The organism is Roseburia faecis (genome assembly GCF_001406815.1).
Classification (GTDB): Bacteria; Bacillota; Clostridia; order Lachnospirales; family Lachnospiraceae; genus Roseburia; species Roseburia faecis.
On the sequence record NZ_CVRR01000019.1, the window covers coordinates 115,344 to 173,014 of the forward strand.

55 protein-coding genes (2 of these 55 cut by a window edge) are annotated in these 57,671 nt (G+C 43.7%); 49 read left to right on the plus strand and 6 right to left on the minus strand.

The genetic code is table 11. The features are described from left to right. Nucleotides 1-1,043, plus strand: partial view of a 3-phosphoshikimate 1-carboxyvinyltransferase gene (gene aroA / locus M72_RS07665; RefSeq protein ID WP_055067796.1) — the 3' portion only. The gene continues 244 nt to the left of window position 1, outside the view; 1,043 of the gene's 1,287 nt are visible here — the last part of the coding sequence; its start codon lies beyond the left edge, outside the window; it ends in the stop codon at nt 1,041-1,043. 60 nt (nt 1,044-1,103) lie between these two features. On the opposite strand, the gene M72_RS07670 is transcribed toward aroA, so the two are convergent. Next, entirely contained in the window at nt 1,104-2,201 is a 1,098-nt protein-coding gene (locus M72_RS07670; protein ID WP_055067797.1) for a prephenate dehydrogenase, read from the minus strand. A 151-nt stretch (nt 2,202-2,352) separates the two neighbouring features. Between M72_RS07670 and M72_RS07675 the strand changes: the two genes are divergently transcribed. The 3 genes from M72_RS07675 to M72_RS07685 all read left to right on the plus strand — a co-directional run bounded on the left by M72_RS07675 (nt 2,353) and on the right by M72_RS07685 (nt 7,735). Then, on the plus strand, nt 2,353-4,245 hold the full coding sequence (locus tag M72_RS07675; protein WP_055067798.1) for an ABC-F family ATP-binding cassette domain-containing protein: 1,893 nt from the start codon (nt 2,353-2,355) through the stop codon (nt 4,243-4,245). A gap of 78 nt (nt 4,246-4,323) precedes the next feature. Continuing rightward, nucleotides 4,324-6,411, plus strand: a complete 2,088-nt coding sequence (locus M72_RS07680) for an elongation factor G (RefSeq protein WP_055067799.1) — start codon at nt 4,324-4,326, stop codon at nt 6,409-6,411. Next, nucleotides 6,392-7,735: an InlB B-repeat-containing protein gene (locus M72_RS07685; protein ID WP_261291803.1), complete on the plus strand. Its 1,344-nt coding sequence runs from the start codon at nt 6,392-6,394 to the stop codon at nt 7,733-7,735. Before M72_RS07680 ends, M72_RS07685 begins: the two co-directional genes overlap by 20 nt. On the opposite strand, the gene M72_RS07690 is transcribed toward M72_RS07685, so the two are convergent. Together M72_RS07690 and M72_RS07695 are read right to left on the minus strand one after the other, a co-directional pair. Beyond that, nucleotides 7,692-7,979 (minus strand): hypothetical protein, encoded by a 288-nt coding sequence (locus tag M72_RS07690; protein WP_055067801.1) that lies wholly within the window; start codon nt 7,977-7,979, stop codon nt 7,692-7,694. The two genes, M72_RS07685 and M72_RS07690, sit on opposite strands and share 44 nt — an antisense overlap. Nucleotides 7,980-7,998: 19 nt before the next feature. Further along, nucleotides 7,999-8,328, minus strand: a complete 330-nt coding sequence (locus tag M72_RS07695) for a hypothetical protein (RefSeq protein WP_022047074.1) — start codon at nt 8,326-8,328, stop codon at nt 7,999-8,001. An 87-nt stretch (nt 8,329-8,415) separates the two neighbouring features. On the opposite strand from M72_RS07695, the gene M72_RS17125 reads away from it, so the two are divergent. Beyond that, nucleotides 8,416-8,562, plus strand: a complete 147-nt coding sequence (locus M72_RS17125; protein ID WP_022047073.1) for a hypothetical protein — start codon at nt 8,416-8,418, stop codon at nt 8,560-8,562. 81 nt (nt 8,563-8,643) lie between these two features. On the opposite strand, the gene M72_RS07700 is transcribed toward M72_RS17125, so the two are convergent. Next, nucleotides 8,644-8,874, minus strand: coding sequence for a hypothetical protein (locus M72_RS07700; protein ID WP_055067802.1), 231 nt, complete (start codon nt 8,872-8,874; stop codon nt 8,644-8,646). Between the two features lie 169 nt (nt 8,875-9,043). Between M72_RS07700 and M72_RS07705 the strand changes: the two genes are divergently transcribed. From M72_RS07705 to M72_RS07780, 16 genes are all read left to right on the plus strand, one after another. After that, a complete protein-coding gene (locus M72_RS07705) occupies nt 9,044-10,426 on the plus strand; it encodes a 2-isopropylmalate synthase (protein WP_022047071.1) in 1,383 nt (460 codons plus the stop codon). A gap of 31 nt (nt 10,427-10,457) precedes the next feature. Continuing rightward, on the plus strand, nt 10,458-11,117 hold the full coding sequence (locus tag M72_RS07710) for a GntR family transcriptional regulator (protein WP_055067803.1): 660 nt from the start codon (nt 10,458-10,460) through the stop codon (nt 11,115-11,117). Between the two features lie 19 nt (nt 11,118-11,136). Beyond that, complete coding sequence (locus tag M72_RS07715; protein ID WP_055067804.1) at nt 11,137-12,348, plus strand: NADP-dependent isocitrate dehydrogenase; 1,212 nt, start codon at nt 11,137-11,139, stop codon at nt 12,346-12,348. A 21-nt stretch (nt 12,349-12,369) separates the two neighbouring features. Continuing rightward, nucleotides 12,370-13,005: a redox-sensing transcriptional repressor Rex gene (locus tag M72_RS07720; RefSeq protein WP_055067947.1), complete on the plus strand. Its 636-nt coding sequence runs from the start codon at nt 12,370-12,372 to the stop codon at nt 13,003-13,005. Between the two features lie 19 nt (nt 13,006-13,024). Next, nucleotides 13,025-13,699, plus strand: coding sequence for a hypothetical protein (locus tag M72_RS07725; protein WP_055067805.1), 675 nt, complete (start codon nt 13,025-13,027; stop codon nt 13,697-13,699). 5 nt (nt 13,700-13,704) lie between these two features. Next, nucleotides 13,705-15,210, plus strand: a complete 1,506-nt coding sequence (locus M72_RS07730; RefSeq protein ID WP_055067806.1) for a bifunctional ADP-dependent NAD(P)H-hydrate dehydratase/NAD(P)H-hydrate epimerase — start codon at nt 13,705-13,707, stop codon at nt 15,208-15,210. Next, nucleotides 15,207-16,337 (plus strand): alanine racemase, encoded by a 1,131-nt coding sequence (gene alr, locus M72_RS07735; protein WP_055067807.1) that lies wholly within the window; start codon nt 15,207-15,209, stop codon nt 16,335-16,337. The genes M72_RS07730 and alr overlap by 4 nt, the downstream gene beginning before the upstream one ends. A 112-nt stretch (nt 16,338-16,449) precedes the next feature. Next, on the plus strand, nt 16,450-16,797 hold the full coding sequence (locus M72_RS07740) for a type II toxin-antitoxin system PemK/MazF family toxin (RefSeq protein WP_022047064.1): 348 nt from the start codon (nt 16,450-16,452) through the stop codon (nt 16,795-16,797). Nucleotides 16,798-16,860: 63 nt separating this feature from the next. Continuing rightward, nucleotides 16,861-17,769: a hemolysin family protein gene (locus M72_RS07745; RefSeq protein WP_082413832.1), complete on the plus strand. Its 909-nt coding sequence runs from the start codon at nt 16,861-16,863 to the stop codon at nt 17,767-17,769. Between the two features lie 92 nt (nt 17,770-17,861). Further along, entirely contained in the window at nt 17,862-18,590 is a 729-nt protein-coding gene (locus tag M72_RS07750) for a YebC/PmpR family DNA-binding transcriptional regulator (RefSeq protein WP_055067808.1), read from the plus strand. A gap of 59 nt (nt 18,591-18,649) precedes the next feature. After that, entirely contained in the window at nt 18,650-20,101 is a 1,452-nt protein-coding gene (glgA, locus tag M72_RS07755; RefSeq protein WP_022047061.1) for a glycogen synthase GlgA, read from the plus strand. Between the two features lie 79 nt (nt 20,102-20,180). Then, nucleotides 20,181-20,849: a ClpP family protease gene (locus M72_RS07760; RefSeq protein WP_022047060.1), complete on the plus strand. Its 669-nt coding sequence runs from the start codon at nt 20,181-20,183 to the stop codon at nt 20,847-20,849. Nucleotides 20,850-20,931: 82 nt separating this feature from the next. Further along, nucleotides 20,932-23,493, plus strand: coding sequence for a DNA translocase FtsK (locus M72_RS07765; RefSeq protein WP_055067809.1), 2,562 nt, complete (start codon nt 20,932-20,934; stop codon nt 23,491-23,493). A 24-nt stretch (nt 23,494-23,517) separates the two neighbouring features. Next, nucleotides 23,518-25,188, plus strand: a complete 1,671-nt coding sequence (locus M72_RS07770) for a formate--tetrahydrofolate ligase (protein ID WP_055067810.1) — start codon at nt 23,518-23,520, stop codon at nt 25,186-25,188. 12 nt (nt 25,189-25,200) lie between these two features. Next, nucleotides 25,201-26,046, plus strand: coding sequence for a bifunctional methylenetetrahydrofolate dehydrogenase/methenyltetrahydrofolate cyclohydrolase FolD (gene folD / locus M72_RS07775; protein WP_055067811.1), 846 nt, complete (start codon nt 25,201-25,203; stop codon nt 26,044-26,046). A gap of 16 nt (nt 26,047-26,062) precedes the next feature. After that, on the plus strand, nt 26,063-27,271 hold the full coding sequence (locus M72_RS07780) for a chitobiase/beta-hexosaminidase C-terminal domain-containing protein (RefSeq protein ID WP_082413833.1): 1,209 nt from the start codon (nt 26,063-26,065) through the stop codon (nt 27,269-27,271). Between the two features lie 99 nt (nt 27,272-27,370). On the opposite strand, the gene M72_RS07785 is transcribed toward M72_RS07780, so the two are convergent. Then, nucleotides 27,371-27,946 carry a xanthine phosphoribosyltransferase gene (locus M72_RS07785; protein WP_022047055.1) on the minus strand — a complete coding sequence of 192 codons (576 nt, stop codon included), beginning with the start codon at nt 27,944-27,946 and terminating at the stop codon, nt 27,371-27,373. A gap of 83 nt (nt 27,947-28,029) precedes the next feature. Between M72_RS07785 and rlmH the strand changes: the two genes are divergently transcribed. From rlmH to M72_RS07920, 27 genes are all read left to right on the plus strand, one after another. Continuing rightward, complete coding sequence (rlmH, locus tag M72_RS07790) at nt 28,030-28,509, plus strand: 23S rRNA (pseudouridine(1915)-N(3))-methyltransferase RlmH (RefSeq protein ID WP_055067813.1); 480 nt, start codon at nt 28,030-28,032, stop codon at nt 28,507-28,509. Nucleotides 28,510-28,529: 20 nt separating this feature from the next. Beyond that, nucleotides 28,530-29,360: a YihY/virulence factor BrkB family protein gene (locus tag M72_RS07795; RefSeq protein WP_055067814.1), complete on the plus strand. Its 831-nt coding sequence runs from the start codon at nt 28,530-28,532 to the stop codon at nt 29,358-29,360. 88 nt (nt 29,361-29,448) lie between these two features. Continuing rightward, nucleotides 29,449-29,682 (plus strand): YabP/YqfC family sporulation protein, encoded by a 234-nt coding sequence (locus tag M72_RS07800; protein ID WP_022047052.1) that lies wholly within the window; start codon nt 29,449-29,451, stop codon nt 29,680-29,682. Continuing rightward, on the plus strand, nt 29,679-30,911 hold the full coding sequence (locus tag M72_RS07805; RefSeq protein WP_055067815.1) for a sporulation protein YqfD: 1,233 nt from the start codon (nt 29,679-29,681) through the stop codon (nt 30,909-30,911). Before M72_RS07800 ends, M72_RS07805 begins: the two co-directional genes overlap by 4 nt. Beyond that, entirely contained in the window at nt 30,898-31,899 is a 1,002-nt protein-coding gene (locus tag M72_RS07810; protein WP_055067816.1) for a PhoH family protein, read from the plus strand. Before M72_RS07805 ends, M72_RS07810 begins: the two co-directional genes overlap by 14 nt. Beyond that, complete coding sequence (locus M72_RS07815; RefSeq protein ID WP_055067817.1) at nt 31,896-33,080, plus strand: hypothetical protein; 1,185 nt, start codon at nt 31,896-31,898, stop codon at nt 33,078-33,080. Before M72_RS07810 ends, M72_RS07815 begins: the two co-directional genes overlap by 4 nt. Then, complete coding sequence (gene ybeY / locus M72_RS07820) at nt 33,077-33,577, plus strand: rRNA maturation RNase YbeY (protein WP_022047048.1); 501 nt, start codon at nt 33,077-33,079, stop codon at nt 33,575-33,577. The genes M72_RS07815 and ybeY overlap by 4 nt, the downstream gene beginning before the upstream one ends. Nucleotides 33,578-33,593: 16 nt before the next feature. Continuing rightward, a complete protein-coding gene (locus tag M72_RS07825; RefSeq protein WP_176694773.1) occupies nt 33,594-34,688 on the plus strand; it encodes a DUF3048 domain-containing protein in 1,095 nt (364 codons plus the stop codon). 27 nt (nt 34,689-34,715) lie between these two features. Further along, on the plus strand, nt 34,716-36,383 hold the full coding sequence (locus tag M72_RS07830) for a putative polysaccharide biosynthesis protein (protein WP_055067819.1): 1,668 nt from the start codon (nt 34,716-34,718) through the stop codon (nt 36,381-36,383). A gap of 51 nt (nt 36,384-36,434) precedes the next feature. After that, the gene (locus M72_RS07835; protein WP_138345864.1) at nt 36,435-36,791 is read left to right on the plus strand and encodes a hypothetical protein; all 357 of its coding nucleotides are present in this window, start codon (nt 36,435-36,437) and stop codon (nt 36,789-36,791) included. 62 nt (nt 36,792-36,853) lie between these two features. After that, a complete protein-coding gene (locus tag M72_RS07840; protein ID WP_022047044.1) occupies nt 36,854-38,092 on the plus strand; it encodes a BaiN/RdsA family NAD(P)/FAD-dependent oxidoreductase in 1,239 nt (412 codons plus the stop codon). Further along, on the plus strand, nt 38,092-39,690 hold the full coding sequence (locus M72_RS07845; RefSeq protein WP_055067820.1) for an NAD(P)/FAD-dependent oxidoreductase: 1,599 nt from the start codon (nt 38,092-38,094) through the stop codon (nt 39,688-39,690). The genes M72_RS07840 and M72_RS07845 overlap by 1 nt, the downstream gene beginning before the upstream one ends. A 35-nt stretch (nt 39,691-39,725) precedes the next feature. After that, nucleotides 39,726-42,356, plus strand: coding sequence for a DNA mismatch repair protein MutS (gene mutS / locus M72_RS07850; protein WP_055067821.1), 2,631 nt, complete (start codon nt 39,726-39,728; stop codon nt 42,354-42,356). Nucleotides 42,357-42,377: 21 nt separating this feature from the next. Next, on the plus strand, nt 42,378-44,315 hold the full coding sequence (gene mutL, locus M72_RS07855; protein ID WP_055067822.1) for a DNA mismatch repair endonuclease MutL: 1,938 nt from the start codon (nt 42,378-42,380) through the stop codon (nt 44,313-44,315). Beyond that, a complete protein-coding gene (gene miaA / locus M72_RS07860) occupies nt 44,312-45,256 on the plus strand; it encodes a tRNA (adenosine(37)-N6)-dimethylallyltransferase MiaA (RefSeq protein ID WP_055067823.1) in 945 nt (314 codons plus the stop codon). The genes mutL and miaA overlap by 4 nt, the downstream gene beginning before the upstream one ends. Further along, nucleotides 45,253-46,551: a methionine gamma-lyase family protein gene (locus tag M72_RS07865; RefSeq protein ID WP_022047039.1), complete on the plus strand. Its 1,299-nt coding sequence runs from the start codon at nt 45,253-45,255 to the stop codon at nt 46,549-46,551. Before miaA ends, M72_RS07865 begins: the two co-directional genes overlap by 4 nt. A 64-nt stretch (nt 46,552-46,615) precedes the next feature. Beyond that, complete coding sequence (radC, locus tag M72_RS07870; protein WP_242853274.1) at nt 46,616-47,287, plus strand: RadC family protein; 672 nt, start codon at nt 46,616-46,618, stop codon at nt 47,285-47,287. Between the two features lie 21 nt (nt 47,288-47,308). Next, nucleotides 47,309-48,325, plus strand: coding sequence for a rod shape-determining protein (locus M72_RS07875; protein WP_055067825.1), 1,017 nt, complete (start codon nt 47,309-47,311; stop codon nt 48,323-48,325). Nucleotides 48,326-48,347: 22 nt separating this feature from the next. Next, nucleotides 48,348-49,295 (plus strand): rod shape-determining protein MreC, encoded by a 948-nt coding sequence (mreC, locus tag M72_RS07880; protein ID WP_055067826.1) that lies wholly within the window; start codon nt 48,348-48,350, stop codon nt 49,293-49,295. 3 nt (nt 49,296-49,298) lie between these two features. Continuing rightward, the gene (gene mreD, locus M72_RS07885; RefSeq protein WP_055067827.1) at nt 49,299-49,820 is read left to right on the plus strand and encodes a rod shape-determining protein MreD; all 522 of its coding nucleotides are present in this window, start codon (nt 49,299-49,301) and stop codon (nt 49,818-49,820) included. Then, entirely contained in the window at nt 49,810-52,617 is a 2,808-nt protein-coding gene (locus M72_RS07890) for a penicillin-binding transpeptidase domain-containing protein (protein WP_055067828.1), read from the plus strand. Before mreD ends, M72_RS07890 begins: the two co-directional genes overlap by 11 nt. A 40-nt stretch (nt 52,618-52,657) precedes the next feature. After that, nucleotides 52,658-53,467: a septum site-determining protein MinD gene (gene minD, locus M72_RS07895; protein WP_022047033.1), complete on the plus strand. Its 810-nt coding sequence runs from the start codon at nt 52,658-52,660 to the stop codon at nt 53,465-53,467. Beyond that, entirely contained in the window at nt 53,457-53,675 is a 219-nt protein-coding gene (locus M72_RS07900; protein WP_022047032.1) for a cell division topological specificity factor MinE, read from the plus strand. The genes minD and M72_RS07900 overlap by 11 nt, the downstream gene beginning before the upstream one ends. A 1-nt stretch (nt 53,676) precedes the next feature. After that, nucleotides 53,677-54,786: an FtsW/RodA/SpoVE family cell cycle protein gene (locus M72_RS07905; protein ID WP_055067829.1), complete on the plus strand. Its 1,110-nt coding sequence runs from the start codon at nt 53,677-53,679 to the stop codon at nt 54,784-54,786. Nucleotides 54,787-54,799: 13 nt separating this feature from the next. Further along, nucleotides 54,800-55,195: a methylglyoxal synthase gene (locus M72_RS07910; protein WP_022047030.1), complete on the plus strand. Its 396-nt coding sequence runs from the start codon at nt 54,800-54,802 to the stop codon at nt 55,193-55,195. Between the two features lie 55 nt (nt 55,196-55,250). Then, the gene (locus M72_RS07915; RefSeq protein ID WP_055067830.1) at nt 55,251-56,156 is read left to right on the plus strand and encodes a D-alanyl-D-alanine carboxypeptidase family protein; all 906 of its coding nucleotides are present in this window, start codon (nt 55,251-55,253) and stop codon (nt 56,154-56,156) included. A gap of 87 nt (nt 56,157-56,243) precedes the next feature. After that, nucleotides 56,244-56,666 carry a hypothetical protein gene (locus tag M72_RS07920; protein WP_022047028.1) on the plus strand — a complete coding sequence of 141 codons (423 nt, stop codon included), beginning with the start codon at nt 56,244-56,246 and terminating at the stop codon, nt 56,664-56,666. A 63-nt stretch (nt 56,667-56,729) separates the two neighbouring features. Here the strand turns inward: M72_RS07920 and M72_RS07925 are convergent, their stop codons facing one another. Continuing rightward, nucleotides 56,730-56,936 (minus strand): DUF378 domain-containing protein, encoded by a 207-nt coding sequence (locus tag M72_RS07925; RefSeq protein ID WP_022047027.1) that lies wholly within the window; start codon nt 56,934-56,936, stop codon nt 56,730-56,732. A 128-nt stretch (nt 56,937-57,064) separates the two neighbouring features. Here M72_RS07925 and M72_RS07930 point away from each other — a divergent pair, with 128 nt between their 5' ends. Next, nucleotides 57,065-57,671, plus strand: partial view of a biotin/lipoyl attachment domain-containing protein gene (locus tag M72_RS07930; RefSeq protein WP_261291804.1) — the 5' portion only. Its footprint extends 785 nt past the window's final position; 607 of the gene's 1,392 nt are visible here — the first part of the coding sequence; the start codon lies at nt 57,065-57,067; the stop codon falls past the right edge of the window.

The following is a 57,671-nucleotide window of genomic DNA, read 5'->3' on the forward strand; positions in this document are numbered from 1 at the left end:
GGGGCAGGGTTCCAAAGACAAAAGCTTCCGTTGATGTGGGAAGTGCAGGAACTGCTGCCCGTTTTCTGACGGCATACCTTGGTCTGTGTGAGGGAGAATATCATATGAACTCTTCCGAGCAGATGAAAAAGCGCCCGATGGAAGAATTGCTGCAGGCACTTCAAGACCTTGGGGCGGAAGTTACTTATAAGGAAGCATCAGGACATTTCCCATTTGTGATCGGAAACAGTGGTGTGAATAGACACGAAGTAACCATTGATGTTGAAAAAAGCAGTCAGTTTCTGAGTGCGCTTCTGATCTCTTCCGTGTTGTTTCAGAAAGAATTCCGGATTCACGTCAAAGGGCATCATGGAATGGCTTATGTAGAGATGACGGTTGCCATGATGAAACAGTTTGGTGTGGAAGTACAACGACCTGCATCCGATACTTTTGTGATTGCGGAACATACAGCATATCAGGCAAGAGAGTATCAGATTGAACCGGATGTTTCGGCAGCTTCTTATTTTTATGCGATGTGCCCGGTTGTCGGCGTTCCTGCAAAGGTCTGCCATGTACACTGGGAAAGCTTACAGGGAGATACTTCTTTTTTACATGTGCTGGAACAGATGGGATGCCGGACAGAGGAAGAACCGGATGGAATCCGGATGTATCCGCCGACGGAAGGATTCCTGGGAGGGGTATTTGACTTTTCTGCATTTTCAGATCAGGCTCTGACACTGGCGGCAATTGCGTGTTTTGCCAGTGAAACCGTCGAGATTACCGGAATCGGACATATCCGTTATCAGGAATGTGACCGTTTTGCCGCGATTCTTACCAATCTGAAGGCAATGGGAATCGCATGCGAGCAGCTGGATGAGAACCGTATTGTGATTCATCCGGGAAAACCGCATGGATGTAAAATAAAAACGTTCGAGGATCACCGGGTTGCGATGGCTTTTGCAATTCCGGGACTTGTGACAGACGGTATTGTGATTGAAAATCCTTCCTGCTGCAGGAAGACGTTTGAAAACTATTTTGAAATACTCGATACCTTGTGCAAATAAAAATACAGGCTCCGGAAATTATCTGGAGCCTGTATTTTTTATGGGAAAACCATTTATGTTTTACCGTTCGTGAACCATATAGCCATTGTCGGTAAGCAGACGTTTGGCACGGGTCAGAGTCTGTTTGTCAGGAAACGCGAGCTGAAGAACACCTTCTTCAAATTCCCGGTTATTTACAATACCTATGTTTTTGATGCTGATATGGTATTGTGCGAGCAGCCCGGCAACAGCAGCAATACCGCCGGTTTCATCGACCAGATCCACAAAACATTCATAATATACCGTAGGGGATTTGACACTTGGCAATGTGATGGAATCCCGGTAGTCTTTTGCCTGCTGAAAGAAGGAAAGCAGTGCCTGTTCATTGGAACTGTCAATGTATCCGCGAAGCTTCGTCAGAAGGGCAAGGTACTGATCCATTAGTGAAAGAAGCGGTTCCCGGTTGGAAGCACAGATATTCTGCCACATCACAGGCGAAGAAGATGCAATTCTTGTGATATCCTTAAATCCCCCGGCAGCAATGGTTTTCATGGTTTCTTTGTCATCATCGATCTGGTGGACCAGATTGACCAGCGAATATGCGATCATGTGCGGCAGATGGCTGATGGCTGCCGTAGAGTAATCGTGTATTTTATAATCCAAAATCAGTGGAATTGCTCCAAGCGACAATACAAAATCACGAAATTCCGAAATTTCTTCCTTTGGAGTCAGGGCGGTCGGGGTGATAATATAGTATGCATTTTCCAAAAGCGTATTGGTGGCACTTAATATGCCTGTTTTTTCGGAACCGGTCATGGGATGCCCGCCGATAAAATTGGCCTCCATGCCAAGCCGTATCACTTCTTCATGAATTTCCGTTTTTGTGCTTCCGACGTCTGTGATATAACAGTCGCTGCGGATAATATCTTTTAACTGACGCAGATATGCGAGGTTCCGTTGAACCGGGGCACATAAAAAAATATAATCACAGTCAGAAAAAGCAGACAGTGGTAACAGATCATTGTTTTCGATCAGCCCCTCACGGTACGCTTCTTGGATGGTTTCTTTATGATGTGCCGTGGCATAAATTTTGATGTCCGGCTGATTGGATTTCATTTTTTTGGCGATCGAACCTCCAATCAGACCCAGTCCGATAAAACCGATTGTTTGAAAAGCCATAAGTTTATTTCCTTTATAATCATGTAATTGATGTGTTTATTGTACTATAGAATGGCAGGAGTGTCAAAAGAGGAATGTGTGACAGCACTTGCAACAATTGTCCGTTCGTGTGATAATAAAAAGGCGAAAGGAAGCAGAAAGAGGAATTTTTATGAATTTACTTACCGTTGATCATATTACAAAAGTTTATACACAGCGTGAGTTGTTTCACGATGCATCGTTTTATCTGCAGGATGGGGAAAAAGTCGGAATCATAGGCATCAATGGAACCGGAAAATCCACGCTGTTAAAAATTATGGCAGGACTCGAAGAACCGGATGCCGGAAATGTCGTACGGGCCAATCATCTTGTGATTCGCTATCTGCCGCAGATGCCGGAATTTGACCCGCAAAAAGGAGCACTTGAGAATGTACTTTCTTATGCGCAGATTGGAAGTGTGCATCAGCAGGAAGACCGGGAAGAACATGAAAAATGGAATCTGGAAAGCAATGCCAAATCCATGATGACGCGGCTTGGCATATACAATTTCGATGAACCGGTGGGACATTTGTCCGGCGGACAGCGGAAACGACTGGCTCTTGTTGCAGTGCTCCTTACTCCGTGTGATGTACTGCTTTTGGATGAGCCGACGAACCATCTGGATGCCGAAATGGCAGAGTGGCTGGAAAATTATCTGAAAAATTATCGGGGAGCAATGGTTATGGTGACACATGACCGGTATTTTCTGGACAGTGTATGCAACCGGATTGTGGAAGTTGATAAAGGACAGATTTACAGCTATGAGACAAACTATTCCGGATATCTTGCGGCCAAACAGGAGAGGGAAGACATTGCCTGGGCAGGCGAACGGAAAAGACAGTCCATTCTGCGCAAGGAAATCGAATGGATGCAGCGCGGGGCAAGAGCGCGTTCCACCAAACAGAAAGCACATATCCAGCGCTATGAGGCCTTGCGGGATCAAAAAAAGCCGGATGTTGATAAAAAGATCGAAATCGGTTCGGTGTCCTCCCGTATGGGAAAAACAACCGTGGAATTATCACATATCACAAAAACATATGGAGATCATGTACTGATTTCTGATTTTTCCTATATTTTCTTAAAAAATGACCGGATTGGTTTTGTCGGGAAAAACGGATGCGGCAAGACAACACTTATGAAAATTATTGATGGCAGAATTTTGCCGGATGCTGGGGAAGTAACCATTGGACAGACGATAAAAATCGGATATTACACACAGGAGATCGAACAGGATGAGAATGCGGGAATTGCATATATGGACCCAAAGCTTCGCGTGATTGATTATATCAAAAATACAGCAGAATATGTACGCACAGAAGATGGACTGGTTTCGGCATCCGCAATGCTTGATAAGTTTTTGTTTCCACCGGAAGAACAGTATGGACAGATCAAAAAACTGTCCGGCGGAGAAAAGCGCAGACTGAATCTGCTGCGGGTCCTTATGGAAGCTCCCAATGTACTGATTCTTGACGAACCAACCAACGATCTTGATATCACGACACTGACCATTCTTGAAGATTATCTGGATCATTATGACGGTATTGTGATTACGGTATCGCATGACCGTTATTTTCTGGACCGTGTGGTGCACAGAATCTTTGCTTTTGAGGGAAACGGAAAGCTCTGCCAGTATGAGGGCGGATATACGGACTACCACAGACGGGCCGAAGAGGAAGGAAAATTTGTAGATACTGCAGGCGATTCGTTCCGTAAAAATGAAGAGACGGCAAATGTACAGGAAAAACAGGCGACAGAAGACTCACGTTCTACATGGAAACATGAAAATAAATTAAAATTTTCATATAAAGAACAGAAAGAATATGAAACCATTGAGGACGACATTGCAGCTTTGGAAACACGGCTGGGAGAGATTGACGGGGAGATGGCATCCTGCGCACGGGATTTTGTGAAGCTGAATGAACTGACAGAAGAAAAAACGCAGCTGGAAACACAATTGGAAGAAAAAATGGATCGCTGGACGTATCTGGAAGAACTTGCGGCAAAAATACTTCAACAAAATGCATAAAAAGGTTGTAAAACTTTCTGAAAATTAGTAGAATATAACCATAAAAGAGTAAATATTCTAAAAAAGGAGGGTTTTACTATGAACGTATATACGACAGACAGAATTCGTAATGTGGTTCTCCTGGGGCATGGAGGATGCGGCAAAACTTCCCTGGTGGAAGCCATGGCATATCTGGCAGGTCTGACGACACGTATGGGGACGGTCGCAGATAAAAATACCATCAGTGATTTTGATAAGGAGGAGACGAAACGCCAGTTTTCGATCCATACTTCTGTGGTCGCGATCCCGTGGAAAGACAGCAAAATTAATGTTTTGGATACCCCAGGCTATTTTGATTTTGTCGGGGAAGTCGAAGAGGCAGTTTCCGCAGCGGATGCAGCAATTATCGTTATTTCCGGAAAAGCGGGAATCGAGACAGGCACGCGGCGCGCCTGGGAAATCTGTGAAAAAAATCATCTTCCACGTATGATTTTTGTGACAGATATGGATATTGACAATGCAAGTTACCGTCAGGTAGTGGAAGATCTGCAGGCTCTTTACGGAAAGAAAATTGCACCGTTTCATCTGCCGGTCCGGGAGGATGGCCAGTTTGTCGGATATGTCAATGTCATCCAGCAGAAAGCAAAGCGATGGACCGATGAGGGAACCGTTGAAAAATTTGAAGTTCCGGAATATTCCCAAAAGAATCTTAATCTGTGCAGGGAAGCTTTGTTAGAAGCTGTGGCAGAAACCAGCGAGGAGTTTATGGACCGTTATTTTAACGGAGATGAATTCTCCGAGGACGAAATTCGTCAGGCGCTCAGGGTAAATGTCATGGATGGTTCTATCGTTCCGGTTCTTATGGGATCGAATCCGCTTGCCCGCGGGATGTATACGCTGATGGCAGATATTGTTAAATATTTTCCGAGCCCGGACAAACGGACCTGCGCAGGAATCAATACGACAAACAACGAGGTGTATCCGGCGGACTATGATTTTGCAAAACCGAAGAGTGCGTATATTTTTAAGACAATTGTAGATCCTTACATTGGAAAGTATTCTCTGATCAAAGTAAATTCCGGTGTGCTTAAGACGGATGATGTCTTATTTAATTATCACAGGGATTGTGACGAAAAGATTGGAAAGCTGTACGTTCTGCGCGGAAATAAAACAGAGGAAGTAAAAGAACTTCATGCGGGGGATATCGGAGCACTGGCAAAGCTGTCCCAGTCCCAGACAACGGATTCCCTGTCCGTACGGAATAATCCGGTTGCCTATCTTCGCACGAATTTCTCAAAACCGTACGTATCTATGCGCTACAAAGCAAAAAACAAAGGGGATGTGGATAAGATTTCCCAGTCGCTGCAAAAAATTCTGATGGAAGATCAGACGCTGCGTGTGGTAAATGACAGTGAAAATCGTCAGACTCTGTTATATGGCATGGGTGAGCAGCAGCTTGAAATTGTTCAGAGTATGCTGCTTGAAAAGTATAAAGTAGAAATTGAACTGATGCGTCCAAAGGTCGCTTTCCGCGAAACCATACGTGGAAAATCAGATGTTGAATACAAATATAAAAAACAGTCCGGTGGACATGGACAGTACGGCCATGTTAAAATGAAATTTGAGCCGAGCGGGGATTTAGAGGTCCCTTATGTATTTGAACAGTGTGTTGTGGGTGGAGCCGTTCCGAAAAATTATTTTCCAGCAGTGGAAAAAGGAATTGCAGAAGCTGTTTTGAAAGGACCGCTTGCGGCCTACCCGGTAATCGGAGTGAAAGCGGTACTCTATGATGGCTCCTATCATCCGGTGGATTCCTCCGAGATGGCATTTAAAGTAGCCGCCAAACAGGCATTTAAGAAAGGATTTTTAGATGCGAAGCCGGTATTGTTAGAGCCGATCGCCTCTGTAAAGATCATTACTCCGGAGGAATATACCGGTGAAATCATGGGAGATCTGAATAAACGCAGAGGTCGTGTGATGAATATGAATGCAGAAAACGGGTATCAGGAGATCGATGCGGATCTTCCATATCTTGAACTGTATGGATATAATACACAGCTTCGGTCAATGACCAGCGGAAGCGGAACATTTTCTTATGAATTTGCCCGGTATGAACAAGCACCTGAGGATGTGGCAGCAAGAGAAATAGAAGAGAGGGCAGGCAAAGTTGTGGAGACAGAAGAATAGTACAGTGTTTGCTGTATTATTGATTGCAATAACCTTAAATTTTATCGTGACACCGACATATGCAAAAAACACAGAACTCGAAGGGGAGAATTATGCCCCTTCGAGTTCTTCCTTTCAAAAACCTGCAAATGTTCACACAAAAAGCGATACGGTTACCGTGGGGTATTTTTTGGGAGGCGGCATACAGAATTCTTTCAATAAAGAATCGTACCCGGCATTCAGCGGGGAGCAGCCGCTGTATACGCCATACCGGAGTGGATTCCGGTTTCTTGGATGGTACTCCGATGCCGCGCTTCACAAACGGATAAAAACCATTCCGACGGATCGTAAGGATCATTACATTCTCTACGCAAAGTGGACCGCAAAGATCAATAATTATTACAATGTAGAATATTATAACTATCACAAAAGAGAGAGCCGCTTCGGTAAAAATCTGGTTCTGTTGAAAGATCTTGATTACGGCTTTTACAATGAAATTGATATTCCGGGTATGCCGGATACCCGGGAGGAAGATGTGTTAAAAGAATATATTTTCAGTGCATCCCAGTGCCCGCAGGGAATTTGTCTGACCGATGAATTTGTGCTGATCACTTCTTATTCCACGGAAGATGACTGTATGGGAGAGCTTATGGTGTTTGACCGGGAAACCGGAGAATATATGGTCACACTGGGAATGGATGAAAACAGCCATCTGGGAGGAATTGCGTTTGACGGTGACAATGTATGGGTGTGCAATTCCTATGAAAACTGTGTGGAGCGGATCTCCTACGATTTTATTGAACTGATGGCATATCAGAATACCGGAGATGTCGTGGATGCAAGAGATGTTGTGGAGGAGTTTCCGGTCAAAAATACGCCTTCCTGTATTACCTGGTATGGCGGAAGATTGTGGATTGCAACGCATACACTTCTGGTGAATTCACGAATGGTGGCATATTATCTGGATAAAAAGACGGACAAACTGATTGCCCTCAGTGATTATAAAATTCCGCAAAAGGTGCAGGGAGTTACGTTCGATGATTCCGGAAACGTATATCTGAGCACTTCCTACGGAAGAAACCAGTCTTCCTATTTATATTGTTACGACTCTGTCACGGCACTCGCAACCCGGCCGAAACATCCGAGAAAGAAAGTGGAAATGCCTCCGGCATCGGAAGAACTCGATGTAAGGGACAATACCTTATATATTCTGTTTGAATCGGCAGGAGAAAAATATTATGAGGGAACCGACGGGAAAGGCAAAAGCCTGTTCCCGCTGGATAAAATTTTAAAAATCCCGATCAGGGAGCTGGATGTGAACGGTTCATCGACATCAGGGACATGATCTTTTTCATTTGCGTCTGACTCTCAGGCGGAAGGTCTTTGGACAGCAGATCACACAACAGTTCGATTTCAGGCTTTGTGAAATCAATATGGTTTTCCTTTGCCTGCCTCATATTTGAGAGAAGAAACGGCATGGCATCTTTCATGTTTAAAGGTTTTTCTTTCTGTGCAAAGGAGAGCAGAAATTGCAATTTTTCCGGACTTAAATTGGCAAACGCCGGATTGTTCAAAAGATTGGAATCCATTCAAAAACCTCCTGCGGATTTATGGATTGTGAAACAGATCCTGATTTTCCATAATACAAAACAGTGTCTGTATGGTATCAATCATTTCCTGTTCTTTTGGGGTACAATATTTACGGACTGCACTAAGCATTGCATCCCGCCGTTTGGTACCGGCAGGCAGAGAACAGGCAGCCATGCTGTTCTCCTGTCTGGAGAAAGCTGCTGTGGCATTTTTCCATTCCATCAGCTGGATTAGCATGGCAAGCGGCTTTTGTGTCGGAACGTCTAAAAACGGTACGATGGACTTTAAGATCTGCGTATTTCTCGTCTGGATCAGATCGTCATACGTGATGGATTTATTTTCATCCATGGATAACACATCCTATATAATTTTTCTATTATTTTATGAGAGAATGCCTGTCTGTATGAATACAATAAAAGAAAAAGGAAAAAACAGATGCATGAGAGACTGATTATTGATGGAAACAGTGTTTATGAAGTGGATGAAGAATGCCTGAAACGACGGAATGTTCCCACGGAATGCAGGGTAAAAGAGGCTGTGGAACGTCAGATCCAGAAAGAAAAAGCCACAAAAGAAGGATAGCATTTTATATGCAAAAAGGGATGCAGATATTGCATCCCTTTTTGGTTGTGCACCTTGCTGCACACGTTTCTAACACAAATATTAGAAGATTCCGCCGCATCCGTTTCCGTTGCCGCATCCGCCACAGAATAACAGAAGAAGAATCAGCCAGCAGCAGTCGTTTCCGCCGCCACTGCATCCGCATCCGTTGTTGTTTCCGCAGAAAGATCCATTTCCGCAGCAGGAGAGAAGAAGAATGATCCAGATAATAGAATTGCATCCACATCCGTTATCTGTTGAACATCCACAGTTTGTAGCAGTTAAATCACTCATAAGTGACCTCCAAATAAATATATTTACAGTATAATGTATGAGACGGCAGCAAAAGGGTTCCATTTTTTCCTGAAAAATTTATTGACTTTCCTATAGTAAATAGCTAAAATAATTTTATAACGTAATAATTGTATACAATTATTCATGTATGAAAAGGAGTAGTCAGCACATGAGAGAAGTAGTAATGAATGACAAATCAAACCTGTTGCAGCTCGAAGAACATTTTTATCAGCTGGTAGATGTGGATGAACCGAATACATTCCGGAACCTTTTTCCCTATGAGGAGATTCCGAAGATTGCGTTTAACGATCGTATTGTTCCGCATAATATGCCGGATGAAATCTGGATTACAGATACCACATTCCGTGATGGGCAGCAGTCCCGTGCTCCGTATACCACCGAACAGATCGTGACGATTTATGATTACTTACATAAACTTGGCGGTCCGAAGGGAAAGATTCGTCAGAGTGAATTCTTCTTATATAGTAAGAAAGACCGCGACGCGGTATATAAATGTATGGAACGTGGCTATCAGTTTCCGGAAGTCACTTCCTGGATTCGTGCCAGCAAACAGGACTTTCAGCTGGTCAAAGACCTGGGTCTTCGCGAGACGGGCATTCTTGTCAGCTGTTCTGACTACCATATTTTCTATAAAATGAAAATGACAAGACGGGAGGTTATGAATCTGTACCTGAGCGTGATCCGCGACTGTCTGGAGACCGGCATCAGTCCGCGCTGTCATCTTGAGGATATCACACGTTCCGATATTTACGGATTTGTAATTCCGTTCTGTGTGGAACTGATGAAACTGCAGGATGAGTACAAGATTCCGATCAAGGTACGTGCCTGCGATACGATGGGATATGGGGTAAACTTCCCTGGTGCCGTAATTCCGCGAAGTGTGCCGGGAATCATTTACGGTCTGACAACACATGCCGGAGTTCCTTCTTCCCAGATTGAGTGGCATGGACACAATGATTTTTACAAAGCAGTCAACAATTCCACCACTGCATGGCTGTACGGAGCAAGTGGTGTCAACTGTTCTCTGTTTGGAATCGGAGAGCGTACCGGTAATACGCCTCTGGAAGCCATGGTATTTGAGTATGCCCAGCTGCGCGGCACTCTCGACGGCATGGATACGACCGTGATCACAGAACTTTCCGAATATTATGAAAAAGAACTGGGATACAAACAGCCGCCGCAGACGCCGTTTGTCGGAAGTAACTTTAATGTGACAAGAGCCGGTATTCACGCAGACGGATTACTGAAAAACGAGGAAATCTATAACATTTTCGATACCGGAAAATTTTTAAACCGTCCACCTCTGGTAGCAGTATCGAATACCTCAGGTCTGGCAGGTATTGCACACTGGATCAACAATTATTATCATTTGCCGGATGACCGGAAAGTGGACAAAAACTCAGAACTTGTACACCGGATCAAAGACTGGGTAGACACACAATACGATGACGGACGCGTGACGGTTATGACGGATCAGGAACTTGTTGTAGAAATTACTTCCGTTTGTAAAGAGCTTGGTATTGTGTTATAGACAAAAATTCGATATTATATAAGGTGAAATTATGGCAGAAGATCATTATTCATTAAGTGCCAAAGTTTTTCATTCCATTCGGGAAGATATTTTAAATGGAAAATATCAGGCGAATGAGGAACTGAAGGAAAAGAATATTGGCGACGATCTTGGAGTGAGCCGGACTCCTGTCCGGGAAGCGCTTCGGCAGCTGGAACTGGAAGGACTGGTACATATCATTCCAAACAAGGGAGCGTTTGTAGAAGGGGTTACCCTTCAGGATATCAAAGATATCTATGAGATACGGACGCTTTTAGAGGGATTATGTGCCCGGTGGGCAGCGGAGCGGATCACGCAGGAACAGTTGGAGGAACTGGAAGAAATCGTATTTTTATCCGATTTTCACTATTCCAAAGAAAACTGGGATCAGATACTGGAACTGGATAACCGTTTCCATGAAATGGTATATGAGGCATGCGCAAGCAAAGAACTGACACGTGTGCTTCGTGACTATCATCATTATCTGCAGCGCATCCGGCGGATCACACTGGAAGAGAAAGCACGGGCTCATGCGTCGATCAATGAACACCGGGCAATTGCCGAGGCATTAAAGGCAAGGGATGCCCGGACAGCGGAGGAGTGTGCCAGACTCCATATCCGCAATACGATATCCAACATGGATAAAGTCGGTTGGGAAAATCTGATGAAATAAAATAAAGGAGAATGAAGCGATGAGCAAGATTACAATGACAACACCACTGGTAGAGATGGACGGAGATGAAATGACAAGAATTCTCTGGAAAATGATCAAGGATGAGCTGTTACTTCCGTTTATTGATCTGAAAACAGAGTATTATGATCTGGGACTGGAAGAGCGTAACCGGACAAACGATCAGGTAACGGTTGATTCTGCAAATGCAACAAAGAAATACGGTGTTGCTGTAAAATGCGCAACGATCACTCCGAATGCCGCAAGAATGACAGAATATAATTTAAAAGAGATGTGGAAGAGTCCGAACGGAACCATCCGTGCCATGCTTGACGGAACGGTATTCCGTGCGCCGATTGTCGTAAAGGGAATTGAGCCAAATGTTAAGACCTGGGAAAAACCGATCACGATTGCAAGACATGCGTATGGCGATGTGTATAAGGCATCAGAAATGAAGGTTCCGGGACCGGGTAAAGCTGAGCTGGTATTTACTGCAGAGGATGGAACCATCGTGCGTGAGCTGATCCATAATTTTACCGGAGCCGGTGTATTACAGGGACAGCATAACCTGGACGATTCCATTGAAAGCTTTGCACACAGCTGCTTTAAATATGCACTGGATACAAAACAGGATCTGTGGTTTGCAACAAAGGATACCATTTCCAAAAAATATGACCATACCTTTAAGGATATTTTCCAGGATGTATTTGAGAAGAATTACAAGGATGCATTTGAAAAAGCCGGAATTGAGTATTTTTATACTTTGATCGATGATGCGGTTGCACGTGTTATGAAGTCAAAAGGCGGATTTATCTGGGCATGCAAAAACTATGACGGTGATGTTATGAGTGATATGATCAGTTCTGCATTCGGCTCTCTTGCCATGATGACTTCCGTACTTGTATCCCCGCATGGATATTATGAGTATGAAGCTGCACACGGAACCGTTCAGAGACATTATTATAAGCATCTGAAGGGTGAAGAAACTTCCACAAACTCCGTCGCAACCATTTTTGCATGGACAGGAGCACTCAGAAAGCGCGGAGAACTGGATAAAAATCAGGCACTCTGTGAGTTTGCGGATAAACTGGAAGCAGCATGCTTAAAGACCATTGAGTCCGGAAAGATGACAAAGGATCTTGCTTTGATTACAACCATTGAAAATCCGGTGGTATTAAACAGTGAGAATTTTATTAAGGCAATCCGGACAGAACTGGAAGCTTCTCTTTCATAAATAAAAGGATTGGAGGATGAAATTGTGGAAAAGGAAATCTCACAAGCTGTCATCCGTCGTATGCCAAGATATTACCGTTATCTGGGAGAATTGCTGGAGGAAGGCGTTGAGCGCATTTCCTCCAATGATCTGAGTCACCGGATGATGGTGACGGCCTCTCAGATTCGCCAGGATTTGAATAATTTTGGCGGGTTTGGACAACAGGGTTACGGATATAATGTGAAATACCTGTATGATGAGATCGGAAAAATACTGGGGTTAAATGAGACCCATAATATTATCATGATCGGTGCCGGAAATCTTGGTCAGGCAATTACAAATTATGTAAAATTTGAACGGTTTGGTTTTATCATTACTGCGTTGTTTGATGTAAAACCATCTTTAAAAGGACAGACCGTTCGTGATATTCCGATTTATATGATGGATGAACTGGATGATTACTGCAAAAAAAATAAAGTAGATATTGCAGCCTTAACACTCCCGAAAGAAAAGGCAGAAGATACCGCACAGCATCTTGTGAATCTGGGAATTCGCGCCATCTGGAATTTTGCCCATGTGGATCTGGATTTAAGTGATAAAAGTGTGGTTGTCGAAAATGTTCATTTGTCGGACAGTCTGATGCAGTTATCATATAATATCGTGAAGAACTCCAAGTAGCACACAAAGAGGTGATACGATGAAGGATGATGAAGAATTTAAAAAAGCGCTGGCAGACAAACAGGTGCCGATTCTTGTACTTGATGAGAAGTGGCATCGGCTTTTTGCTGTGCATGGTAAGCCGGACGAAATTCATGAAACGGAAAACGAGCTGAATGCTTTGCTTGCCAGACAGGGAAAACTGAATGAAGAGTTAAAACAGCTGAAAAAAGTAAAAAAGCAGCTGATGGAAAGCATTGTCGCAAACATGGACGGAACTACATCCGAAGATATGGATGCACAGCGGGAAAAAAAGCTGGATGAAGATAAACGTCTGATTGATGAAACCAATCAGAAAATGGAAGAAAATGAGGACGAACTGCTGGAAATTCCACGTCAGATCCGTGATGTCAACCGGAAACTGATGCTTCAGAGCATGGGATATTTTTACGAAAAAATACGTGTCAATAAAAAGGAATCCGATGATATTGATGCCTGGATCAATCAGGTTCGTGTGGATTTAAAGAAAAATATCATCCGTAAGCAGAATCGGGATATCAACAATCGTGAGATTTATGCGTATCTGCATGATATCTTCGGACCATCCACTCTGGATCTGTTCGATATTCACTATGAAGATGAAGATGTGGAAGAGGACAGCGCACAAAATAAACAAAACGATACGAAAGAATCACAAAAGGAAGAGGAGAGTTAGAAATCTTGCGTTATCTTGTATCGGGAAAAGAAATGAAGCTTCTGGATCAGAATACATCGCAGGTGTTTCATGTACCGGAACTGGTATTGATGGAACAGGCATCGATGGCTTTTGTGCAGAAGCTTTTACTGCTTAAACAAAATAAATTATCGACAGCATTAATTGCCTGTGGAAGCGGAAATAACGGAGGAGACGGACTGGCCATTGCCAGACTTTTACGGGAACAGGGGATTTTTGTATTCGTATGGCTGGCAGGAGAGGAAGAAGGGCATCGGACCAGTTCGTCCTATGATGTTCAAAAACAGATCTGCAGTGCCTATTCCATTCCGGTTGTACAGAAGGAGAAGGTTTCCGCAGGGGAGGCATCCTATGATGTGGTCATTGATGCCCTGTTTGGAACCGGTCTGTCCCGGGAAATATCCGGAGAGCTTGCAAACGATATTGACGTGCTCAATCAATTATCCGGATGGAAAGTTGCCGTGGATATTGCTTCCGGAATCTGTTCCGATGATGGAGCAGTGCTTGGCACGGCTTTTCGTGCAGACGACACAATTACATTTTCATTTGGAAAAAAGGGACAGTATCTGTGGCCGGGCAATGAATATTGCGGAAAGGTACATGTGGTTTCCATGGGAATTACACAGGAGAGCTGGCTGGATCATAAGCCGCATACGGCTGTTCTGGAACCGGAAGACTTAAAAAAACTTCCCTCCCGTATGGCACATACCAATAAAGGTTCGTATGGGAAGTTGCTAATTATTGCCGGAAGTGTTAATATGTCCGGAGCGGCATGCTTTTGTGCAAAAGCTGCATATCGTATGGGAAGTGGCCTGGTGCGGGTATTCACCTGTGAACAAAACCGGCTGATTCTGCAGACAAAGGTTCCGGAAGCTGTTCTTGTTACCGGGCAGGAAAACGAGGAAGAAACTTTGCTGGCAGAACAGCTGCAGTGGGCGGATGCCGTAGTATTTGGCCCGGGAATCGGAACCGGACAGCGTGCACGCCGCATGACATCCACCGTTCTGGCACAATGCCGCGTTCCACTGGTTTTGGACGCCGATGCGTTAAATATCATTGCGGATCAGCCAGAACTTTTAGAACAGGCAAAGACGGACATTATTCTGACACCGCATCCCGGAGAAATGTCCCGGCTGACCAAAAAACCGGTTTCTGAAATTCTGACCACACTGGAGCAATCTGCCGAAACCTTTGCGAAGCGTTTCCATGTGATTTGTGTATTAAAAGATTTTCATACGGTTACTGCCGTTTCGGATGGCATGACGTATGTAAATTTATCGGGAAATAATGGAATGGCAACGGCCGGAAGCGGAGATGTGCTGGCAGGTGTGATCGGTTCCCTTCTTGCCCAGGGAATGAAAGCAGAGGAAGCAGCACCTCTTGGGGTGTATGTGCACGGGCTGGCGGGAGATGCCGCAAAAGAAAAATGTGGAGTCCGGGGAATGATGGCTTCCGATATCATAGAAGGACTCAAAGAGGTAGAAAAATCATGAAAAAAAATCGTGTTTATGCAGGCATTGATTTAGATGCACTGCGCTATAATATGGAATCCATGCATAAAAATATTAAAGAAGGAACCAAAATTGCCGCCGTCATCAAGGCAGATGCTTACGGGCATGGGGCACTGACCGTAGCAAAAACAATCGAGGACCTTCCGTATGTATGGGGATTTGCCGTGGCAACTGCAGATGAAGCGGAGATGCTGATTGCGGATGGGCGAAAGAAACCGATTCTGATCCTTGGAATCAGTTTTCCAGAACATTATGAGCTCATAGTGGAAAATGAAATACGTCCTGCAATCTGTGAATATGAGGCGGCAAAAGCTCTTTCGGATATCGCTGTCAGAAAAAATAAAACCTGTCATATCCATATTAAAATTGATACCGGAATGAGCCGGATCGGTCTGCAGGTCACAGAGGAGAGTGCCGATCTGGTTGCAAAGATTGCGCAGCTTCCTGGAATTGAGATTGAAGGTATTTTTACACATTTTGCCCAGGCAGATGAGTATGATAAAACTCCAACCAAAAAGCAGATTGCACTTTTTCAGAAGATGATAAGAATGTTAGAGGAACGGAATGTTAAAATACCGATCCATCATTGCTCCAACAGTGCCGGAATTGTAGAAATTCCGGAGGCAAATATGGATATGGTAAGAGCCGGAATCACGCTTTATGGTATGTGGCCATCGGAGGAAGTGGCACACAATATTTCCCTTCATCCGGTGATGTCCTTAAAGAGTCATATCGCTTTTGTCAAGACACTGGGAAAAGGGCGTAAGATCAGTTATGGCGGTATCTATGAGACACCGTCAGAAAAAAGAATTGCAACCATTCCGGTCGGCTATGCGGATGGTTATGCAAGAGGGCTTTCCAATAAAGGCTATGTTCTTATTCACGGGAAGAAGGCTCCGATCTGCGGCAGAGTCTGCATGGACCAGTTTATGGTCGATGTGACCGAAATTCCGGAAGCAAAAGAAGGTGATCCGGTGACCCTTCTCGGAAAAGACGGCAGCGAATGTATCACGATGGAAGAGCTTGGCGAATTATCCGGTCGTTTCAATTATGAATTTGCATGTCTGATCACACCGCGTGTGCCAAGAATCTGTATACAGGAATCATAAGATTACACAGATGTCTCCTTTTTGAATAACATATAGTATGAAATCATCTTTTTGAATACATGTGAGAAATATGGAAATACTTTTAGTATCACAAAGTATGGGGTGAAAACGTATGTTGATTCAAAGAGGAGATGTTTATTATGCAGATCTGCGCCCGGTCGTGGGATCGGAACAGGGAGGCGTCCGGCCGGTTCTTATCATTCAGAACAATATCGGGAACCGGCACAGCCCGACCGTGATCTGTGCGGCGATTACTTCGCAGATGCATAAAGCAAAACTTCCTACACATGTCGAATTAAACTGTGACAAATACGATCTGGCAAAGGATTCTGTCGTTTTGCTGGAACAGTTGCGGACCATTGACAAAAAGCGGCTGAAAGATAAAGTATGTCATCTGGATCATCAGATTCTTTTGAAAATTGACAAAGCACTGGAGATCAGCCTGGAATTGTATACATAACTTGACGGAATACAGTTCCCATGGTATGATTTGGAGTATTATATACATTAAAGGAGAAACGAAATGGACGATAGTGCCAGTTCCGGCAGGACGAATATTTTTAAAAAAATTATAGGATTTTTAAACCCGTCTTCCCATGAGGATGATGTGACCGAAGAAGAGATTATTTCCATGGTAAATGAAGGACATGAACAGGGAGTTCTTCGTGCTTCGGAGGCAGAAATGATTCACAATATTTTTGAATTCGGTGACAAAGAAGCCAAAGATATTATGACACATCGAAAGAATCTGATTGCGATCGATGGGGAACTTTCCTATAATGATGCTGTTCCGTTCATAATTGAAAACAATAAGTCAAGATATCCGGTTTATCTGGAGGACATCGATAATATTATCGGTGTTTTACATATTAAAGACGCATTTGCTTTTGCACAGAAAAATGAGGTATTCCGTACTTCCATCAAAGACATTAAGGGGCTGATCCGGGAGGTGGATTTTGTTCCGGAAACATTAAATATCCATACTCTTTTCAAGAAAATGCAGGCAAAAAAGAGCCATCTGGTCATAGTGGTAGATGAATATGGACAGACATCCGGTGCGGTAGCCATGGAGGATATCCTGGAAGAAATTGTCGGAAACATCGAGGATGAGCATGATGAGGAAGAACAGCTGATTCGCCAGAATACAGATGGAAGTTATACCATGAGCGGGTTCGCAAGTCTTTCGGACGTGGCGGAAACGTTACAGATTCCGGTAAATGATGATGATTTTGACACGCTCAACGGTTTTCTGGTTTCCCTGATGGAAAAAATTCCAAATGATGGTGAAACTGCCAGATTGCAGGCGTACGGATATGAATTTTCCATTCGGAAAGTGAAGGATAAAATGATCCGTGAGGTTCTTGTAAAAAAAGCAGATGCAAAGCATCAGCGGCCGGAGGATGACCCACTTGCGCGAAACGGCAAAGAATGATAGAATAAAATACAGGTAATGCTTCTGTACGAATGACATGAAGTATGGATGGTTACAGGATAGAATACAATTTAGAAAAGAGGATTTTAACAATGTCAGGACATTCCAAATTTGCGAATATCAAGCACAAAAAAGAAAAAAATGATGCAGCAAAGGGAAAGATCTTTACCATGATCGGTAGAGAAATTGCTGTTGCGGTAAAAGAGGGTGGTCCGGATCCGGCAAATAATTTCAAACTTGCACAGGTAATCGCAAAGGCAAAGTCAAACAATATGCCGAATGATACCATCGAGCGCGGTATCAAAAAAGCGGCAGGCGATGGAAACAGTGTTAATTACGAGACAACAACTTATGAGGGATATGGACCAAGCGGCACAGCAATTATTGTAAAGTGCCTGACGGATAATAAGAATCGTACAGCAGCCAATGTGCGTAATGCATTTACCAAGGGACAGGGAAGTATCGGTACACAGGGATGTGTATCCTATATGTTCGATGAAAAAGGACAGATTATCATTGACAAAGAAGAATGTGATATGGATGGTGATGATCTGATGATGCTTGCACTTGATGCAGGTGCAGAAGATTTTTCCGATGCGGATGACAGCTTTGAGATCACTACCGCTCCGGAAGATTTTGATGCGGTACATAAGGCACTTGAAGAGCAGAACATTCCGATGGCATCTGCGGAAGTAACCATGATTCCACAGACATATGTGACGCTGACCGATGAGGCTGATATTACAAATATCGGAAGAATTCTTGATTTCCTGGATGACGATGATGATGTTCAGGAAGTATATCACAACTGGGAAGAGTAAAATTACATACTGTAAAAATGCGTCATACGCAAAACAGGGTTTTAAATTAGGAGGCAGGTATGAAGAAAATCTTATTTGCAGCATCCGAATGTGTTCCTTTTATTAAAACAGGAGGACTTGCTGATGTATGTGGGGCTTTGCCTAAAACATTTGATCATAAGGATTGGGATGTGCGTGTTGTTATTCCGAATTACAGCTGTATTCCGGAAAAATACCGCAGTCAGTTTGAGTATGTGACCCATTTTTATATGGCATGCGGTTCTTATATTCCAAGTAAATATGTAGGGGTTTTACAATATAAACTGGATGGAGTCACCTATTATTTCATTGATAATCAGGAGTATTTTAACTGTTTCGTACCGTATGGAGATATGCGCTATGATATTGAAAAATTCACGTTTTTCGACAAAGCGGTATTGTCCATGCTTCCGCTGATCGGTTTCCGCCCGGATATCATTCACTGTCATGACTGGCAGGCCGGACTGATTCCTGTATATTTAAAAAATGAATTTCAGGCAGATTCTTTCTTCTGGGGAATCCGGTCCATTATGACCATACATAATCTGAAATTTCAGGGAATCTGGGATGTAAAAACCATGAAGGGACTTACGGGATTTTCCAATGATCTGTTTGTTCCGGATAAGCTGGAATTTAATAAAGATGCAAATATGTTAAAGGGCGGACTTGTTTATGCAGATTATATTACTACCGTCAGTGATACCTATGCGCAGGAGATTCAGACAGAATATTACGGCGAGGGATTAAATGGCCTGTTGTCTGCACGTCATTTTGACATGCAGGGAATTGTAAACGGAATTGATTATACGACTTACAATCCACAGACCGATTCCAAGATTTACATGAATTATGATGCGTCCAACTTCCGGAAAAAGAAGTATGTGAACAAAGAACGGCTGCAGGAAGAACTTGGTCTGGAAGTAGATAAGAAGAAATACATGATCGGACTCATTTCCCGTCTGACCGATCAAAAGGGGCTGGATCTGATCAATGCCGTCATGGACGGACTGGTAGATGAATTTACCCAGCTGGTAGTTATCGGAACCGGGGAACCACAGTATGAGAATATGTTCCGGCACTACGCATGGAAATATCCGAACCGGGTTTCTGCAAATATCTGTTACTCTGATGATCTGGCACACAAGCTTTATGCGGCAGCGGATGCGTTCTTAATGCCTTCCCGCTTTGAGCCGTGTGGTCTGACACAGATGATTTCTTTCCGGTATGGAACCGTCCCGATTGTAAGAGAAACCGGAGGATTAAAAGACACGGTTCAGGCTTACAATGAATATGATAACAGTGGAGATGGATTCTCCTTTACAAATTACAACGCTGACGAAATGCTGCAGGTGATTAATTATTCCAAGCATATTTTCTATGACCGCAAGCGCCAGTGGAACCAGATGGTAGACCGTGGAATGGCAAATGATTTTTCATGGAATGCGTCAAAATTCCGCTATGAGGGACTGTATAATTATCTTCTCGGTGAATAAAACAGAAAATAATTCATAAGATAAGAACGGATACATTTGTATCCGTTCTTATTTTTATGAATGGCAAAGGTGAAAAACAATGGGAGATACCAAAAAAGAAAATGATAACATTATTGAATTCGGACAGGCAATTTTACATGCAGACCGGAGAAATACAACCATTTATCTGTTATCAATTATCGGGGAAATCGAAGGACACGAATGTCTTCCGTCAACTTCAAAAACGACAAAATATGAACATGTCCTGCCACGTCTGGCAGCGATTGAGGACGATGAGAGTGTAAATGGCGTTTTGTTATTGCTCAATACCATGGGTGGAGATGTGGAGAGCGGACTTGCGATTGCGGAAATGGTCGCGTCGCTTTCGAAACCTACCGTTTCTTTAGTGCTTGGTGGGAGCCATTCCATCGGTGTTCCGCTGGCCGTTTCCACAGATTATTCTTTTATTGTTCCGAGCGGAACCATGGTGATCCATCCGGTACGGATGAGTGGAACCGTGATCGGGGCAAAACAGACATATGATTACTTTAAACAGATGCAGGATCGGATTGCCGGATTCGTGGCTTCCCATTGTCACGTTTCGGAGGAACGGATGACAGAAATGATGATGAATACGCAGATGCTGACCAAGGATCTCGGCACGATTCTTGTCGGGAAACAGGCAGTGTCTGAAGGCATTATTGATGCTGTCGGGGGAATTTCGGATGCATTTGCAAAGCTGTATCAGCTGATAGGGGAAAATAGTTAAAAATAATTAAAAAAGCTGATGGGTGACATTCTGGTGTAAATATGATAAAATAAAAAGAGTTTTGTATGAAGGAGTGTGTCCAATGGCTGCGGGAAACCGTAAATCATCAAATAAAAGAAAAACACAGACAAAAAAAGAGCGTATGGCGGAAATGGAGAAAGCACAGGCATTTCGCGTGGAAGTAACGTTGTGGATTGTTGTTGCAGCTGCGCTGCTGCTTTTTATCAGTAATCTGGGATTCGGAGGAGCCGTTGGCAAAACCGTCAGCGGCTTTCTTTTTGGTATGTTCGGACTTATGGCATATGTTCTTCCGGTGCTGCTTCTTGTGGGCAGTTTTTTTGCGGTATCGAACCGTGGAAATAAGCTGGCAGCCGTAAAATTGATTGCGGCAATTGTATTTTTGGTCTTTTTATGTACATTTATGGGACTGGCCATGAATGGAAACGACCGGATCCATCCACTTGACGCATATACATATTGTGCAGAACGGCATACCGGTGGCGGCATCATCGGCGGATGTCTGGCTTATTACATGTGTCAGGCATTTGGACTGATCGGGTCTTTTATTATTGACATTATCGTGCTGATCGTCTGTATGGTACTGATTACAGAGCGTTCGGCATTGCGTGGAATGCAAAAAGGCGGCAAAAAGGTCTATGAATCCGCAAAGGAAAGCAATGAAAAGTATCGGGAATACAGGGAATACCGTGCACAGGAGCGGAAAGAACGCCGCATGGATCATAAAGTGTCCGGAGTATCCATCGATACACGGATTGAAGAAAAAGGCAAAAAAAATAAAAAGAGAAAATCGGATGAAATGGGAGAACTGTCGGCACCTGCATTTGATATGATGCCGGATACCACAGTATCTCCGATGCCGGAAAAAATTTCTTCTCCGGCACCAGTGGCGGTTTTAGAAGAACCCGCGGCAGAAATACAGCCGGAGATTTCGGGGGATTTTATGCCGGATACTTTTCCACCGGAACCGTCGCAGGCGGCACCGGTTCCGGAACATATTGCAGGATTGGCACCGGCCAAAGACGTATTAAAGCCGGCAGAAAAAACACAAAAAAAGAAAAACGAACAGGAAATCCAAAACGAAGTACAGAAAGTAGCACAGGAAATGGAGACGTCGGGTTTGGAACACAAACCGGACAAAGCATATGTTTTTCCATCCATAGATCTGTTGAAAAAGGGAGAAGGGAAAAAGTCTGCCAATACTGAACATCAGTTGCGGGAAACTGCGGATAAGCTGCAGCAGACTTTAAAGAACTTCGGGGTCAGTGTCACCGTTACCAACATCAGCTGCGGACCGGCAGTGACAAGATATGAAATTCAGCCGGAAATGGGTGTGAAGGTGAGCAAGATTGTCGGGCTGACCGACGATATCAAACTCAATCTGGCAGCTGCGGATATCCGTATCGAGGCGCCGATTCCGGGAAAAGCAGCGGTAGGAATTGAAGTTCCGAACAAAGAAAATGTTATGGTTGCTTTCCGTGACCTGATCGAATCGCCGGAATTTCAGACGGCAAAGTCCAAGATCAGTTTTGCAGTTGGAAAAGATATTTCCGGGAAAACAAAAGTAACCGATATTGCAAAGATGCCGCATCTGCTGATCGCCGGTGCAACCGGCTCGGGTAAATCCGTCTGCATCAATACGATTATCATGAGTATTTTATATAAGGCGAGACCGGATGAAGTAAAGCTGATCATGATTGATCCGAAAGTAGTAGAGTTAAGTGTCTACAACGGAATTCCGCACCTGATGATTCCGGTTGTAACCGATCCGAAAAAAGCATCTGGTGCTTTGCACTGGGCAGTTGCGGAAATGACGGAACGATATGAAAAATTTGCGGAGGCAAATGTGCGTGAAATCAATGGATATAACGCAAAGGTAGATTCCATTGAAGTACCGGAAGGGCAGGAGCGCCCGCAAAAGATGCCACAGATTGTGATTATTGTGGACGAGCTTGCAGATCTTATGATGGTAGCTTCCAATGACGTGGAAGAGGCCATCTGCCGGCTGGCACAGCTGGCACGAGCGGCGGGGATTCATCTGGTGATTGCAACCCAGCGTCCATCGGTGAATGTCATCACCGGTCTGATCAAAGCAAATATGCCGAGCCGGATTGCATTTTCAGTGACTTCGGGTACGGATTCCCGAACGATTCTGGATATGAATGGCGCAGAAAAGCTTCTTGGAAAAGGAGATATGCTGTTCCACCCGCAGGGGGCACCGAAACCGATTCGTGTACAGGGAGCATTTGTTTCCGATAAAGAAGTTTCCGATGTTGTGGAATTTATCAAAGAACAAAATGAAACTGCATCGTATAACGAAGAAATTGTACAGAAAGTGGACAGTATGCAGGCATCATCCGGCGGTACCACCGTGTCTATCTCCGATGCGGATGCGCAGGATGACGGCAGGGATGCATATTTTGATGAAGCAGCACAGATTATCGTAGATAAGGAAAAAGCATCCATAGGTATGCTGCAGAGATATTTAAAAGTGGGATTCAACCGTGCTGCCCGTATTATGGACCAGTTGGAAGAAGCTGGTATCGTTGGACCGGAGGAAGGAACGAAACCGCGGAAAGTTCTGATGACTTCCGAAGAATTACAGGCAGTAAAAGAGGATTTATAAAAAACATTTCAGGAGGAGAAAATTATGAAGACAGATATTCAAATTGCACAGGAAGCAACATTGCAGCCAATCAAAGAGGTAGCCGCAACAATTGGAATTGAAGAAGAAGATCTGGAATTGTACGGAAAGTACAAAGCGAAGATTTCCGATGAACTGATTGCACGAAGCCACAACAATCCGGACGGAAAACTGATTCTGGTGACCGCCATCAATCCAACACCAGCAGGAGAAGGAAAAACGACAGTCACCGTGGGATTAGGTCAGGCATTTGCAAAACTTGGGAAAAAAGCAATGATTGCGTTACGTGAGCCTTCCCTTGGACCATGTTTCGGAATTAAAGGCGGTGCCGCAGGTGGTGGATATTCCCAGGTTGTTCCGATGGAGGATTTAAATCTTCATTTTACAGGGGATTTTCATGCAATTACTTCTGCAAATAATCTGCTGGCAGCTCTTTTGGACAACCATATCCAGCAGGGAAATACGCTTGGGATTGATCCAAGACAGGTGGTATGGAAACGCTGTCTGGATATGAATGACCGTGTCCTTCGTAATGTGGTTGTGGGACTTGGAAATAAAATGGACGGAATGGTGCGTGAGGATCATTTCGTAATCACGGTAGCATCCGAAATTATGGCGATTTTATGCCTTGCCGAAGATATGAAAGATTTAAAGAGACGTCTGGGACGGATTATCGTGGCATATACGTTTGACGGCAAGCCGGTAACTGCAGAAGATCTGCAAGCAGTCGGATCTATGGCAGCTCTGTTAAAAGATGCGTTAAAGCCGAATCTGATCCAGACACTGGAGCATACACCGGCGCTCGTTCACGGAGGACCATTTGCCAATATCGCACATGGATGTAACAGCGTGCGTGCTACCACAACTGCTTTAAAACTTGCCGATTATGTAATTACCGAGGCAGGATTCGGTGCGGATTTAGGTGCGGAAAAATTCTTTGATATCAAGTGCCGGAAGGCAGGGCTTCATCCGGATGCAGTGGTACTCGTTGCGACGATCCGTGCATTAAAATACAATGGCGGAGTTTTGAAGGATGAATTATCCAATGAAAACCTTGAGGCATTAAAGAAAGGAATTGTCAATCTGGAGAAACATATTGAAAACCTTCAGAAATTCGGTGTGCCGGTCGTTGTCACATTGAATGCATTTGTTTCGGATACAGAGGCAGAAACCGCTTATGTAGAACAGTTCTGCAAAGAGCATGACTGTGAATTTGCTCTGGCAAAAGTATGGGAAAAAGGCGGAGAGGGCGGAATTGCTCTGGCAAACAAAATTCTCGAGACACTTGAGAAGAAAGAAAGCCATTTCCATACACTCTACAGTGATGATCTTGGACTGAAAGAAAAGATCGAGACGGTTGCAAAAGAAATTTACGGTGCCGATGGAGTTACCTATTCTCCGGCAGCGGAGCGGGAACTGAAACGAATTACGGATCTGGGTATGGCAAACTTCCCGGTATGTATGGCAAAGACACAGTATTCCCTGTCGGATGATGCGAAGAAACTCGGAAGACCGACCGGGTTTAAGATCAATGTCCGGGAAGTATATGTTTCTGCCGGTGCCGGCTTTGTCGTTGCTGTCAACGGTTCGATCATGACGCTTCCGGGTCTGCCAAAGAAACCGGCAGCTTACGGAATTGATGTCAATGATGACGGTGTAATCACAGGATTGTTCTAAGGAGATAATGGCATGGCAAAGATCATAGATGGAAAGAAGATTTCAGCGGAAATCAAAGAAGAATTAAAGACAGAAGTTGCAGCATATGCAGCACAGGGGAAAACATGTGCACTTGCGGTCATTCAGGTGGGCGCAGATCCGGCATCCAGCGTATATGTCAGAAATAAAAAGAAAGCCTGTGCATATATTGGAATAGAGTCGCTTTCGTATGAACTTCCGGAAGAAACCACGGAAGAGGAACTGCTTGCATTGATTCAGAAACTGAATGACAATCCAGATGTTCATGGAATTCTGTGCCAGCTTCCACTCCCGAAACATATCTGCGAAGACCATGTGATCCAGGCAATTGATCCGCAAAAAGATGTCGATGGTTTTCACCCGCAGAATGTCGGTGCACTTGTGGTTGGGAAAAAAGGATTTGTCTCCTGCACGCCCGCCGGTATTATCCAGCTGTTAAAACGCAGCAATATTGAAATTGCCGGAAAGCACTGTGTGGTAATCGGAAGAAGCAACATTGTCGGAAAACCGATGGCGCTTCTGATGCTTCGGGAAAATGCAACGGTTACGATCTGTCATTCACGGACCGAAAATCTCAAAGAAATCTGCAAAGAGGCGGATATTCTGATTGTGGCCATTGGAAAACCACGTTATATCGGTGCCGATTATATCAAAGAAGGAGCGGTTGTCATCGATGTCGGAATTCACAGAAATGAAGAAAATAAGCTTTGCGGGGATGTCCGTTTCGAAGAGGCAGAGCAGATCGCTTCTTATATTACACCGGTTCCGGGTGGTGTTGGACCGATGACAATTGCGATGCTCATGCATAACTGTGTAGATGCCATGAAACTTTATTCATAAAACAGATAGGGGATAGATGATGAAGTGTATTTATTGCGGTGAGGAATTAAAAGAGGGGAGTCTGTACTGTCCAAAATGCGGGAAAGCCGTACAGATTGTACCGGACTACAATATTTACGATGATGATTATCTGAATCAGGTTCTTACGGAAGAATCCCAAAAGATTTCAGGTTCCAGACCGGACAGAAATAAAAAACCGGCACCTGCAGAGACAAAACATCCGGGGAAAAAACACCTCGACCCACGCCAGAAAAAAATTATCTTCCTGGTTCTCGGAATCGTATGCGTGCTTATTTTTGCCCTGTTAATTCTTGGAGCAGCAATCCGTTCCAATCATGCCAATTCCTTCGATTACCAGGTGGGACTGGCAGAGAAAGCACAAAAAGCCGGAGATACCAAAAATGCAATTGCCTGCTACGAGAATGCACTGGCACTGGACAAAAACAGTATTGAAGTCCGGCTGGCTCTGGCGGATCTGTACACCGGAGAAAACGATTATGATTCGGCACTTGTTTTATATCAGGAAGTGATCCGTGCGGACAGGAAAAACCGTCAGGCATGCAAAGGACTGATTGCCATTTATGAGAAGCAGAACAATACCGATGCCATACTTTCTCTCTCCGAGGCTGTGGATGACAGTCTGAAAGATCTTTTCGCCGATTATCAGGTAGAGGGACCACAGTTCAGTTTAAAGAGCGGAAGTTTTGAAAATGCCCAGATACTACAGATGCTTTCCACAAAAGGCTATGAAATTTATTATACGGTAGACGGGTCAGATCCAAAAGAACGCGGATTGCGATACACAGAACCTGTGAAACTGGATGAAAATAATAAAACCTATACCGTAAAAGCGGTATGTAAAAACGAAAAGGGAGTTTACAGTGAGGTAACAGAAGCAAACTATAAAATTTTAATCCCGGCACCGGATGAACCGATTGTTTCTCCGGACGGTGGAGATTTCGGCGTGGAAACTTCCGTAACGATTACCGTTCCGGACGGCTGCAGTGCTTACTATACCTGGGACGGAAGTACGCCGACTGCTGCCAGTCATCTTTATACGCAGCCGATCAAAGTTCCGGAAGGAAACAATATTCTTTCGGTTGTGATCATTGATCATACGACGAAATTAAGTTCGGATGTATATAGAGGAAATTTTATTTATTATTCACAGGACTATACAGCAGAAGATGCTATAGATGATCCTGCAGACAATGCAGAAGAATAAAATAATATAGAAATTGTTAAAAATCAAACAGGGAGTGTGATTGCCGATGCTTTATAACTGCATGGACATATCAACACTCCCTGTTGTGGAAGAGGTGGTTTAATCTTCCAGAAATTCAATCTCATCTTTTGCCATATGGCTGATTCTTGCAAGGGGATACACATCAAATCCCTGAGAAACCAGTTTTTCATGTCCCGGCTGAAATGCTTTTTCGATCAGGACACCTACACCTGCAATGGTAGCGTGCGCTTTGCGGATCAGACGGATGGCTCCGGTAGCTGCTTCTCCGTTTGCCAGAAAATCATCAATGATCAGGACATGATCTTTTTCTGAGACAAACTTAGAAGAAAGCGTCAGTTCATAACTTGTTCCTTTGGTAAAGGAAGTGACCTCTGTCTGGAACAGATTGTCGTTTAAAATCTTAGAAGGCTGTTTTTTTAAGATAATCATAGGAAGACCCATGCACATAGCTGTCATAAGAGCCGGAGCAATGCCGGAACTTTCAATGGTTGCAACCTTTGTGATGCCCTGATCTTTGAAGTGTTCCGCAAAAGCTTCCCCGATGTGCTGCATCAGTACCGGATCTACCTGATGATTGATAAAACTGTCTACTTTTAAGATATCTTCATTGACAGCAATTCCATCTTTTTTAATTCTTTCCTGTAATTCTTTCAATTTCGTTACCTCTCTTGTATTTGTTGATTACAGTATATCATTTTTTACTACAAATTGACAGAGAAATATAGTAAAATAACAACATGAAAATAACAATTATCTGCGTAGGCAAAATAAAGGAAAAATTTTATACGGAAGCCGTCAGGGAATATTCCAAACGGCTCAGCCGCTACTGTACGTTATCCATTACGGAGGTGGCGGATGAAAAGACAAAAGAACAGGCAAGCGAAACCGAAATTGCCATGGTCAAAGACCTGGAAGGGGAGCGTATTTTAAAATCCATCCGCCCGGACGGCTATGTGATTGCGCTGGCGATCGATGGAAAACAGCCGGATTCGATAGAACTTTCCCGTGAAATTGAAAAACTCGGGCTTGGCGGAGTCAGTCATATTTATTTTGTAATCGGAGGATCTCTTGGATTATCCGACAAGGTTCTTAAGCGGGCAGATGCACGACTCAGCTTTTCGAAGATGACATTCCCCCATCAGCTGATGCGTGTGATTCTGCTGGAACAGATTTATCGTTCTTACCGTATCATGCATCACGAACCATATCATAAATAAAGAAGAAAGGATCATTTGGTATGCAAAAAGCAATACGTCTGGTTACCCGGTTTTTAGCCAAATGCCAGAAAGACAAAATAAATGCTTATTCCGCACAGATCGCTTTTTTTATTATTTTATCCATCATTCCGTTTCTTATGGTGTTTTCTTCCATGCTTCAATATACCAGTATCACGGAGGATATGGTATTTGAAATCATAGAAAGAGTCATGCCGCAGTATGTTGCTCCGTTTCTGGTTACCCTTGTAAAAGAAATCTATACAAGATCCATGGGAATCATTTCGGTCACGGCAATTATTGCCATATGGTCTGCCGCAAAAGGCATTCAGTATATGGCAGATGGTCTGAATGCGGTTCACGAATTAAAAGAGACAAGAAATTGGTTTGTACTCCGATTCTGGGCGGTTATTTATACCATTGTTTTTCTGGTTGCGATTGTATTTACGCTTGTTGTGCTGGTTTTTGGAAACAGTCTGCGGCATTTAGCGGCAGATTATCTTCCGTTTATTGCACATCTCGTAAAAATAATAATCAAATTCCGGGGGCTTATCCTGTTACTTCTTCTGATCCTGTTTTTTGACGTGATTTTTACCGCACTTCCGAATACAAAGCTTACCTTTAAAAGCCAGCTTCCTGGAGCCACGGCATGTGCAGCTGCATGGTATGTTTTTTCCTTCGGGCTTTCCATCTATGTTGATTATTTTAATGGATTTTCCATGTATGGAAGCCTGACAACCATTGCCCTGATCATGCTCTGGCTGTATTTTTGCATGTATATTATGATGATGACCGTAGAATTTAATGTATTTTTGGAAGCGTACCGAAACGGATCCCTGAATTTAGAGACATAGGACGGGTTCGCTTTTCATATAGTGAAGTATGAAAAGCCATTCGAATCAAACCAGACACAAAATAAAACAGGAGCATCTCGTAGAACAAATGGAACTGCCAAAAGACATTTTCCTGGGAATGCCGCTTCTTTCCATGGAGGGGAACCGTACACTTTGTATCGTTAACCACCGTGGAATTATAAAATACTGTCCGGAGGTGATCGGAATTGCAACACAATCCTATCATATCCGGATCGTCGGAAGGAGTCTGTCCATCCGGAAATATTCGGCGGATCTTATCGAAATTTCCGGATATATGCAGGAGATCACATTTCTGCCATGATAGAAAGGTTTCTTCGATTCGTCAATGGCAGTCTTTTGGTTTGTGTATGCGGAAGCAACATTTCCCGTTTTTTAAATTTATGTGCACGTCACGAAATTATGTTCTGGAAGATACAGCCGGATTCTCCGACGCAGGTTTCTTTTTATATCCGGTTGCAGGATCTGTATGAACTGCGTCCATATCTGCGGAAAACAAAAACGAGAATCCACATCAGAAAAAGGATCGGCTTTCCGTTTTTCTGGCAGAAATACCGCGCAAGAAAACTTGGAATTTTTGTCCTTTTGTGTGTCATGGCAGGAGTCTGGGTGCTCAGTACGAGAATCTGGAGAATTGAAATCAAAGGGAATTCCTCTCTGGGAGAAGACGCCATTCTGGAATATTTAAGTGCACACAACGTTACCTATGGCATGCCGGCAAAGGAAATCGACAATGATGCACTGGAGCTGTCCCTGCGTCAGGACTTGGAACCGGTGATCTGGGCAAGTGTATACGAAACGGGAACCCGGCTGGTTGTACAGATACAGGAGAAAATTTCTTCTCACGAGGAAACGAAAGAAGCAGAGGGCACCTGTATGGATCTGGCGGCATCTGCGGATGCTACGATTGCATCGGTCATTACAAGGAGCGGGCTTGCCAAAGTGAAAAAGGGTGATAAAGTGAAAAAAGGCGATGTGCTGGTCTGTGGACGGCAGGAAATTCTGGATGATAACGGGAAAGTGCGGGAATACTATTATAAAAGCGCCGATGCCGATGTATATGGATATACGATGCATCCCTATGAGGACTGGATTTCTTCCAAAATGACAGAAAAAAAAGAAACCGGTAATAAACACAAACGATATTTTCTACAGGTTCTGAATTGGCGTCTGGTAACTCCGGCTTTGCATGCGGAGTATACATCGGAGCGTTCTGTAACGGATACCCGGCAGTTTTGCCTGCAGGACAGTTTTTATCTTCCGGTTTATTTTGGAGAAATCACAACGTCTGAGCTGCAGGAAAAGACCGTTATGCTGACAAAAGAACAGGTAAAACAGCTTGCTTTGACACATTTTTCACAATTTCTTTCGGAATTGGAAGAAAATGGGGTGCGAATTGTCGACAAAAATGTTATGATTGAACAGATAGATCAAAACTATCATATCTATGGTCAGGTAAAGGGGTGTGAAAAAATCACAACTTTAGTACCAACCGAAAGGAAACGAGAGGAACCTGTAAATGAGTCTGAATGAAGTATCGCTCCGGATACCAACGGAACATATGGCAAATGTCTTCGGACAGTTTGATGCCAATATCAAAAAAATAGAACGGACACTGGGTGTAACGGTTGTTGTACGCGATGATCAGTTGAAAATTATCGGTACTCCATCTGCCGCAAGCGGCGCACAGGAAGTGTTTGAACAGTTGTATGAGCTTGCAAAACGGGGAAATGTTATCAGCGAACAGAATGTAAACTACGCACTTGCTCTTTTGCAGGAACACAAAGGGTCTGAGATGGTAGAGATGGATAAAGATGTGATCTGTCATACCATACAGGGAAAACCGGTAAAGCCTAAAACACTCGGGCAGAAGGATTATGTAGATAATATCCGTAAAAAAATGATTGTTTTCGGGATGGGCCCTGCCGGAACCGGAAAAACATATCTGGCCATGGCCATGGCGATCACTGCGTTTAAGAATGAAGAAGTGGGACGCATCATTCTGACACGTCCGGCAATTGAAGCGGGAGAAAAACTCGGATTTCTTCCGGGAGATCTGCAGAGCAAAGTAGATCCGTATCTGCGCCCTTTATACGATGCCCTGTATCAGATTATGGGTGCGGAGTCATTTCAGAAAAATATGGAAAAAGGTCTGATTGAGGTTGCACCGCTGGCTTATATGCGTGGACGGACACTCGACAACGCATTTATTATTCTGGATGAGGCACAGAACACCACACCGGCACAGATGAAAATGTTTCTGACACGTATCGGCTTCGGCTCGAAAGCTGTGATTACCGGAGATGCCACGCAAAAAGATCTGGCCCCGGGAAGTAAATCCGGGCTGGATGTAGCACTTCGGGTTTTGAAAAATGTGGAAGAAATCGGAATCTGTAAATTAACAAGCAAAGATGTCGTCAGACATCCGCTGGTACAAAAGATTGTACAGGCTTATGATGATTATGAGTCCAGACAGAGCAGCCGGAGTGCGCGTAAGTCTGCCAGACAGGAGAAAAAATGAAACCCAAAGAGACAATAAACCTCTATCGCGTCATATCGCTTCTGGTGATCGCGCTTGTCACTTTTGGAGTGATGGGCGGGTTATGTGCCAAAAGCCACCTGTATCCGGATGAATGGCTCAGTATGTTTTTCCTGACCCTGATTTTTCTTCTGGTCTGCATTTTTGAACTGGAATATGAACGAAAGCAGAAAGGAATATCGGCAAACACACAGACAACCTTTATCCGTCTTTCCGTTACCTATACGGTCAGTGGGGGATTGATCTATGCGATCAGTTATCTTCCGGAATTTTACCGTCCGGTGATGATCCCGGTGATTCTGCTCACCGCAGTGTCAAATTCCATGGTGGCGGTGTCTTTTGGATTGTTTTTCGATCTGGTGCTGGCACTGACTGTCGGGGGAAGTTTTTATGCCCTTGCTGCTTATATGATGCTTACAATGCTTGCTGCTGTACTGGCACAGGCATTAAAAGAAAAAAAATACCGTATGGGTGTATCCCTTCTGACTTTCTTTTTCAGTCTGATGATTCCGGAACTGTTTTCCTATTTATCAACGAAAGAAATGCAGAAATATTCGCTGCTTTATGCTTTTGGAACAGCATTCCTGACTTTTCTGACAGCAGCTTTTCTGTTTCACCGGCTGCTTCATGAAGCGGATCAGGAAATTGAAAACCATCTGCTGGATATCGTGTCCGAGGATTATTCGGAGGTAAAAGCCCTCAAGGATTTTTCCATGGTGGAATACCGCCACGCAGTGAAAGTTTCAGACATTGCCTGCCGCTGTGCAAAAGAAGTGGGATACCGGGCGAACTTATGTCTTGCCGGCGGTTTTTATTACCGTATGGGGCGCTGGATCGGGGAGCCATATATCAAAAATGCGGTCAATAAGGCAGAATCCTTATGTTTTCCGGCGGAGCTGATCTCCATTCTGGCAGAATACTATGGAGAAGAGCAGCTTCCATCTTCACCGGAATCCGCTCTGGTGCATATGGTGGATGCGGTTGTGATCCGTCTGGAAGCGATGGAACAAAATGTGGGACAAAGTGTCTGGAACCGTGATATTGTAATTTATCAGACCGTGAATGATTTTTCCTCAAGTGAAATTTATGACCATTCCGGAATGAGTATGAACCAGTTTTTAAAGATTCGTGAATTTCTTGCAAAGGAGGAATTACTTCGTTGAGTTTTTATTTAGAAGAAACATGTAACATACCGTTTGATTTTGCATATGCTAAGCTTGCAGAGGATGTGATTGCCTTTTGTCTGTCCCATGAGAATTTTCCTTATGAAGCAGAAGTCAATCTGACACTTACAGACAATGAAGAAATCCATCGGATCAATCTGGAATACCGCCAGATCGACCGTCCGACGGATGTTCTTTCTTTCCCGATGCTTTCTTATGAGAAAGCCGGAGATTTTTCTTTTCTGGAAGAGGAGAGTGAAGATGATTTTAATCCGGATACGGGAGAAGTCATGCTTGGAGATATTATTATATCGGTCGATAAAGTGTTAGAACAGGCACAAAGTTACGGACACAGTCCGAAGCGTGAATTTGCATTTCTGATTGTGCACAGCATGCTTCATCTGTTTGGTTATGACCACATTGATCCGAAAGATGCGGCCATCATGGAACCCAAACAAAAACAGATACTCGAAGAGATGCATATCGTAAGAGATTAAAGAATGGATGTGTTTTATGAAAAAGAGATGGAAAATGATAGGCGTTGTCTGTGCGATTGCCATTTTATCCGCCGGATGCAAAAGTAAAGAATCGGAAGCTCCCACACCTTCATCCACACAGGATGTACCTGCAGAAACTGCCGAAACAGAATATCAGCCGGAACCGGTGGAAACCCACGAAGGAGAAGTCCGAAGTTTCTATACGGGAGAGTGGATGGATGAAAAAAAAGCAAAGAATCGTCCGGTTGCCGTCATGACAGAAAACACACACGTAACCCTTCCACAGTATGGAATCGGAAATGCGGATATTATCTATGAATGTCCGGTGGAAGGCGGCATTACCCGGCTGATGACAATTTATCAGGATTATGCTTCCCTCAAAAAAGTGGGAAATGTGCGAAGTTGTCGTCTGTATTACGTATACTTTGCCAAAGAATTTGAGGCGGTTTATTTTCATGCAGGCGAAAGTAAATATGCACTTGATGTTTTAAATAGTTCATTCATTGACAATGTGGATGGAATTACGGGAAAAGGCGGAGCCTTTTATTACCGGGACAATAGCCGCAGGGCACCGCATAATCTGTATACAACCGGAGAAAATTTAGCCTCTGCCATGAAGACATACGGGTATGATACAAAGCTTCCGGAAAATTATACATCTCATTATCGTTTTACAACAGAAGATTCCCAAAATCTGCTGGATCAGGGAGAAGTTGCGAAAAAAGTATCCTTATACTATGTTGACGCGAAGCCCTGGTTTGTATACAATGAAACGGATGGTCTGTATTACCGCTATGAATTTGGTGATAAACAGATTGACGGTTCTACCGGAGAACAGCTTGCTGTGAAAAATATCATTTTACAGAATTGTTACAGCAACCTGAAAGATTCCAAAAACGGAACGTTAGATATCGATTATCTTTCCGGTGGATCAGGAATGTACATCACAAACGGAAAAGCTGTCCCGATTACATGGAAAAGAGCATCCGCAAATGATATTACACATTATTATACACAGGATGGTCAGGAAATTATTTTAAATCCCGGAAAGACATGGGTAGAGATCGTCGAAAACAGCCGTGCATCCCAAAATAAAATCAGCGCGGAATAAAAGAAACAAAAGCATTGAGGTTAGAAGATGGGTAAATCAAAGAATAACGGAACAAATTTTCTGGTTCAGGGATCAATTCTTGCGGTCGCGTCAATTATAAGCAGAATCATCGGACTGGTGTATCGTATTCCATTGAACAATATTCTGGGCGATGTAGGAATCAGTTATTATGCCTGTGCATTTGACGTGTACAACGTGATTTTGATTATTTCATCCTACAGTCTGCCACAGGCAGTGTCAAAGACGGTTTCCGCGAAAGCGGCCAAAGGGCGGTACCGGTCGGTATATCAGGTATTAAAAGGTGCACTTCTTTTTGCGCTGGTATCGGGATTTGTGGCATCGCTTGTCGTATTTTTCGGAGCCGAATTTTTTACCGGAACACTCTTAAAAACACCATACAGTGTGTTTGCACTTAAAATTTTAGGACCGGCACTGGTTGTTGTTGCGGTTCTTGGCGTTTTGCGTGGATTTTTCCAGGGACTTGGCACGATGATGCCAAGTGCCATTTCACAGATCATTGAACAGATTGTCAATGCCATCATCAGTGTATGGGCAGCTTATGTTCTGTATCGCTACGGAACAAAGATCGGAGCGGTTCTCGGTGATACCGAACATTACGGGCCTGCATACGGTGCAGCCGGAGGCACATTGGGAACGAACCTTGGATCTGTCGCTGCGCTGATTTTTGTACTTTTCGTATTTTTTGCTTATATGCATGTCTTTAAGCGAAGAATGAGACGGGAAAAAGGCGTTAAGGTAGAGCCATTTGCCTATACCATGAAGATCCTCATTATCACAATTGTTCCGGTTCTTTTAAGTACAACTGTTTACAATATCAGCAGTATCATTGACCAGAGTATTTTCAAAAATGTTGCGTTATTGCAGGGATACTCTGAAAACAAGATTGATGTATGGTGGGGCGTTTTTTCCGGAAAATATAAACTGCTGATCAATGTTCCGATTTCCATTGCCTCCGCGATGGCTGCCTCTTGCGTGCCGACACTGACGATGTCCTTTGCACAGAAAGATATGAAAAAAGTCAGGGAACAGATCAATTCTGCCATGCGTTTTATCATGGTGATTTCTTTCCCTTGTGCCATAGGACTTGCTGTATTGGGAGAGCCGATCTGTCGTCTGCTTTTCCCGGGAACGGCACAGACGGCACCTATGGCAGGTACCATGATGTGGGTTGGGGCAATGGCGGTTGTGTTTTATGCAATGTCTACGCTTTCAAACGGACTGCTGCAGGGCATTGACCGGTTAAAGATTCCGGTTATCAATGCAGCGGTTTCGCTTGTCGCTCATGTGATCGTACTGATTATACTGATGCTGTTTTTCCGCATGAATATCTATGCGGTCATTATCGCAAATATGTTCTTTGCGTTTTTAATGTGTATTATGAATGCGCTGGCAATACGAAAATACAGCGGCTATCATCAGGAAATTCACAAAACATTTATTGTGCCGGGAATTTCCTCGGTTATTATGGGAATTATTACCTATATCGTCTATCATGGCAGCTATGCGGTTTTAAAAATCAATGCGGTATCTGCCATGCTTGCAATTCTTGCAGCGGTTATCGTATATGCAGTTGTCTTACTGTTACTGCACGGACTGACCGAAGAGGAGATTAAAAAATTCCCGAAAGGAACTCTGATTGTCCGGGTTGCAAAAAAAATACATTTATTAAAGTAAATGGTATAAAACGGAAATAAAATGCAGATGCTACTGTTAGAAGGTGATGATATGAATCAAAAAACAGGCATCTGCATTCTTCTTTGTCTGGTTCTGCTGCTGGTCTTTGGCATCTGGTATCAGAAAAGAGGTGTAGAAAATACAAAAAATACCCAAGAACAATATGCATCCGAAACAGAGCACACCGTTTTGACCGGAACTCCTTACAAAGAAACGGAAAATGCCTATATTATCCGTACACAGGACAGCCGGCTGGTTGTTTTTTTACCGGATGGAAAAACCGTATATATGGAAACCGGGATTCGAAGTGAGAATTTAAGTCAAAAACTGCAGAAACAGGCGGAAAATGGCATTGGATTTGCAGATGAAGAGAGCCTTTTTGACTTTTTGGAAAGCTATTCGAGTTGAATATTTTATACCCATATGATAAAATATTTAACTGGTTTAACAGATAAAATGACAGGTGGACTATGGATAAGAAAAAATCAAAACAACAGGATGTGCTCGTGATTGGCGCCGGAGCTTCCGGCATGATGACCGCAATTACGGCCGCAAGACGTGGATTGTCCGTTACCGTCTTAGAACATATGGATAAGCCGGGGAAAAAAATTCTGGCAACCGGAAACGGAAAATGTAATTTTACAAATCTTAAGATGTCTCCCCGGTGTTATTACGGAGACCACGGACTGGTACAGGAAATTTTAAAGCAGTTTACAGTGGAAGATACCCTTGCGTTTTTCCGGGAGATCGGCATCTGGCCAAAAGAAAAGAACGGATATGTATACCCAAACTCCGGACAGGCTTCTTCCGTTGCGGATGCGCTGTCCGCGGAAATGAAACGAAGCGGAGTTTCCCTGGTCACTTCCTGTGACATCCGGCAGCTTTGTGAGACAAAATACGGATTTGAGGTACGGACATCCATGGGAACGTATTGTTCCCACAATCTTGTTTTTGCAACAGGTCTTCGTGCTGCACCGAAATCCGGAAGCGATGGATCCATGATTTCGCTGATAAAATCGTTTGGGCACCGGTTTGAGCCGATTTTGCCGGCACTGTGTGGATTTGAGGCAGAAGGAATGGAATTTTCCAAAGTATCCGGAGTCCGCACGGACGCACTCCTGTCTTTGTACATAGATGGACAGAACTGCAAACAGGAACGGGGAGAACTGCAGCTTGCAGATTACGGGATTTCCGGTATTCCGGTATTTCAGGTCAGCAGTCCGGCCTCGAAAGCACTGTATCAGAAAAAACAGGCAGAACTTACCATCAATTTTCTGCCGGATTTTTCCGAAGATATGCTTGCGCAGGAACTGCAGCGCAGATTTTCACGGGATGCCGGGATACAGGATGCCGCAGAATCACTTCGTGGGCTTTTAAACCATAAACTGATTCCGGTTATACTTAAGGCAGCAGGCATTCCGGTTCATGAACACACGGAACGGATTTCCCAAAAGCAGATCGAAACGCTCAGCAGACAGATACAGACATTTCCTGTCCGCTTAAAAAAGGTAAGGGATTTTTCTGCTGCACAGGTGTGCACAGGGGGAATCCACACGGAAGAAATCCACACAGATACGCTGGAATCACGGATTGTCCCGGGCATCTATTTCGTTGGTGAACTTTTGGATGTCGATGGAATCTGTGGGGGATATAATTTGCAATGGGCATGGTCCAGCGGACATGTCGCAGGAAGTAAAGTAGGTTCATAATGATTAAAATCAATCAGTTAAAGCTTCCAGTAGGACATTCCCAAAAAGATCTGGAAGATAAAATCAGAAAAACACTTCGTATTCCATCGAAAGAAACATTTCATTACGAGGTGATGCGGCGTTCCCTCGATGCACGGAAAAAGCCGTCATTGTTTTATGTATATTGCATCTATGTAACGATCCGTCAGGAAAACAGCATCGTAAAAAAACTGCATCAGCCTTCCGTCAGCTTTGTGACAGAAACCGGTTACCGTTTTTCGGAAATGGGGCATGAGCGTTTAAACCGGCGTCCGGTGATTGTGGGAGCCGGTCCCTGTGGTCTTTTTGCAGCCTGGCAGCTGACACTTGCAGGATATGCGCCGCTTATTTTAGAGCGCGGAAAACAGGTAGAAGACCGCAGTGCGGACGTTGAACGCTTCTGGGAAACCGGTATTCTGCAGCCGGATTCCAATGTACAGTTTGGAGAAGGTGGGGCAGGAACCTTTTCCGATGGAAAATTAAACACGGTGGTGAAGGATCCGTCCGGAAGAAACCGTTATGTACTGGAAACATTCGTAAAATTTGGGGCACCATCGGACATTCTTTATGATGCAAAACCACATATCGGAACCGATATTCTGGCGAAGGTGATCAAAAATATGAGGGATTACCTGATCAAACACGGTGCGGAGTTTCGTTTTCAGACCTGTTTAAAAGACATTCAGATAAAAGAAAATGCACTGCATGCACTTGTGACGGAGGATGATACGGTGATTCCTGCCGATGTTGCCATTCTTGCACTTGGACACAGTGCAAGGGATACCTTTACGATGCTGCACCGGCACCAGCTTCCGATGGAAGCTAAAAATTTTGCCGTGGGATTCCGCGTGGAACATCCCCAGCAGATGATCGATGATGTCATGTACGGAAACGGAAAAAGAAACGCCCTGCGGCTTCCTGCCGCACCTTATAAGGTGACGTCCAATTTTCCAAACGGACGCGGGGTATATTCTTTTTGCATGTGTCCGGGCGGTTATGTCGTAAATGCTTCCTCCATGAAGGAAAAAACCTGTGTCAATGGTATGAGTTATTCGGGCAGAAGTGGGAAAAACGCAAATTCTGCCATTATTGTTTCGGTTTCCCCTGCCGATTACGGAGCACAGGATCCACTTGATGGCATGCACTTTCAGGAAACACTCGAACATAAAACGTATCAGCTGGGAAACGGAAAGATTCCGCAGCAGCTGTTTGGCGATTACCGGCAGAATATTGCAAGCCAAGGATATGGAGATTTTAATTCCCAGACAAAAGGGCAGACCTGCTTTGCAAATCTCAGAGGTCTGATGACAGAGGACATGGAACATTCCTTTTTGCTTGGAATGGAACATTTTTCGAACATTATTCCGCAGTTTGACCGGTCTGATGCGATTCTTTCCGGCATGGAAACACGCACCTCATCTCCGGTGCGGATCATGCGGGATACAAATGGAGAGAGCCGTGTGCACGGAATTTATCCGGGTGGAGAAGGCGCAGGATATGCGGGAGGCATTATGTCGGCAGCGATGGACGGTCTGCGTCTGGCTGATGATGTGATGAAACGTTATCATCCGGTTTATTAGAAAGAGAGAAAAAAGTGAAACAAGAAGTAACACCAATGATGCAGCATTATCTGCAGACAAAAGAAGAATACAAAGACTGTATCCTGTTTTACCGTCTGGGTGATTTTTATGAAATGTTTTTCGAGGATGCCAAAACAGTTTCAAAGGAACTCGAACTGACGCTGACAGGAAAAAGCTGTGGACTGGAAGAACGGGCACCGATGTGCGGGGTTCCGTTTCATGCCGCAGACGGATATATCAACCGGCTGGTCAAAAAAGGATACAAAGTAGCAATCTGTGAACAGGTGGAAGATCCGAAACTGGCAAAAGGAATTGTCAAACGGGAAGTCATCCGTGTAGTCACTCCGGGAACAAACATTGATATGCAGTCGTTAGACGAGGCAAAAAACAATTATCTCATGTGTATCGTATATATCGGGGATAAATACGGCATTGCGACGACCGACGTTACGACCGGAGATTTCTTTGTAACGGAAGTGGACAGTGAACGAAAACTGTTGGATGAGCTGAATCGTTTCAGTCCGACAGAAATCATCTGCAACGAGCCGTTTTATATGAGCGGGGTAAATATCGATGATATGAAGGAGCGCATGGGAATTGCGGTATCCGCCCTGGATTCCTGGTATTTCGGGGATGATCTGGCAAAGGAAACGCTGTTGTCCCATTTTCATGTACAGAGTCTGGAAGGGCTGGGACTGATGGATTACGACTGTGGTGTGATTGCCTCCGCGGCATTACTGAAATATCTGTATGAAACACAAAAGAACACCCTTTCTAATATTTTGGAACTCCGTCCGTATTCCATCGGGAAATATATGATCATTGACAGTTCCTCCCGGAGAAATCTCGAACTGGTAGAGACCATGCGGGAAAAACAAAAGCGTGGTTCCCTGCTCTGGGTACTGGATAAGACAAAGACGGCAATGGGTGCCAGACTTCTGCGATCTTACGTGGAACAGCCGCTGATCGACAAAACAGAGATATTAAAACGGCAGGAACTGATTACAAATTTAAATGATCAGGAGATCACCCGGGAAGAATTGCGGGAATATTTAGGACCAATATATGATCTGGAACGTCTGATTACCAGAATTACATACCAGACCGCCAATCCGCGGGATATGATTGCTTTTTGCAATTCTTTAGAAATGCTGCCTCCGATTAAAACACTGCTTGAGGATTTAAAGGGAGAGCTTGCCACCGGAATCCGGGAACATTTTGACTGTCTGGAAGATCTGTGTGCACTTTTGAAGTCTTCCATCAACGATGATCCTCCGATTTCCGTACGTGACGGCAACATCATAAAAACCGGATACAATGAGGAAGTGGACCGGCTGCGGAACGCATCAACGGATGGAAAGAAATGGCTGGCAGACTTAGAGGGCAAAGAACGCGAAAAGACTGGAATTAAGAACCTGCGTATCAAATACAACAAAGTGTTTGGATATTATCTGGAAGTGACCAATTCCTTTAAGGATCAGGTGCCGGATTACTATGTGAGAAAGCAGACACTGACCAATGCCGAGCGCTATATTACGCCGGAATTAAAAGAACTCGAAGATACGATTCTCGGTTCCCAGGATCGTCTGGTCGAATTAGAATACGATCTGTTCCGCCAGATCCGGGATACCATCGCGGATAATGTTGCACGTATTCAGGCAACCGCACGGGCAGTGGCGCAGATTGATGTGTTTGTTTCCCTGGCACTTGTGGCAGGACAGAATAATTACTGCAAACCAAAGATCAACGAATCCGGCGTGATTGATATCAAAGGCGGCCGTCATCCGGTTGTCGAAAAAATGATTGTCAATGATATGTTTATAGACAATGACACGTATCTGGACAATCACAATAACCGGATTTCCATCATTACCGGTCCGAATATGGCAGGAAAATCTACCTATATGCGCCAGAGCGCACTGATCGTTCTGATGGCACAGATTGGAAGCTTTGTTCCGGCAGAATCTGCCAACATTGGAATTGTGGACCGGATTTTCACGCGTGTCGGGGCTTCAGATGATCTGGCAAGCGGGCAGAGTACCTTTATGGTAGAAATGAATGAAGTGGCAAATATTCTCCGCAATGCCACGGCGAATTCCCTTCTGATTCTGGATGAAATCGGACGCGGAACCAGTACTTTCGACGGACTCAGCATTGCCTGGGCGGTTGTCGAATATATCAGCAATCCCAAATTACTGGGAGCAAAAACACTGTTTGCCACACATTATCATGAACTGACGGAACTGGAAGGAAAATTAAACAGTGTCAATAATTACTGTATTGCGGTCAAGGAAAAAGGTGACGACATCGTCTTTTTGCGCAAGATTGTAAAGGGCGGCGCAGACAAAAGTTATGGAATACAGGTTGCTAAACTGGCAGGGATTCCGGAACTTGTGATTAACCGTGCAAAAGACATTGTAAACCAGCTTTCTGCAAACGATATTACGGAAACGGTGAAAAATATATCCGTGGAAGGACAAGCCTCCGGCAAAAAGAAAAAACCGCATCTCGATGAGGTGGATCTGACACAGATGTCATTGTTTGACACCGTAAAAGATGACGATATCATTCAGGAACTGCGGGACGTGGATATCAGCCACATGACCCCGATGGATGCACTCAATAAACTGTATGAACTTCAGAACAAAGTAAAAAACCGCTGGTAGGATATAAAAAAGGAAAAACGAATGAGCAAAATTGCGTTATTAAGTCAGGAGACAATTGATAAGATTGCAGCAGGAGAGGTCGTGGAACGCCCGAGTTCTGTGGTAAAGGAGCTTGTGGAAAACGCCATTGATGCAGGGGCATCCGCCATTACCGTGGAGATCAAAGAAGGGGGCATTTCTCTGATCCGCATCACGGACAATGGATGCGGAATTCCAAAAGAAGAAGTTCCACTGGCCTTTTTGCGGCATTCAACCAGCAAAATCCGCAGTGCAGAAGATCTGATGTGTGTACATTCTTTAGGATTCCGTGGGGAAGCACTCTCCAGCATTGCTGCTGTTTCCAGAGTGGAAATGATCACCAAACCAGCCGATGCCCTGACCGGCACCCGGTACGTGATCGAAGGCTCAAAAGAAATTGCAGACGAAGAAATCGGTGCTCCCGATGGCACAACATTTCTGGTCCGGGATCTGTTTTACAATACCCCTGCCAGACGCAAATTTTTAAAGACGGCACAGACAGAGGGCACCTACATCAGTGACATGCTGGAAAAACTTGCCCTGTCCCATCCGGATATTTCTTTTAAATATATCAACAATAACCAGACAAGACTGCACACTTCCGGAAACGGGAAAAAACGGGATCTCATTTACCATATTTACGGACGTGAGATTGCGGCGGCACTGTTAGAGGTAAACTACAAGGGAGAATATTTCTCCCTTTCCGGCTATATTGGAAAACCTGTGATTAACCGCGGAAACCGGAATTACGAAAACTATTTTATCAATGGACGCTACATCAAAAGTTCTCTGCTTTCCAGATCGATAGAAGAGGCTTATCATAATTTCCTGATGCAGCACCAGTATCCGTTTACAGTTTTGTATTTCACATTTCCGGAGGATACCCTAGATGTGAATGTGCATCCGACAAAAATGGAACTGCGGTTTGGACACAATCAGGAAATTTACAAAGAATTGTGTGATGTTCTCTTCGGACTGCTTTCCCATAAGGAACTGATTCCGGAAGTCCCGGTAGATGAAGCAGAACATAAAAAAAAGAATCTTCCCCCGGCATACAAAGAACCGATTCCGGAACCATTTGAAAAGCGCAGAATCAATGAAATCCGACAGCAGCATCACCAGCCTCCGATTCCGGAAAAACCGGTTTCTCCTGTGGCTTCGCCTGTGCCATCAAAAAAAACACCGGCATTTGAGCCGTATTTGCCACAGCATCCGGATAAAACCATGGTGCGGGAATCCTTTGACCCGTTTCCAAAGCGGGAGGAATCCGTCCCTCCTGCAGATCTTTGCAGAAAACAACCGGCTGGCGAACAGATGACTCTTGCCGCTGCTTCACCGGAATTTTTAACGGATGATGCCCGCAAAAAGCACCGGATCATCGGGCAGTTGTTTCAAACCTACTGGCTGATCGAATACGAGGATAAATTGTATATCATGGATCAGCATGCGGCACATGAAAAGGTACTTTTTGAACGGATGATGGCAAAATTAAAAGAAAAAGAATTTACATCCCAGGCAGTCAGCCCGCCCATTGTGCTGAGTCTGGATGCCCATGAGCAGGAAATGTTAGAGACGTATCTGCCGGAAATCAAAAAATTCGGGTATGAGATCGAAAATTTCGGTGGCAGAGAATATATGATCTCTGCCGTACCGGATAATCTGTACCATATTGACATGAAAGATCTGTTTATCGAAATGCTTGATGATTTTTCCAACCTGACCGGACGGCAGACACCGGAACTGATACTGGAAAAAGTAGCCACCATGTCCTGCAAGGCAGCGGTAAAGGGAAATCATAGACTGAGCCTGCCGGAAGTGGATGCACTCATGACGGAATTGCTGACGCTGGAAAATCCGTTTTGCTGTCCACACGGCCGGCCAACCATCATTTCCATGTCAAAATACGAAATAGAGAAAAAATTTAAGAGGATTGTTTCATGAAACCACTTGTCATTCTTGCAGGTCCCACAGCCGTCGGGAAAACCGCTTTATCAATAAAACTTGCAAAAAAAATAAACGGCGCCGTTATTTCCGCGGATTCGATGCAGGTATATAAACACATGGATATCGGTTCTGCAAAAGTTATGCCGGAAGAGATGAAAGGGATACCCCATTATCTGATCGATGTGTTAGAGCCGTCCGAAGAGTTTAATATTGTCCGTTTTCAGCAGATGGCAAAAGAGGTCCTGCAGCAGATCTATGCCGCCGGACAGATCCCGATTATCGCCGGCGGAACCGGATTTTACATCCAGTCCCTGTTGTACGACATAGACTTTTCCAAAGAGGAATCCGATACGGCATACCGTACAGAACTTACGGCATTTGCAAAAGAATACGGGGCGCATGCCCTGCATGAAAAATTAAAAGAAATTGATCCGGTTTCTTATGAAACCATTCATGAAAATAATATCAAACGGGTCATCCGTGCACTGGAATTTTACCATCAGAATCATACGCCGATTTCCGCACACAACGAAAAAGAACATCAGAAAACATCTCCGTATCGTTTTGCATATTTTGTACTGACGGACGAACGGGAAAAATTATACCGGCGCATTGATCAGCGCGTGGACTTAATGATGGAGCAGGGACTTCTTACAGAAGTAAAAACGCTGTATGATATGGGATGCCGCAAAGATATGGTTTCCATGCAGGGACTGGGATACAAAGAAATTTTAGATTATCTGGACGGCAGCTGCTCCCTTGAGGAAGCGGTGTATGTGATCAAACGGGAAACCAGACATTTTGCGAAACGGCAGCTTACCTGGTTTCGCCGGGAAAAGGATGTCATCTGGCTGGACAAATCCGAATTCAATGACCGGGAAGATCAGATGTTACAGAAAATGACGGATGTTTTACACGAGAAAGGAATCATACAATGAATCAGTTACTGGAAGAAAAATATAAAGAACTTGGAATTTCCGAGAAAGTTTATGCATTTGGCGAAAAAATCGAACAGGAATTAAAAGAGCGTTTTGAAAAGATTGATGCAAATGCGGAATACAATCAGATGAAAGTCATTGCAGCCATGCAGAAAAACCGTGTGAGTGCAGAATGTTTTAATATTTCGAGCGGATACGGATATAATGATATGGGAAGAGATACTTTAGAGCGGGTATATGCAGACTGTTTTGGCGGGGAAGATGCGCTGGTCCGTCCACAGATCACCTGTGGAACCCATGCACTTGCGCTCGCTCTGATGTCCAATCTGCGTCCGGGCGATGAGCTTCTTTCTCCGGTCGGAAAACCGTACGACACTCTGGAAGAAGTAATTGGCATCCGCCCATCCAAAGGTTCCCTTGCCGAATACGGAATCACTTATTCCCAGGTGGATCTGCTGCCGGACGGTTCATTTGATTACGATGGAATCCGGAATGCAATCCATGAAAACACCCGCCTGGTAACCATCCAGCGCTCTAAGGGATACCAGACACGTCCAACGCTGTCGGTCGAGCGGATTGGGGAACTGATCACATTTATCAAAAATATCAAACCGGATGTCATCTGTATGGTTGACAATTGTTACGGAGAGTTTGTGGAAGACCGGGAGCCACTTGCAGTGGGAGCGGATATGATGGTCGGTTCTCTGATTAAAAACCCGGGAGGCGGCCTTGCTCCGATTGGCGGATACATTGTCGGTAAAAAGGAATGTGTGGAAAATGCGGCATATCGCCTGACTTCCCCTGGACTCGGAAAAGAAGTAGGAGCTTCGCTTGGTGTGATCCAGTCCTTTTATCAGGGCCTCTTTCTTGCACCGACCGTTGTAAGCGGTGCCTTAAAGGGAGCCATTTTTGCGGCAGATATTTATGAAAAACTGGGGTATAAAGTGGTTCCGGACAGTACCGAAAGCCGCCATGACATTATTCAGGCTGTGGAATTTCAAAACCGGGATGCCATGATTGCTTTCTGTGAAGGAATTCAGGCTGCTGCACCGGTAGACAGCTATGTCACTCCGGAGCCATGGGCAATGCCTGGTTATGACTGTGACGTTATTATGGCAGCAGGTGCATTCGTACAGGGTTCTTCCATCGAACTTTCCGCAGATGGCCCGGTGAAACCGCCATATGCCGTTTATTTTCAGGGGGGTCTGACATGGTACCATGCGAAGCTTGGAATTCTCATGTCTTTACAGAAACTTTATGAACGTAACCTTGTTAATATAGATGAACTGTGCTAAAATAATATGAGTTTTCATGTGGCTTCGGAAAAGTAGAAAGGAACCTGTTTTGAGTCACATTTCAATGAAAAACCTGCCGGAATCGGAACGGCCTTACGAACGTTTTCAGATTCTTGGAGCAGAGGCGCTGTCGGATGCAGAGCTTCTTGCAATTATATTAAAGACAGGAACAAAGGATTATACGGCTTTGGATCTTGCGCGTGATCTTTTGTCGGAGTGTCAGGGAAATCTTTTGAATCTGTATGAAATCGGATATGAACAGCTTTTAGAACGCAGGGGCATTGGCCCGGTCAAGGCAACACAGCTGAAAGCAATTGCGGAGCTTTCCAAGCGCATTGCCAGAACCGGACGCGGATATCATTTATCCATGAACTGTCCGTCTTCCATCGCCGATTATTATATGGAAGAACTCCGGCACCGCAGGGAAGAGGCCTTTATGGCAGCTTTCTTTGATTCCAAATGCAAATTTTTAGGAGACAGTGTGATCGCAACCGGGAGCATCAGTTATGCATATGTTTCTCCCATGGAACTGTTTCGCAAAGCACTGCTTCGAAATGCTGTTATGATCGTTATCCTGCACAATCATCCGAGTGGAGACCCAACTCCAAGCACAGAAGACAAAAAGCTTACCGAACAGATTCGGGCAGGCGCCTCGGTGTTGGGATTAACTCTTGCTGATCATATCGTAATCGGAGATCAGCAGTATTTCAGTTTTCGCGAAAATAAATTGTTATAACACAAGAAAAGGGAGAAGACAATGAGTAACAATATTTATGGTATTGACTTCGGTACATGTAATTTTAAAGTATTCAGTAAATCCAGTGGAAAAGTGATATCTGAAAAAAACACCATTGCCATTATCAACAAAACGCAGATTTATGCGTATGGTGATGATGCCTATGCAATGTATGAAAAAGCACCGGAAAGCATCAACGTTACGTTTCCGGTTTCTACGGGAGTGATCGCAGATTACAATTTTCTGCAGACCATGATTTTTGATTATATTGAGAAAAAATTAAAAGGAAGAGTAAAGAATGCAGAATTTCTTGTCGCAGTACCGACAGACATTACCGATGTAGAAAAACGTGCATTCTTTGAACTTTTTTATAAAAGCAAATTTCGTCCGAAAAACGTTATGCTCTGTGAAAAACCACTTGCAGATGCCGTTGGACTTGGAATTGATGTAAATCAGCCTACCGGAGTCATGGTCGTGGATATGGGAGCAGACACGATCGAAATTTCTGTTATTTCTCTCGGAGGACTTGTACTCAGTGATCTGATGCATTTCGGGTCCAATCGTCTCGATGAGTCTATCATCAGCTATATCCGCAGGGAATTTAACCTTGTGATCGGAAAGAAAACCGCCAAAGCATTAAAAGAAGAGCTTGGAAGCGGACTTCCGGGAAGACAGGAAACGATGACCGTTGTTGGTCTGGATGTCGTAAGCGGTCTTCCGGTGGAACGTGAAATTACCGCAGAGGTTGTCTATGAAGCAATCAGAGCAAATCTTGAATCGATCTGTTCGTCTATCAAACTGATTCTGGAGAAAACACCACCGGAACTTGCCAGGGATATTATCTATGCAGGTATTTATATCACAGGCGGCGGATCAAAAATCAAAGATCTTGACCAGTTGTTTACACAGATTACAAATATTAAAGTAAATACCTGTGAGAATCCGGAAGAGAGCGCAGTCCGCGGTCTTTCAAAGATTGCTACGGACTCCAAATATAAACGGATTCCATTCAGCATGAAAAATACTACGTTAAAGTAAGAAACAAGGATTCGAGGATTTTATGAAAAAATTTCGCAGTTTTCGCAATAAGAAAAAGCATCTTTCAAGTAAATATATTTTGCTGATCCTTACCGGCGTGTGTATTGTTGCTCTGTTTACGAGTCTGGTATTTAATCTTTCCGGAGGTCCTTTAAATTCAGTTGCCGGATATGTATTTGTTCCGATGCAGAAGGGAATCAACAATGCCGGTTCCTGGATTTCAGGAAAAGCAAATGACTTTAAAACACTTGGAGAAGTTTTAAAAGAAAACAAAAAGCTTCAAAATCAGGTAGACGATCTGACCAATCAGTTAAACGTCACAAAGCTCGAACAATACGAACTGGACAATTACCGGGAACTTCTGGATCTGGATGATAAATATTCCGGATATCAGAAGGTCGCAGCAAATGTGATCGCCATGGACGGAACCAACTGGTTTTCAAGTTTTACGATTGACAAAGGTTTCAAAGAAGGCATCAAAAAAGGCATGAACGTCATTGCCGGAAGCGGTCTGGTCGGAATCGTCACAGACGTCGGTCCGAATTTTGCCAAGGTGCGAAGCATCATCGATGATTCCAGTAATGTAAGTTCCATGGTTCTGACCACAAAAGATAATTTCAATGTCGGTGGCAGCTTAAAGTCCATGAATCAGGATAAAGTGTTACCATTTACAGAACTCCGGGATGAAGATGATAAGGTAAAGGTCGGCGATCCGGTCGTGACTTCTTATGTGTCGGATCAGTATCAGGAAGGAATTCTGATTGGATACATTGCCTCCATTGAAAAAAATGCAAATAACCTGACAAAATCGGGAACCATTACGCCGGTCGTTGATTTCCAGCATCTGCGGGAGGTGCTTGTCATTACGACACTCAAAGACACCGGAGAAAAGGAACTGTCTTCCCAGAAGGCATCCGATACTCAGACAGAAACACAGGACAATACCGAAACACAAAAATCACAGGAGTAGGAAATGCGTAGAAAAATTGTGCTTTTTATTATTATAGCAATCTGTTTTCTCTTACAGACAACCGTTTTTCGAGCTTTGACATTTGCCAATATCGGTCCGAATCTGCTGATTATTGTGGTGTCTTCTTTTGGACTCATGCGTGGGAAAAAAGAAGGGCTGTGGGTTGGATTCTTTTGTGGATTGCTTATCGACATATTTTTTGGGTTTTATCTCGGAGGATATGCTTTACTTTATATGTACATCGGTTACATCAACGGATTGTTCAAAAAAAGATTTTACCCGGATGATATTAAGCTTCCGATGATTCTGATCGGCTCGAGTGATATCGTAAATAACCTGATGATCTATATCGTTATGTTTTTTATGCGCAGCCGGTTTTCTTTCTGGTATTATTTTACATCCGTCATACTGCCGGAATTTGTTTATACCATGGTGATAACCATCTTTTTGTATTTTATTCTTCTCAAGATTAATCAGAAACTTGAGGAACACGAGAAAAGGAGAGCTATAAAATTTGAGTTATGATATCAAAGATTTTCTGAAGAAATTTTTCAGTTCGCGCCTTTTTGTGCTTGCTGCGGTATTTATCGTATTTTTCGGAATTATCCTTGCAAGAATCTTTACCCTTCAGGTCGTCAACGGAAAGTCTTATCAGGAAAACTTTTCTTTAAAGATTCAGATGAAGCAGCCGATCAATGCGGCACGTGGAAATATATATGACAAAAACGGAAAGCTTCTGGCTTACAATGAACTTGCATATTCCATTTCCATCAATGACAGTACAACCTATTCAAGCACAAAAGAAAAAAACAAGGCTGTCAATGCAGAACTTGCAGAGATTCTTACGGTTTTAAAGAATAATGGTGAAACGCTGAATAATGATTTCAAAATTGACCGGAAAAAAGACGGTACATACAGCTTTAATGTATCCGGTTCCTCGCTGAACCGTTTTCGTGCGGATGTTTTCGGAAAAGGCTCTGCCGATGATCTTGAATATGACAAGGAGACCGGAATCGATGAGGCAAATGCAACCGCAGAACAGATTATGGAATATCTGATGGGAAAAGACAACTTTGGCATCAGCTCGAAATACGATGGGGATCTGGCATACCGTATCGTTGTTGTTCGTTATGCCATGCTTGGAAACCGCTTTGCAAGATACAAGGAAGTAAAAATCGCAACCGATGTATCGGACAAGACCGTTGCTTATGTAAATGAGCACATGGACACACTAAGCGGCATTTCCGTCAACGAAGACATGATCCGGAAATACAACTACAGTGAATATTTTTCATCGATCATCGGATACACCGGACCGATTTCGGAATCGGAGTATACGGCACTGCACAAAAAGAATAAAGATTATACCCAGAATGACACCGTCGGAAAAGCCGGGATGGAGCAGCATTACGAGACCTATCTGCGTGGGAAAAACGGAGAGCAGAAATTTTATATTGATAATGTAGGAAGAATTTCCGAAATTATCAGCAGCACCGATTCTGTAGCCGGAGATGACCTGTATCTGAGTATCGACGCAGATCTGCAGAAAGCTATCTATCTGGCATTGCAGAATGAGATTGCGGCGATTGTGTATTCCAATATCAAATCGGGCGAAATTCCGATCAACGATGTGTATACGGCTCTGATTGGCAACAGTGTCATCAACACAGAGCATTTTTCAAAAGCGAAAGCCTCTGACACGGAAAAAAGTGTGTTAAGTGTTTTTAAATCCCGGCAGAAGACAACGCTTGGCAAAATAAAACAGGAACTGACCAGTTCACCGGAAGCACTGAATACAATGTCGGATGAAGTGCTGGATGAATTTACTTACATCATTTCCATGTTAAAAGACGATCAGGTACTCTTAAAAAATGAGATTGATACCAGTGATTCTGTTTACCAGAAATGGAAAGACCAGAAAATCAGCCCGAAAGAGTATTTAAATTACTGTATCACACAGCACTGGATTGATATCAGTCAGCTGAATGTCGATGAAAAATATGCGGACTCAACGGAAGTATATGATGCATTATGTAAATATATTTTAAAGAACATTAAAACCGACACGGAATTTTCCAAAATCATATACCAGTATATGATTACGCGTGGCGAAATTTCCCCGCGTCAGCTCTGCCTGATTCTGTTTGATCAGGGGGTATTGGATTATGATGATGCAACCGTAAATAAATTGAAAAACGGATCGTTGTCCCCACGGGATTTCCTTATGAAAAAGATTTATAACATTGAGATTACGCCGGCACAACTTGCGCTTGAACCATGTACCGGTTCCTGTGTGGTGACGGATGAAAAAACAGGGGAAATTCGTGCCATGGTAAGTTATCCCGGATATAACAGCAACAAACTTGCCAACGGTGTAGATTCAGAATACTTTGCATCCCTGCAGCATGATAAATCCTCCCCGCTGCTCAATTATGCGACGCAGCAGAAGACCGCACCCGGTTCCACCTTTAAGCTGGTTTCCGCAACAGCCGGTCTGGCAGAAAACGTGATTACGACATCCGACCAGATCCGGTGTACCGGAATTTATAATGACATCAGTAACAAACCAAAATGCTGGATTTATCCGGGCAGTCACGGACTTGACAATGTTTTCGAGGCAATTCGGGATTCCTGTAACGTCTTTTTCTATACGGTCGGCAACCGGCTGGCACAGAAAAAAACAGGATCTTATAATGATGCCAACGGTATTGATCTGATTCAGAAATATGCACATATCTATGGCCTGGATCAAAAAACAGGACTGGAGATTTCGGAAAGCAAATCATCTGTTGCGACAGAATATCCGGTTATGGCTGCCATTGGACAGAGTGATAACAACTATACCACCGTTGCATTGTCCCGCTATGTAACAGCCGTGGCCTCCGGCAAAAAATATAATTATCAGCTGATGAATAAAATCGTGGATGCAGATGGAAAGACGGTCAAAAAATATAAGGCCGACTATGAAGATATTTCGGACACCTTAACAAGCAGCCAGTGGGATGCCATTCATTCCGGCATGCGCGAAGTGGTTTCCACCATGGACCGCTTCCAGGGATTTGATATTCCGGTTGCCGGAAAAACCGGTACGGCACAGCAGACCGGACATGCCAATCATGGTCTGTTTGTTGGTTATGCGCCATATGATGATCCGGAAATTACCATCGCAGTACGAATTGCCAACGGTTACAGTTCGCATAATGCGGCAACCGCGGCAAGAAATGTAATTTCATATTACTATAAAGAAACATCGATGAAAGATATCAAGGAAATGAAAGCAGCCGGTGCCAACGGTAACACAGGAAACTCTGTTGCCGATTAGTCACATAGATTACAATTTAAACTAACAGGAGGTTTATTTCATGGGTGAAGCAATTGTTTTCACTTCAGGAAAAGGCGGTGTTGGCAAGACTACAACAATTGCCAACATTGGCGCAGGACTTTCACGGTTAGATAAAAAAGTCATCATGCTTGATACAGACATGGGACTTCGGAATTTGGATGTTGTAATGGGAATGGAAGATCAGATCCAGTATAATCTGATCGACCTTCTCGAAAACAAATGCCGGTTAAAACAGGCATTGATCCGGGACAAGCGTTATCCGAATCTGTTTATGATTCCCGCAGCTCTCCGCTGCAGAAAGATTATGGATTATGAGAGTAAGCTGTATACGCTGATTTCCCATTTAAAACAGGAATTTGATTTCTGTCTGATTGACTGTCCGGCAGGAATCGAAGACGGGTTTCACTTTGCCGTATCTGCAGCAGATCGTGCAGTAGTTGTTACATCTCCGCATATTTCTGCTGTGCGGGATGCAGGAAGAGTCATCTGTCTGCTGGACGGTATGCGGCTTTCACAGATTGATCTGCTGATCAATGCCTACAATGCCCGTATGGTGCGAAAACACGATATGCTTTCGCAAAAAGATGTAGAAGATATTTTAGGACTTTCGGCAATCGGTGTAATTCCTGCCGATGAAAGAATTGTCGTAAGCCAGAATAAGGGAATACCTGTACTTTCCATGCACACAAAGGCCACCCGTGCATTTATGACCGCCGCAAGAGCATTCGCAAATCCACGTGTGATTCCGGTGGATCTGAATAAAGAAGATCCCTGCATCCGGCAGGGAAAAATATATCTGGGCGGAAAGGAATGTGAGTATGAAGGTTAATCGTTTTTCCCACAGACAGGACGGTTCCGGACCAATTGCCCGTGAACGTCTGAAATTAATGGCAGAATCCGCACCGTTTGAACATTCACCTGCTGCAGCAAGGCGAATGAAAAAGGAAATTTCGGATATTATTTCAAGGTATTTTGAATTTTCTCCGGATGACTATGAGATAAGAGTTGTTTTGAAACAAAACAGGAAAAGAGCTTAAGATGTTAAAACAATACAAACTTAGAAATTATCATTTTCAATTGGTGGTCAGTATACTGGTTTTAAATATTATCGGTATCCTGATCATTGGAAGTGCCAAACATTCTGTACAGAAAATGCAGATCTTAGGATGTATCATCGGTATGGTGGCGATGGTCATTGTATCCTTGATGGATTATTCCTTTATTCTGAGATTTACCTGGTTGTATTATATCGGAATCATTGTCCTGCTTGGTCTGGTTATGACAGGTATTGGTGACAGTGCCGGTGGAGCACAGCGCTGGATTGATTTTGGAGGTTTTCGTTTTCAGCCTTCCGAGCTGGCAAAAATCGTGCTGATTTTATTTTTCGCACGCTTTTTTTCCAAACATGCAGAGAACCTGAACACGGTAAAAACCATAGGTCTTTCTTTTGTCCTGATCGGAATTCCCCTGCTTTTGATTGTAACGCAGCCGGATACTTCAACTTCCATCGCAATTGCATTAATTTTTATTAGCCTCTTGTTTATTGCCGGATTAAGTTATAAAATAGTATTAACCGTTTTGGGAATCTGTATTCCGACAGGATTGATAGGAATTACCGTTATACTTCGTATGGCACAATCCTCGGGAGATTACCGTTTCGGTCGAATTATGGCATGGTTATATCCACAGGACCCCAGATGGTCGGATATCGCAGCACAGCAGCAAAATTCTATTATGGCAATTGGATCAGGCCAGTTATGGGGGAAAGGTCTGAACAATTCCGCGGCCACATCCATGAAAAATGCGAATTATATCATTGAGCCACAGACAGATTTCATCTTCGCTGTTGCCGGTGAGGAACTCGGTTTTATAGGTACCATGGTAATTGTCCTTTTATTGCTGTTTATTGTGATAGAATGTATTCTGATCGCCCGGAAGGCAAAGGATCTCGCAGGAAGACTGATCTGTTGCGGCATGGCTGCACTGATTGGATTTCAGAGTATTTTTAATATTTTTGTTGCCACCGGTCTGATGCCGAATACAGGAATTCCGCTTCCATTTGTAAGTTACGGATTGACTTCTTTGCTTTCTTTGTATTTGGGAATGGGGTTTGTATTAAATGTTGGATTACAGCCGAAAAAATATTAGGGGGAATTGTTTAATGAATATTGGACTTGTAGCACATGACTCAAAAAAGAAATTAATGCAGAATTTCTGTATTGCATATCGTGGAATTCTGGCAAAAAACCAGTTGTTTGCAACCGGAACAACCGGACGTCTGATCGAGGAGGTTGCCAACCTCCAGATACATAAATATCTCGCAGGACATCTGGGAGGTTCCCAGCAGCTTGGTGCACAGATCGAGCACAATGAAATTGATCTCGTAATCTTTCTGCGTGATCCTCTGAAACCAAAGTCACATGAGCCGGATGTCAACAGCATTGTGCGGCTTTGTGATGAGCACAATATCCCGCTTGCAACCAATCTTGCCACAGCGGAGCTTTTGATTAAATCTTTGGATAGAGGAGACCTTGACTGGCGTGAAATGTACAAATAGAACTCATCATTTAAAAATAAAACTGCTATGTATTTCTTGCATAGCAGCTCTTTTTATGAACGGATGCGGAACCGGTAAGACCGCGGATATCCAGAATCCATACTCCCTGACGGGAGATAATTCTTCCGTCAGCAACCAGTTTTTTGCAAGAAATCTGTGTGTGACAGACGATATTAATTTTGGCACGGATCAGGTTCATGCAGATTATGCCGAAGGAGCTGGTGTTTTTGATCTGACAACCAAAGAAGTACTGTACAGCCAGAACCTTTTCGAAAAACTGTATCCGGCAAGTACCACAAAAATTCTGACAGCCTATATCATTATCCGTAACTGTGATCTGGATGATAAAGTAACGGTCAGCGCGGATGCCATTGCAAATATGGCGGATTCTTCCAAATGCGGACTTGCTGCCGGAGATGTACTTACTGTCCGGGATTTACTGTACGGACTGCTACTTGTCAGTGGAAATGATGCGGCAAATGTCCTTGCCGAATATTATTCCGGGTCAATTGACAAATTTGCAGAGGAAATGAATCGCGAAGCAAAAGCCCTAGGAGCAACACAGAGCCATTTTGTCAATGCAAACGGTCTGCCGGATGATGATCACTACACAACGATTTACGATATGTATCTGATCTTTCAGGCAGCAATTCAGACGCAGGATTTTATTGATATCATACATACCCAAAGTTATGATGCCGCTTATCAGAATGCATCCGGTAATGCCGTGACACAAACATGGGAAAGTACAAACCGTTATCTGAACGGTCAGACAACCGAACCGGAAGATATTACCGTAATCGGTGGAAAAACCGGTACCACAAACGCAGCGGGATACTGTCTTGTTTTGTATTCAAAGAATAAAAAAGGTGATGATATTGTCAGTATCGTTTACAAGGGAAAAACACGTTCTGATATGTATACGCTGATGAATCAGATTCTTTCCACGTTTGCGAATTAATGATTGTATTTCCTGTGCAAATATACTATAATTATGGTTATAAAGAACCGTTTTTTGTGACTTTTTATATTTGCAGGAGGAAGTGCCATGATTGAAATCATTTGTGGGGAAAAGGGAAAAGGAAAGACCAAGGAACTTTTAGAAAAAGTCAATCACACCGTCAGTACCGTTACCGGGAGTGTTGTTTATCTTGACAAAAGCCAGAAACATATGTATGAGTTAAACAATAAAGTCCGTCTGATCAATGTAGTGGATTATCCAATTACAAACTGTGATGAATTTTTAGGGTTTATCTGTGGGATTGTATCCCAGGATCACGATCTGGAAGAAATGTATCTGGACAGTTTTCTTACCATTGCATTCATTGAATCCGATCAGGACATGGTAAGGGCGATTGAAAAATTGGATATTATCAGCGAAAAATACAAAGTCCGTTTTATTTTAAGTGTTTCTAAAAACAAAGCGGATCTGCCGGAATATGCACAGGCGAAAGTAACGGTTTCGCTCTAAGAGATCCCGGTTTACGGAAGATGGGAGTGCTTCTTATTGAGAACACTCCCATCTTTTTTGTGTCTAATCCTCCAGAGAGGAACGGATTCTTCCGTAAAAGCTGATCAGATATAATCCGCTGAGTCCTACCAGCGCATATATGACACGCGTCAGCCAGGTCCCGTTTCCAAAGATAAAGGAAACCAGATTAAACTGGAAAAATCCAATCAGTCCCCATACAATACATCCAATTACTGCTAATGTTAAAAGGCAGTTATCAAGCCATTTCATTCTTCTTACCTCCATTTTTTATCCATAGTATGGAACAAAAAATTAAAATTATACACATTTCTTCTGATGATTGTATTTGCAGTTTGAAAATGGTAAGATAGAAGTATCAATCAGAGAGGTGGACTTTTTTGGCACGCAAACAGAATGTTGTACGAATGCATCATGGTCTGAATTTAAATATCGGAATCGTGATTTTTGTAATTATAATTATCTATGTCATCTTTAACCTTATATCGTATCTGACTTCCAGCCCGGTTGCTGAATACGAAGTGGGGCAGGGAACCATTGCAACAAACCATGTTTATCACGGACTGATTCTGCGCGATGAGACGGTTGTCTATGCAGGACAGAGCGGTTATATCAATTACTATCTGAAAAACGGAGCAAAAGCCTCCGTCAATGATGTGGTCTATTCCATTGATACCAGCGGAGAACTTTCCCGACAGATTTCAGATGTCGCATCCAATGGCGACACCCTTGACACCGAAACACTGAATGAAGTTTCCTCTGAACTGGATGTTTTCCGGAATTCTTATGACTCCAACACGTTTTCTTCGGTTTATACATTCAAAAACGAACTCAATGCACAGCTGACACAGACCCTCAGTATGAATGCCCTCAGTTCTTTAAATGAAGATGTGAAAGCCGCTGTAGAAAACAATACGTTTTACAAAAAGAAGTCAGAAAAACCTGGAATTATCGTATATTACACGGACGGCTATGAAAGTGTCACCA

Bases quoted from the DNA above. Each gene is read 5' to 3' on its own strand.
- M72_RS07675 (WP_055067798.1), top strand. From the start codon at position 2,353: ATGAATTTACTTACCGTTGATCATATTACAAAAGTTTATACACAGCGT.
- radC (WP_242853274.1), top strand. From the start codon at position 46,616: ATGAAAAACCTGCCGGAATCGGAACGGCCTTACGAACGTTTTCAGATT.
- M72_RS07825 (WP_176694773.1), top strand. From the start codon at position 33,594: ATGAAAAAGAGATGGAAAATGATAGGCGTTGTCTGTGCGATTGCCATT.
- M72_RS07690 (WP_055067801.1), bottom strand. From the start codon at position 7,979: ATGGATTCCAATCTTTTGAACAATCCGGCGTTTGCCAATTTAAGTCCG.
- rlmH (WP_055067813.1), top strand. From the start codon at position 28,030: ATGAAAATAACAATTATCTGCGTAGGCAAAATAAAGGAAAAATTTTAT.
- M72_RS07845 (WP_055067820.1), top strand. From the start codon at position 38,092: ATGATTAAAATCAATCAGTTAAAGCTTCCAGTAGGACATTCCCAAAAA.
- M72_RS07815 (WP_055067817.1), top strand. From the start codon at position 31,896: ATGAAACCCAAAGAGACAATAAACCTCTATCGCGTCATATCGCTTCTG.
- M72_RS07925 (WP_022047027.1), bottom strand. From the start codon at position 56,936: ATGAAATGGCTTGATAACTGCCTTTTAACATTAGCAGTAATTGGATGT.
- M72_RS07710 (WP_055067803.1), top strand. From the start codon at position 10,458: ATGGCAGAAGATCATTATTCATTAAGTGCCAAAGTTTTTCATTCCATT.
- glgA (WP_022047061.1), top strand. From the start codon at position 18,650: ATGAAGAAAATCTTATTTGCAGCATCCGAATGTGTTCCTTTTATTAAA.
- folD (WP_055067811.1), top strand. From the start codon at position 25,201: ATGGCAAAGATCATAGATGGAAAGAAGATTTCAGCGGAAATCAAAGAA.
- M72_RS07875 (WP_055067825.1), top strand. From the start codon at position 47,309: ATGAGTAACAATATTTATGGTATTGACTTCGGTACATGTAATTTTAAA.
- M72_RS07800 (WP_022047052.1), top strand. From the start codon at position 29,449: ATGGAACTGCCAAAAGACATTTTCCTGGGAATGCCGCTTCTTTCCATG.
- M72_RS07750 (WP_055067808.1), top strand. From the start codon at position 17,862: ATGTCAGGACATTCCAAATTTGCGAATATCAAGCACAAAAAAGAAAAA.
- M72_RS07715 (WP_055067804.1), top strand. From the start codon at position 11,137: ATGAGCAAGATTACAATGACAACACCACTGGTAGAGATGGACGGAGAT.
- M72_RS07745 (WP_082413832.1), top strand. From the start codon at position 16,861: ATGGACGATAGTGCCAGTTCCGGCAGGACGAATATTTTTAAAAAAATT.
- M72_RS07915 (WP_055067830.1), top strand. From the start codon at position 55,251: ATGAACGGATGCGGAACCGGTAAGACCGCGGATATCCAGAATCCATAC.
- M72_RS07835 (WP_138345864.1), top strand. From the start codon at position 36,435: ATGAATCAAAAAACAGGCATCTGCATTCTTCTTTGTCTGGTTCTGCTG.
- M72_RS17125 (WP_022047073.1), top strand. From the start codon at position 8,416: ATGCATGAGAGACTGATTATTGATGGAAACAGTGTTTATGAAGTGGAT.
- M72_RS07670 (WP_055067797.1), bottom strand. From the start codon at position 2,201: ATGGCTTTTCAAACAATCGGTTTTATCGGACTGGGTCTGATTGGAGGT.
- M72_RS07760 (WP_022047060.1), top strand. From the start codon at position 20,181: ATGGGAGATACCAAAAAAGAAAATGATAACATTATTGAATTCGGACAG.
- M72_RS07920 (WP_022047028.1), top strand. From the start codon at position 56,244: ATGATTGAAATCATTTGTGGGGAAAAGGGAAAAGGAAAGACCAAGGAA.
- M72_RS07905 (WP_055067829.1), top strand. From the start codon at position 53,677: ATGTTAAAACAATACAAACTTAGAAATTATCATTTTCAATTGGTGGTC.
- M72_RS07770 (WP_055067810.1), top strand. From the start codon at position 23,518: ATGAAGACAGATATTCAAATTGCACAGGAAGCAACATTGCAGCCAATC.
- M72_RS07725 (WP_055067805.1), top strand. From the start codon at position 13,025: ATGAAGGATGATGAAGAATTTAAAAAAGCGCTGGCAGACAAACAGGTG.
- mutL (WP_055067822.1), top strand. From the start codon at position 42,378: ATGAGCAAAATTGCGTTATTAAGTCAGGAGACAATTGATAAGATTGCA.
- mreD (WP_055067827.1), top strand. From the start codon at position 49,299: ATGCGTAGAAAAATTGTGCTTTTTATTATTATAGCAATCTGTTTTCTC.
- M72_RS07765 (WP_055067809.1), top strand. From the start codon at position 20,932: ATGGCTGCGGGAAACCGTAAATCATCAAATAAAAGAAAAACACAGACA.
- mutS (WP_055067821.1), top strand. From the start codon at position 39,726: ATGATGCAGCATTATCTGCAGACAAAAGAAGAATACAAAGACTGTATC.
- M72_RS07695 (WP_022047074.1), bottom strand. From the start codon at position 8,328: ATGGATGAAAATAAATCCATCACGTATGACGATCTGATCCAGACGAGA.
- minD (WP_022047033.1), top strand. From the start codon at position 52,658: ATGGGTGAAGCAATTGTTTTCACTTCAGGAAAAGGCGGTGTTGGCAAG.
- M72_RS07805 (WP_055067815.1), top strand. From the start codon at position 29,679: ATGATAGAAAGGTTTCTTCGATTCGTCAATGGCAGTCTTTTGGTTTGT.
- miaA (WP_055067823.1), top strand. From the start codon at position 44,312: ATGAAACCACTTGTCATTCTTGCAGGTCCCACAGCCGTCGGGAAAACC.
- M72_RS07900 (WP_022047032.1), top strand. From the start codon at position 53,457: ATGAAGGTTAATCGTTTTTCCCACAGACAGGACGGTTCCGGACCAATT.
- M72_RS07840 (WP_022047044.1), top strand. From the start codon at position 36,854: ATGGATAAGAAAAAATCAAAACAACAGGATGTGCTCGTGATTGGCGCC.
- M72_RS07705 (WP_022047071.1), top strand. From the start codon at position 9,044: ATGAGAGAAGTAGTAATGAATGACAAATCAAACCTGTTGCAGCTCGAA.
- M72_RS07810 (WP_055067816.1), top strand. From the start codon at position 30,898: ATGAGTCTGAATGAAGTATCGCTCCGGATACCAACGGAACATATGGCA.
- M72_RS07830 (WP_055067819.1), top strand. From the start codon at position 34,716: ATGGGTAAATCAAAGAATAACGGAACAAATTTTCTGGTTCAGGGATCA.
- M72_RS07680 (WP_055067799.1), top strand. From the start codon at position 4,324: ATGAACGTATATACGACAGACAGAATTCGTAATGTGGTTCTCCTGGGG.
- M72_RS07780 (WP_082413833.1), top strand. From the start codon at position 26,063: ATGATGAAGTGTATTTATTGCGGTGAGGAATTAAAAGAGGGGAGTCTG.
- mreC (WP_055067826.1), top strand. From the start codon at position 48,348: ATGAAAAAATTTCGCAGTTTTCGCAATAAGAAAAAGCATCTTTCAAGT.
- M72_RS07865 (WP_022047039.1), top strand. From the start codon at position 45,253: ATGAATCAGTTACTGGAAGAAAAATATAAAGAACTTGGAATTTCCGAG.
- M72_RS07740 (WP_022047064.1), top strand. From the start codon at position 16,450: ATGTTGATTCAAAGAGGAGATGTTTATTATGCAGATCTGCGCCCGGTC.
- M72_RS07700 (WP_055067802.1), bottom strand. From the start codon at position 8,874: ATGAGTGATTTAACTGCTACAAACTGTGGATGTTCAACAGATAACGGA.
- alr (WP_055067807.1), top strand. From the start codon at position 15,207: ATGAAAAAAAATCGTGTTTATGCAGGCATTGATTTAGATGCACTGCGC.
- M72_RS07910 (WP_022047030.1), top strand. From the start codon at position 54,800: ATGAATATTGGACTTGTAGCACATGACTCAAAAAAGAAATTAATGCAG.
- M72_RS07795 (WP_055067814.1), top strand. From the start codon at position 28,530: ATGCAAAAAGCAATACGTCTGGTTACCCGGTTTTTAGCCAAATGCCAG.